The 55,811-nt window shown below is 69.3% G+C and carries 50 protein-coding genes, 1 tRNA gene and 1 riboswitch (1 of these 52 running past the window's edge); of the genes, 30 read left to right on the forward strand and 21 right to left on the reverse strand.

The annotated features are described in order from the left end of the window. Window positions 1-307 precede the first annotated feature (307 nt). On the forward strand, window positions 308-2,365 hold the full coding sequence (locus tag ACIBHX_RS43490) for a S9 family peptidase (protein WP_397073745.1): 2,058 nt from the start codon (window positions 308-310) through the stop codon (window positions 2,363-2,365). Window positions 2,366-2,432: 67 nt separating this feature from the next. Then, the gene (locus ACIBHX_RS43495) at window positions 2,433-3,431 is read left to right on the forward strand and encodes an aldo/keto reductase (protein ID WP_397073746.1); all 999 of its coding nucleotides are present in this window, start codon (window positions 2,433-2,435) and stop codon (window positions 3,429-3,431) included. 39 nt (window positions 3,432-3,470) lie between these two features. Here ACIBHX_RS43495 and ACIBHX_RS43500 read toward each other — a convergent pair whose 3' ends face one another. Then, window positions 3,471-5,849, reverse strand: coding sequence for a YbhN family protein (locus tag ACIBHX_RS43500; protein WP_397073748.1), 2,379 nt, complete (start codon window positions 5,847-5,849; stop codon window positions 3,471-3,473). Between the two features lie 210 nt (window positions 5,850-6,059). On the opposite strand from ACIBHX_RS43500, the gene ACIBHX_RS43505 reads away from it, so the two are divergent. Then, entirely contained in the window at window positions 6,060-7,370 is a 1,311-nt protein-coding gene (locus ACIBHX_RS43505; protein WP_397073750.1) for a M28 family metallopeptidase, read from the forward strand. Window positions 7,371-7,380: 10 nt separating this feature from the next. Next, entirely contained in the window at window positions 7,381-9,384 is a 2,004-nt protein-coding gene (locus ACIBHX_RS43510; RefSeq protein WP_397073752.1) for a molybdopterin-dependent oxidoreductase, read from the forward strand. Here ACIBHX_RS43510 and ACIBHX_RS43515 read toward each other — a convergent pair. After that, window positions 9,362-10,129: an alpha/beta hydrolase gene (locus ACIBHX_RS43515; protein WP_397073753.1), complete on the reverse strand. Its 768-nt coding sequence runs from the start codon at window positions 10,127-10,129 to the stop codon at window positions 9,362-9,364. The two genes, ACIBHX_RS43510 and ACIBHX_RS43515, sit on opposite strands and share 23 nt — an antisense overlap. 53 nt (window positions 10,130-10,182) lie before the next feature. Here ACIBHX_RS43515 and ACIBHX_RS43520 point away from each other — a divergent pair, with 53 nt between their 5' ends. Further along, window positions 10,183-10,713: a PadR family transcriptional regulator gene (locus ACIBHX_RS43520; protein WP_397073754.1), complete on the forward strand. Its 531-nt coding sequence runs from the start codon at window positions 10,183-10,185 to the stop codon at window positions 10,711-10,713. A 2-nt stretch (window positions 10,714-10,715) separates the two neighbouring features. Here the strand turns inward: ACIBHX_RS43520 and ACIBHX_RS43525 are convergent, their stop codons facing one another. The 4 genes from ACIBHX_RS43525 to ACIBHX_RS43540 form a co-directional block, all read right to left on the reverse strand. Next, window positions 10,716-11,630 (reverse strand): GNAT family N-acetyltransferase, encoded by a 915-nt coding sequence (locus ACIBHX_RS43525; protein WP_397073756.1) that lies wholly within the window; start codon window positions 11,628-11,630, stop codon window positions 10,716-10,718. 30 nt (window positions 11,631-11,660) lie between these two features. Continuing rightward, the gene (locus tag ACIBHX_RS43530; protein WP_397073758.1) at window positions 11,661-11,885 is read right to left on the reverse strand and encodes a hypothetical protein; all 225 of its coding nucleotides are present in this window, start codon (window positions 11,883-11,885) and stop codon (window positions 11,661-11,663) included. 190 nt (window positions 11,886-12,075) lie between these two features. Further along, entirely contained in the window at window positions 12,076-12,993 is a 918-nt protein-coding gene (locus ACIBHX_RS43535; protein WP_397073760.1) for an MBL fold metallo-hydrolase, read from the reverse strand. Between the two features lie 20 nt (window positions 12,994-13,013). Further along, window positions 13,014-14,819 carry an acyl-CoA dehydrogenase gene (locus ACIBHX_RS43540; RefSeq protein WP_397073761.1) on the reverse strand — a complete coding sequence of 602 codons (1,806 nt, stop codon included), beginning with the start codon at window positions 14,817-14,819 and terminating at the stop codon, window positions 13,014-13,016. 103 nt (window positions 14,820-14,922) lie between these two features. Between ACIBHX_RS43540 and ACIBHX_RS43545 the strand changes: the two genes are divergently transcribed. The 3 genes from ACIBHX_RS43545 to ACIBHX_RS43555 all read left to right on the forward strand — a co-directional run bounded on the left by ACIBHX_RS43545 (window position 14,923) and on the right by ACIBHX_RS43555 (window position 16,382). Then, complete coding sequence (locus tag ACIBHX_RS43545; protein WP_397073762.1) at window positions 14,923-15,729, forward strand: class I SAM-dependent methyltransferase; 807 nt, start codon at window positions 14,923-14,925, stop codon at window positions 15,727-15,729. A gap of 18 nt (window positions 15,730-15,747) precedes the next feature. After that, window positions 15,748-15,812, forward strand: a riboswitch (guanidine-III (ykkC-III) riboswitch). 33 nt (window positions 15,813-15,845) lie between these two features. Then, window positions 15,846-16,166, forward strand: coding sequence for a DMT family transporter (locus ACIBHX_RS43550; RefSeq protein WP_397073763.1), 321 nt, complete (start codon window positions 15,846-15,848; stop codon window positions 16,164-16,166). A gap of 144 nt (window positions 16,167-16,310) precedes the next feature. Continuing rightward, window positions 16,311-16,382: transfer RNA gene (locus ACIBHX_RS43555), tRNA-Met, on the forward strand. Window positions 16,383-16,403: 21 nt separating this feature from the next. Here ACIBHX_RS43555 and ACIBHX_RS43560 read toward each other — a convergent pair. Then, window positions 16,404-18,293: an ABC transporter ATP-binding protein gene (locus ACIBHX_RS43560; RefSeq protein ID WP_397073764.1), complete on the reverse strand. Its 1,890-nt coding sequence runs from the start codon at window positions 18,291-18,293 to the stop codon at window positions 16,404-16,406. 524 nt (window positions 18,294-18,817) lie between these two features. Between ACIBHX_RS43560 and ACIBHX_RS43565 the strand changes: the two genes are divergently transcribed. From ACIBHX_RS43565 to ACIBHX_RS43575, 3 genes are read left to right on the forward strand one after another with little or no spacing between them, the layout of a single operon-like run. Further along, window positions 18,818-19,183, forward strand: coding sequence for a VOC family protein (locus tag ACIBHX_RS43565; protein ID WP_397073766.1), 366 nt, complete (start codon window positions 18,818-18,820; stop codon window positions 19,181-19,183). 24 nt (window positions 19,184-19,207) lie between these two features. Next, a complete protein-coding gene (locus ACIBHX_RS43570) occupies window positions 19,208-19,675 on the forward strand; it encodes an SRPBCC family protein (protein ID WP_397073767.1) in 468 nt (155 codons plus the stop codon). Then, window positions 19,672-20,589: an NADPH:quinone oxidoreductase family protein gene (locus ACIBHX_RS43575; RefSeq protein WP_397073769.1), complete on the forward strand. Its 918-nt coding sequence runs from the start codon at window positions 19,672-19,674 to the stop codon at window positions 20,587-20,589. Before ACIBHX_RS43570 ends, ACIBHX_RS43575 begins: the two co-directional genes overlap by 4 nt. Here ACIBHX_RS43575 and ACIBHX_RS43580 read toward each other — a convergent pair. The 6 genes from ACIBHX_RS43580 to pdhA all read right to left on the reverse strand — a co-directional run bounded on the left by ACIBHX_RS43580 (window position 20,555) and on the right by pdhA (window position 28,570). Then, complete coding sequence (locus ACIBHX_RS43580; RefSeq protein WP_397073771.1) at window positions 20,555-21,007, reverse strand: hypothetical protein; 453 nt, start codon at window positions 21,005-21,007, stop codon at window positions 20,555-20,557. The two genes, ACIBHX_RS43575 and ACIBHX_RS43580, sit on opposite strands and share 35 nt — an antisense overlap. Window positions 21,008-21,113: 106 nt before the next feature. Then, complete coding sequence (locus ACIBHX_RS43585) at window positions 21,114-21,407, reverse strand: Dabb family protein (protein ID WP_397073772.1); 294 nt, start codon at window positions 21,405-21,407, stop codon at window positions 21,114-21,116. Beyond that, window positions 21,404-24,997 (reverse strand): glycosyl hydrolase 2 galactose-binding domain-containing protein, encoded by a 3,594-nt coding sequence (locus ACIBHX_RS43590; RefSeq protein ID WP_397073773.1) that lies wholly within the window; start codon window positions 24,995-24,997, stop codon window positions 21,404-21,406. Before ACIBHX_RS43590 ends, ACIBHX_RS43585 begins: the two co-directional genes overlap by 4 nt. A gap of 100 nt (window positions 24,998-25,097) precedes the next feature. After that, complete coding sequence (locus ACIBHX_RS43595) at window positions 25,098-26,489, reverse strand: 2-oxo acid dehydrogenase subunit E2 (protein WP_397073775.1); 1,392 nt, start codon at window positions 26,487-26,489, stop codon at window positions 25,098-25,100. Between the two features lie 9 nt (window positions 26,490-26,498). Then, the gene (locus tag ACIBHX_RS43600) at window positions 26,499-27,479 is read right to left on the reverse strand and encodes an alpha-ketoacid dehydrogenase subunit beta (protein WP_397073776.1); all 981 of its coding nucleotides are present in this window, start codon (window positions 27,477-27,479) and stop codon (window positions 26,499-26,501) included. Then, complete coding sequence (gene pdhA, locus ACIBHX_RS43605) at window positions 27,476-28,570, reverse strand: pyruvate dehydrogenase (acetyl-transferring) E1 component subunit alpha (RefSeq protein WP_397073778.1); 1,095 nt, start codon at window positions 28,568-28,570, stop codon at window positions 27,476-27,478. The genes ACIBHX_RS43600 and pdhA overlap by 4 nt, the downstream gene beginning before the upstream one ends. Window positions 28,571-28,857: 287 nt before the next feature. Between pdhA and purS the strand changes: the two genes are divergently transcribed. The 4 genes from purS to purL all read left to right on the forward strand — a co-directional run bounded on the left by purS (window position 28,858) and on the right by purL (window position 32,867). After that, complete coding sequence (gene purS / locus ACIBHX_RS43610) at window positions 28,858-29,103, forward strand: phosphoribosylformylglycinamidine synthase subunit PurS (protein ID WP_397073779.1); 246 nt, start codon at window positions 28,858-28,860, stop codon at window positions 29,101-29,103. 220 nt (window positions 29,104-29,323) lie between these two features. After that, window positions 29,324-29,698 (forward strand): ATP-binding protein, encoded by a 375-nt coding sequence (locus ACIBHX_RS43615; RefSeq protein WP_397073977.1) that lies wholly within the window; start codon window positions 29,324-29,326, stop codon window positions 29,696-29,698. A 242-nt stretch (window positions 29,699-29,940) separates the two neighbouring features. Beyond that, the gene (purQ, locus tag ACIBHX_RS43620) at window positions 29,941-30,621 is read left to right on the forward strand and encodes a phosphoribosylformylglycinamidine synthase subunit PurQ (RefSeq protein WP_397073781.1); all 681 of its coding nucleotides are present in this window, start codon (window positions 29,941-29,943) and stop codon (window positions 30,619-30,621) included. Next, a complete protein-coding gene (gene purL, locus ACIBHX_RS43625; RefSeq protein WP_397073783.1) occupies window positions 30,618-32,867 on the forward strand; it encodes a phosphoribosylformylglycinamidine synthase subunit PurL in 2,250 nt (749 codons plus the stop codon). The genes purQ and purL overlap by 4 nt, the downstream gene beginning before the upstream one ends. Before the next feature lie 39 nt (window positions 32,868-32,906). Here the strand turns inward: purL and ACIBHX_RS43630 are convergent, their stop codons facing one another. Beyond that, entirely contained in the window at window positions 32,907-33,767 is an 861-nt protein-coding gene (locus tag ACIBHX_RS43630) for a hypothetical protein (RefSeq protein ID WP_397073785.1), read from the reverse strand. 206 nt (window positions 33,768-33,973) lie between these two features. Between ACIBHX_RS43630 and ACIBHX_RS43635 the strand changes: the two genes are divergently transcribed. The 3 genes from ACIBHX_RS43635 to ACIBHX_RS43645 are packed head-to-tail and all read left to right on the forward strand — an operon-like array spanning window position 33,974 to window position 38,147. Further along, window positions 33,974-35,983: an adenylate/guanylate cyclase domain-containing protein gene (locus tag ACIBHX_RS43635; RefSeq protein WP_397073786.1), complete on the forward strand. Its 2,010-nt coding sequence runs from the start codon at window positions 33,974-33,976 to the stop codon at window positions 35,981-35,983. Between the two features lie 7 nt (window positions 35,984-35,990). Then, on the forward strand, window positions 35,991-36,653 hold the full coding sequence (locus ACIBHX_RS43640) for a Crp/Fnr family transcriptional regulator (protein ID WP_397073788.1): 663 nt from the start codon (window positions 35,991-35,993) through the stop codon (window positions 36,651-36,653). 21 nt (window positions 36,654-36,674) lie between these two features. After that, a complete protein-coding gene (locus ACIBHX_RS43645; RefSeq protein WP_397073790.1) occupies window positions 36,675-38,147 on the forward strand; it encodes an MFS transporter in 1,473 nt (490 codons plus the stop codon). Here the strand turns inward: ACIBHX_RS43645 and ACIBHX_RS43650 are convergent. After that, window positions 38,108-38,845, reverse strand: coding sequence for a methylenetetrahydrofolate reductase (locus tag ACIBHX_RS43650; RefSeq protein ID WP_397073792.1), 738 nt, complete (start codon window positions 38,843-38,845; stop codon window positions 38,108-38,110). The genes ACIBHX_RS43645 and ACIBHX_RS43650 overlap by 40 nt on opposite strands. After that, window positions 38,842-39,498 carry a TetR/AcrR family transcriptional regulator gene (locus ACIBHX_RS43655; RefSeq protein WP_397073978.1) on the reverse strand — a complete coding sequence of 219 codons (657 nt, stop codon included), beginning with the start codon at window positions 39,496-39,498 and terminating at the stop codon, window positions 38,842-38,844. The genes ACIBHX_RS43650 and ACIBHX_RS43655 overlap by 4 nt, the downstream gene beginning before the upstream one ends. A 70-nt stretch (window positions 39,499-39,568) precedes the next feature. On the opposite strand from ACIBHX_RS43655, the gene ACIBHX_RS43660 reads away from it, so the two are divergent. Continuing rightward, entirely contained in the window at window positions 39,569-40,981 is a 1,413-nt protein-coding gene (locus tag ACIBHX_RS43660; RefSeq protein ID WP_397073793.1) for a DHA2 family efflux MFS transporter permease subunit, read from the forward strand. Between the two features lie 13 nt (window positions 40,982-40,994). On the opposite strand, the gene ACIBHX_RS43665 is transcribed toward ACIBHX_RS43660, so the two are convergent. Then, on the reverse strand, window positions 40,995-42,872 hold the full coding sequence (locus ACIBHX_RS43665; protein ID WP_397073794.1) for an ABC transporter ATP-binding protein: 1,878 nt from the start codon (window positions 42,870-42,872) through the stop codon (window positions 40,995-40,997). A 58-nt stretch (window positions 42,873-42,930) separates the two neighbouring features. Between ACIBHX_RS43665 and ACIBHX_RS43670 the strand changes: the two genes are divergently transcribed. Continuing rightward, a complete protein-coding gene (locus ACIBHX_RS43670; protein ID WP_397073796.1) occupies window positions 42,931-43,368 on the forward strand; it encodes a sterol carrier family protein in 438 nt (145 codons plus the stop codon). Between the two features lie 21 nt (window positions 43,369-43,389). On the opposite strand, the gene ACIBHX_RS43675 is transcribed toward ACIBHX_RS43670, so the two are convergent. Continuing rightward, window positions 43,390-44,787: a hypothetical protein gene (locus ACIBHX_RS43675; protein WP_397073798.1), complete on the reverse strand. Its 1,398-nt coding sequence runs from the start codon at window positions 44,785-44,787 to the stop codon at window positions 43,390-43,392. Window positions 44,788-44,929: 142 nt separating this feature from the next. Here ACIBHX_RS43675 and ACIBHX_RS43680 point away from each other — a divergent pair, with 142 nt between their 5' ends. From ACIBHX_RS43680 to purM, 4 genes are all read left to right on the forward strand, one after another. Next, the gene (locus ACIBHX_RS43680; RefSeq protein ID WP_397073799.1) at window positions 44,930-45,388 is read left to right on the forward strand and encodes a MarR family winged helix-turn-helix transcriptional regulator; all 459 of its coding nucleotides are present in this window, start codon (window positions 44,930-44,932) and stop codon (window positions 45,386-45,388) included. 36 nt (window positions 45,389-45,424) lie between these two features. Beyond that, window positions 45,425-46,168, forward strand: a complete 744-nt coding sequence (locus ACIBHX_RS43685; protein WP_397073801.1) for an SDR family NAD(P)-dependent oxidoreductase — start codon at window positions 45,425-45,427, stop codon at window positions 46,166-46,168. 68 nt (window positions 46,169-46,236) lie between these two features. Next, window positions 46,237-47,673 carry an amidophosphoribosyltransferase gene (gene purF / locus ACIBHX_RS43690; protein ID WP_397073803.1) on the forward strand — a complete coding sequence of 479 codons (1,437 nt, stop codon included), beginning with the start codon at window positions 46,237-46,239 and terminating at the stop codon, window positions 47,671-47,673. Window positions 47,674-47,737: 64 nt separating this feature from the next. After that, window positions 47,738-48,766 carry a phosphoribosylformylglycinamidine cyclo-ligase gene (gene purM, locus ACIBHX_RS43695; RefSeq protein WP_397073805.1) on the forward strand — a complete coding sequence of 343 codons (1,029 nt, stop codon included), beginning with the start codon at window positions 47,738-47,740 and terminating at the stop codon, window positions 48,764-48,766. A 256-nt stretch (window positions 48,767-49,022) separates the two neighbouring features. On the opposite strand, the gene ACIBHX_RS43700 is transcribed toward purM, so the two are convergent. Further along, window positions 49,023-49,250 carry a DUF3073 domain-containing protein gene (locus ACIBHX_RS43700; protein WP_397073806.1) on the reverse strand — a complete coding sequence of 76 codons (228 nt, stop codon included), beginning with the start codon at window positions 49,248-49,250 and terminating at the stop codon, window positions 49,023-49,025. Between the two features lie 151 nt (window positions 49,251-49,401). After that, complete coding sequence (locus tag ACIBHX_RS43705; RefSeq protein ID WP_397073808.1) at window positions 49,402-50,481, reverse strand: Glu/Leu/Phe/Val dehydrogenase; 1,080 nt, start codon at window positions 50,479-50,481, stop codon at window positions 49,402-49,404. Between the two features lie 103 nt (window positions 50,482-50,584). Here ACIBHX_RS43705 and ACIBHX_RS43710 point away from each other — a divergent pair, with 103 nt between their 5' ends. Then, window positions 50,585-51,451: a hypothetical protein gene (locus ACIBHX_RS43710; protein WP_397073809.1), complete on the forward strand. Its 867-nt coding sequence runs from the start codon at window positions 50,585-50,587 to the stop codon at window positions 51,449-51,451. 322 nt (window positions 51,452-51,773) lie between these two features. Then, entirely contained in the window at window positions 51,774-51,977 is a 204-nt protein-coding gene (gene bldC / locus ACIBHX_RS43715) for a developmental transcriptional regulator BldC (protein WP_013133571.1), read from the forward strand. Window positions 51,978-52,094: 117 nt separating this feature from the next. Here bldC and ACIBHX_RS43720 read toward each other — a convergent pair whose 3' ends face one another. Further along, on the reverse strand, window positions 52,095-52,682 hold the full coding sequence (locus ACIBHX_RS43720; protein WP_397073810.1) for a TetR/AcrR family transcriptional regulator: 588 nt from the start codon (window positions 52,680-52,682) through the stop codon (window positions 52,095-52,097). A 209-nt stretch (window positions 52,683-52,891) separates the two neighbouring features. Here ACIBHX_RS43720 and ACIBHX_RS43725 point away from each other — a divergent pair, with 209 nt between their 5' ends. The 4 genes from ACIBHX_RS43725 to ACIBHX_RS43740 all read left to right on the forward strand — a co-directional run. Beyond that, window positions 52,892-53,944 (forward strand): LacI family DNA-binding transcriptional regulator, encoded by a 1,053-nt coding sequence (locus tag ACIBHX_RS43725; protein ID WP_397073811.1) that lies wholly within the window; start codon window positions 52,892-52,894, stop codon window positions 53,942-53,944. An 89-nt stretch (window positions 53,945-54,033) separates the two neighbouring features. Beyond that, complete coding sequence (locus ACIBHX_RS43730; RefSeq protein WP_397073812.1) at window positions 54,034-54,282, forward strand: hypothetical protein; 249 nt, start codon at window positions 54,034-54,036, stop codon at window positions 54,280-54,282. 28 nt (window positions 54,283-54,310) lie between these two features. Next, entirely contained in the window at window positions 54,311-55,138 is an 828-nt protein-coding gene (locus tag ACIBHX_RS43735) for an N-acetylmuramoyl-L-alanine amidase (protein ID WP_397073814.1), read from the forward strand. Further along, window positions 55,135-55,811, forward strand: partial view of a beta-N-acetylhexosaminidase gene (locus ACIBHX_RS43740; RefSeq protein WP_397073816.1) — the beginning only. It continues 922 nt past the right edge of the window; the window shows 677 of its 1,599 coding nt (coding positions 1-677); it begins with the start codon at window positions 55,135-55,137; the stop codon falls past the right edge of the window. Before ACIBHX_RS43735 ends, ACIBHX_RS43740 begins: the two co-directional genes overlap by 4 nt.

The raw sequence follows: 55,811 nt of genomic DNA on the forward strand, positions 1-55,811 counted from the left end.
TACCGCCGTCCCAGCTGGTGTCAAATTGACTCCGGCCAGTCCTAGCTGCAGGAATGGGATCCCGCTCCGTCTCCGGAGCAACCCTTCTAACTTACCCGTCCTTCGCTCGGTTGGCAAACCGATCTTCAGGACCTGCTTGTTCGAAGGGGATGTAGACGACCAGAGGTGCAAGCCATGCCAAAGCCACCGAAGTGGAGGAGGTTGGTTGCGCCGCATCGCGTCTGCTCTCAAAGATTAGCAGCGGCGTGGGACCACTCCGACCGCTTCACGGCCACAGATCGATCACGGCCGAACATAGACTCCACCCGTGAGCAGCAACATGCCGCCAGTGGCGAAGAAGGTCCCGACTGAGCGAATCCATCACGGCGACACCGTGATCGACGAGTATGCCTGGCTGACCAACAAGGAAGATCCGGACACGGTCGCCTATCTGGAGGCCGAAAACGCATATCTCAAACAGGAGACCGCTCACCTCGAAGAACTCCAGGAGAAGGTCTTCCAGGAGATCAAGGGCAGGACACAGGAAACCGACCTGTCCGTCCCCAGCCGCAAGGGCAAGTGGTGGTATTTCACCCGCACCCTGGAGGGCAAGCAGTACGCCATCTCGACCAGGGTCCCGGCGACAGACGAGCAGCCTCCCGTGGTGACCCCGGACGCGAGCCTCCCCGGTGAGCAGGTCCTGCTCGACGGCAACGAGCTGGCGGGCGACAGCGCGTTCTTCTCCGTCGGCACCAGCGCCGTCTCGCCGGACGGCACGATGCTGGCCTACTCCACCGACTACAAGGGCGACGAGCGCTTCACGCTCCGCTTCAAGAACCTCGACACCGGCGAGATCCTCGAGGACCAGATCGAGAACATCTTCTACGGCGGCGCCTGGTCGGCCGACGGTTCGACGTTCTTCTACACCCGGGTCGACGACGCCTGGCGCCCGTTCCAGGTCTACCGCCACACCCTGGGCACCAGCGAGGACACGCTCGTCTACCAGGAGGACGACGAGCGCTTCTGGGTCGGCATCGGCCTGACGCGCAGTGAGGAGTACCTGGTCCTGGGCGCGGGCAGCAAGATCACCAGCGAGGTCCGCATCCTCGACGCCACCGACCCGACCGGCGAGTTCAGGACGGTCCGCCCGCGCACCACGGGCGTGGAGTACGGGGTCGAGCACGCCGGCGACTTCTTCTACGTCCTGCACAACGAGAACGCCGAGAACTTCGAGCTGGCCACGGCCCCGCTGGACGACCCGGCCACCTGGACCCCGTTCATCGCGCACCGCGACGACACCAGGCTCCTGGAGATCGACGCGTTCGAGAGCCACACCGTGGTGCACTTCCGCCGCAACGGCCTGACGGGCATCCGTATCTTTCCCAACAAGGTGAGCCAGGAAGACGCCTACGAGATCGAGTTCCCCGAACCCCTCTACGACGTCAGCCCCGCCGGCAACCCCGAGTTCGACACCAACCGCCTGCGCCTGGCGTACACCAGCATGATCACCCCGTCCAGCGTCTACGACTACGACCTGGGCACCCACGAGCTGATCCTGCTGAAGCAGCGCGCCGTGCTCGGCGGCTACGACCCTGCCGACTACGAGCAGTTCCGCGAGTGGGCCACGGCCGAGGACGGCACGAAGGTGCCGATCTCGATCGTCAAGCGCAAGGACGCGGCCAAGCCCGCTCCTACCGTTCTGTACGGCTACGGCAGCTACGAGACCTCGATCGACCCGGGCTTCAGCGTGCCCAGGCTGAGCCTGCTCGACCGCGGGTTCGTGTTCGCCATCGCGCACGTCAGGGGCGGCGGCGAGATGGGCCGGCGCTGGTACGAGGAGGGCAAGCTCACCAGGAAGAGGAACACCTTCACCGACTTCGTGGCCGCCGCCAGGCACCTGAAGTCCGCCGGCTGGAGCACGGAGCTCGTGGCCAGGGGTGGTTCGGCCGGCGGCCTGCTGATGGGCGCGGTGGCGAACCTGGCTCCCGAGGATTTCGCCGGTGTGGTGGCCGAGGTGCCGTTCGTGGACGCGCTCAACACCATCCTCGACCCGTCGCTCCCGCTGACCGTGATCGAATGGGACGAGTGGGGCGACCCCCTGCACAACGCCGACGTCTACGCCTACATGAAGAGCTACACGCCCTACGAGAACGTGGACGGCCGGCCGTACCCGCCGATTCTGGCGATCACCAGCCTGAACGACACCCGCGTCCTGTTCCACGAGCCCGCCAAGTGGATCGCTAGGCTGCGTGCGACGGCCGGCGGTGGGCCGTTCCTGTTGAAGACGGAGATGGGTGCGGGACACGGCGGCCGCAGCGGGCGCTACGACGCCTGGCGAGAAGAGGCCTTCGCACTGTCCTGGATCATCGAAAGAGGCACCCCGTGACCGAACGCAGTGAGGGAACCATTAAACACAGCACCTTCTATTTCATGAGGCCGACGAAGGAGGCCTCATGAAATACATAGCCGCCGAGAACCGCTACGAGGCCGGCATGCCGTACAACCGGAGCGGGCGGAGCGGGCTCAAGCTGCCCGCCGTCTCGCTGGGGCTGTGGCACAACTTCGGCGACGACCGCCCGATTGAGAACTCCCGGGCGATCCTGCGCCGCGCCTTCGACCTGGGTGTGACCCACTTCGACCTGGCCAACAACTACGGCGTGCCGTACGGCTCCGCGGAGCGGAACTTCGGTCAGATCTTCTCGCAAGATTTCGCGAACTATCGAGACGAACTGGTCATCTCCAGCAAGGCCGGGTACGACATGTGGCCGGGCCCCTATGGCGAGTGGGGCTCGCGGAAGTACGTGCTCTCGAGCCTGGAGCAGTCACTCAAGCGGCTGCAGATCGACTACGTGGACATCTTCTACAGCCACCGTCCCGACCCGAACACGCCGTTCGAGGAGACGATGGGCGCGCTGGACCACGCGGTCCGCTCGGGCAAGGCGCTGTACGCGGGGATCTCCAACTACGACGCCGAGCAGACCGCGCAGGCGGCGCGGATCATGAAGGAGCTGGGCACGCCGCTGCTGATCCACCAGCCGTCGTACTCGATGATCAACCGGTGGATCGAGGGCGGGCTGCTTGACGTGCTGGAGGACGAGGGCATGGGGTGCATCGTGTACTCCCCGCTCGCCCAGGGCGTCCTGACCGACCGCTACCTCAAGGGCATCCCGGCGGACTCGCGGGCGGCCACCAGCAGGTTCCTCGCCGCCGATGAGGTCGACGTGGAGCTGGCGCGCAACCTCAACGAGATCGCCAAGACGCGCAAGCAGACGCTGGCGCAGATGGCCCTGCAGTGGACCATCCGCGACCCGCGGGTGACGAGCGTGCTGATCGGCGCCTCCAGCGTCGGGCAGCTGGAGGACAACCTGGCCTGCGTGCACGGCCCGGCCTTCACCGAGGACGAACTCACTCAGATAGGCAAGCTTACGAAGCCGACTTCGTCGTCTTCGTAAGCAGCTGCTGTGTCTGATTGGTTCACTCGCGAAGCTCGCTCACAAAGCCTCATGCTTCTGCAGATAGGTGAACGACGCCCAGCCCGGTAGGACCGGCAGCCAGAACGTGAGCAGCCGGTAGAGCAGGACGGCGGAGGTGGCTAGCTCGGCGGGCACGCCCGCCACCGTCAGTCCCAGCGTGAGCGAGGCCTCCACCGCGCCCAGGCCACCAGGCGTGGGCGCGGCGGAGCCGATCGCGTTGGCCGTCAGGTAGACCACCGCCACGGCGGTGAAGTCGAGGTCGGCGCCGAAGGCGCGCAGGCAGGCGTTGAGGCAGGCCACGAACGCCAGGGTGATCATCAGGGTGCCGATGCTGCCCTCGAGCATCTTGCGCGGCGACTGCAGTACGTCGAGCAGTCGCGGCAGCACGTTGGAGAACAGCCGCCGCATCCGCCCGGTGATAAGCCTGCGCAGCGGCGGCACGCCGAGCACGACCACGACGAGTACGGCGACCGCCAGCATGACGAGCACCAGCCCGCGCGACGGCGTGAACGAGGTGGCGGTGCTGGATCCGGTGATGTAGGCGAACAGCAGCAGCAGACCGATGTGGAAGATCATCATGACCAGCTGCGAGGCGCCCACGCTGGCCACCGCGAGCGCCGGCGTGATGCCGCGCTTCTGCAGGTAGCGGGTGTTGATGGCGACCCCGCCGACGGCCGCGGGCGCGACCAGCTTCACGAACGAGGCCGAGAACTGCACCAGCACGGTCCGCCACAGCGGCAGCGGTTCCGGCACGAACCCGCGCAGCATGAGCGCGGCGGCCACGAAGCTGATGAACGAGGCCACCAGCGCCAGCCCGGTCCAGGCCCAGTTGGCGGTCGTCACGACCTGGGCCACGTTGACGCGGCTGAGCTGCGACAGCAGGAAGTAGGCGGCCAGGGTGCTGGCGATGATCGTGACGAGGGTGCGCGGCCGGAAGCGCTCCAGCCGGATCTCCTCGACCTTGCTCTCCGGCTTGAGCGCGACGATCTGCTCGCGGATGGCGGCCAGCAGCCCCTTGTCCTTCGACAGCGCCGACCGTGTCTCGCGGACCAGCGCGATGCGCTGCAGCAGCGGCATCGCGGTGGCCAGCGCGTCGGGACCGAGCACGCCGGCCGCGGTCTTCACCGACCGTTCTGCGCCGACCCGCAGGGCGAGGTAGGTGAGCAGCTGGGCGATGTCCAGCCGCAGCAGCAGGTCGCCGGCGGCGATCTCGCCGCTGCGGGCGTCGGTCAGCACGACCCGGCCCGCGCGGTCGAGGTGGATGCTGTCGCCGGTCAGCCGCCGGTGTGCCAGGCGCTGGATCTGCAGCAGCTCGACCTGCTCCCAGATCTGGGCCAGCAGGTCGTCGTCGATCTCGGCGTCGCTCAGGTCGTCCAGCGGCCTGGTCTCCAGGTGCTCGTAGACGAGCAGCGCGGCCTCGGTGCCGATCTCGCTGGTGCCCAGCAGCCGTGGCGTGGAGGCGCCGGCCGCCTGGGCCGCGTACGCCATCAGCGCCTCGCGCTCGAGCTCGGCGCGCAGGGAGCGGATCGCCCTGCGCCTGGTCTCGGAGTTGAGCCTGATGCGCCGCCACAGCCGGTACGGCAGGCCCGCCACCTGCCGGTCGCGGTCGAGCACGGTGACGTCGAGGGAGGCGCCGTCCTTCAGCCCGATGGCGTAGCGGCGGCTGCCCTGGTGGTCGTCCTCGATCCGGCGGGCCGAGACCGGGGAGAACGACAGCTTCCGCAGCGCGGCGACCACGGCGTTGCCCGGCGGGCGGGTGTTGGGTGAGCCGATCCCGTACAGCGTGCCGTACCCGATGGCCATGCCGACCAGGATCGTGACCAGCGCGCTCGGCAGCGTGACCTGACGGCCGGAGAACAGCGCGAAGGCGTCGAGCGCGATCATCGTCCACATCAGCATGCGCCAGGTGGGGCGGCGCGAGATGCGGACGGCCGTGGAGTAGGCGATCACCGAGGTGAGCAGCGTGTTGAGCGGCTCGATGGCGCGGCCGCCGGTCAGCAGCTGGTGCAGGTCGGGCGCGGCGCCGGAGACGAGCCACTGGCCGATGAGGAACGAGACGACCATGCCGATGATGGCCGCGATCAGGCCCTCGGCGACGCGCAGCCCGTCGCGGTGGAAGACGCGCTCCACGGCGAAGGCCACGGGCACGACGAGCACCGCGGCGCCACCCAGGAAGGTGGCGACCCTGGCGAACAGCTCGGGGAGCAGCCGCGTGCCGGAGGTGACGTCGGCCTCCAGGCCGTTGAGCGTCTGCTTGGCCACCAGCGACAGCAGGATGACCGCGCCGAGCACGAGCAGCGTGGCGAAGAATCGCAACAGATCGGAGGGGCGGCGCAGGCGCTGGGGCAGGAGAGGCTCTACTACGTAGACGTCCGGTTCCGCGCGCGCGACATCCACGGCTGGATCCCCCTCCGAGAGGTCTGCCGCGTCATCGCGTTCCCTGATTTCCGCCACCGACAGCGATTCTGCACCTTCCCGGCCGGACCGTACGATCTTTAGCCTCTAGTGTCCCCAATCGTCACCTCAGTCATCGCACCGGGTAAGGACTCGACCAGTGCCGACGCGCCTATTCCGCGGAGCGTGAGGCCTCTTGGGACGCTCCCTGGCATGATCACTCATGCGATGCTCCTGCTGGCCCTCGTCGCGCCGGGCACGCCGGGCGACCGTCTGGCCGACGCGGTGACCGTGGAGCACGTGTTCGGGCATCTCCGGGCTCTGCAGGCGATCGCCGACGCGCACGGCGGTAACCGTGCGGCCGGGCTGCCCGGTTACGACGCATCGGCCGCATACGTCGCATCCAAGCTGCGCGACGCAGGCTACACCGTGGAGCTCCAACCTTTCGCATTCAATTTCTACCGTGAGCTGGCCCCTGCCCTGGTGCGGGGCTCTCACGCCTACAGCGATGCCAGGACCATGGAGTTCTCCGCCGCCGGCGACGTCACGGCCCGCCCGCAGCAAGCCGGCTCCGGCTGTACGGCGAGCGAGTTCGCCACGTTCGTCACGGGGCGGATCGCGCTGGTCAAGCGGGGTGGCTGCCTGTTCGAGGAGAAGGCGAAGGCCGCCGCGACCGCCGGAGCCAGGGCGCTGGTGGTGATCGATCCCAGCGCCACCTTCGACGGCAGTGTGCGCGTCCCGCAGCCGCTGCCGGTGGTCGCCGTCGGGCCCGTCACGGGCAAGGAGCTCGGCGAACGCAAGCGGATCCGGGTGATGACCAGGACGGAAAGTGAGATGCGGATCACGCACAACGTGATCGCGCAGACCACGGGCAAGGGCAACCCCTTCATGGTCGGCGCCCACCTCGACTCGCGGCAGGAGGGGCCCGGCATCAACGACAACGGCTCGGGCAGCGCGGCGGTGCTGGAGGTGGCGCTGCGGGCCGCCAGGCTGCACCCGCGGCGGCCGGTGCGCTTCGCCTGGTGGGGCGGGGAGGAGCTGGGGCTGCTCGGGTCGCAGCACTACGTGTCGAGCCTGACTCCGGCCGAGCGCAAGAAGATCAGGTTCTATCTGAACCTGGACATGATCGCCTCGCCGAACTACAAGTACCAGATCTACGACGGCGACAACTCCGACAGCCTCGGCGGGGGTCCCTTCCCGATGGGGTCGGCGGGTGTCGAGCGGACCCTGCAGCAGTACTTCACCGGGCGCGGCCTGCCGTACACGGGCAAGGCCTTCGACGGGCGGTCGGACTACGGGCCGTTCATCACGGCGGGGATCCCGGCCGGCGGGCTGTCGACCGGCGCGGAGCAGCTGAAGACCGCGGACGAGGCCACAAGGTTCGGCGGGGCGGCGGACCAGCCGCTGGACGGCTGCTACCACCAGGCCTGCGACTCGCTGGGCAACGTCGACCGCAAGGCGCTGGCGGTCAACACGGGGGCGCTGGCGAACTTCGTGAGCCACTATGCCTGGCCGAAATCGTAATCTAGAGGGCATGTCGGGTGAATTGAGGGTTTTGGGGGCTTGTCCGCTGGACTGCCCGGATACCTGCTCATGGGTTGTCACCGTCAAGGACGGCAAGGCCGTGAAGATGCGCGGCAACCCCGACCAGCCCTACACGCGGGGCGCGCTCTGCGTGAAGGTCAACCGCTATCTCGAGCACACCCAGGCTGACGACCGCATCCTCTACCCGATGCGCCGCACCGGGCCCAAGGGCTCCGGCCAGTTCGAGCGCATCAGCTGGGACGAGGCACTGGAGGAGATCTCCGTACGGCTGCGCCGCATCATCGACGAGCACGGCGGCGAGGCCATCTGGCCCTACCAGGGCACCGGCTCGCTCGGTTACATCCACGGCTGCGAGGGCGTGGCGGGACGCCGGTTCTGGAACGTGCTCGGCGCCTCCAAGCACGCGCTCAACATCTGCTCCACCGCGGGCAACACCGGGCTGACGCTGGCCAACGGCACGGCGGCCGGCATGGACCCGGAGAACTTCGCCCAGTCCAAGCTGATCCTGCTGTGGGGCACCAACACCCTGACCAGCGGCCACCACCTGTGGAAGTTCATCCAGGACGGCCGCGCCGACGGCGCCCACGTGGTGGCCATCGACCCGATCCGCACCCGCACGGCCGACCAGGCCGACGAGCACCTGGCGATCCGTCCTGGCACGGACGCGGTGCTCGCGCTGGCCCTGCTCAACGTGGTGCTGTCGGAGGGCACGCAGGACGAGGAGTTCATCGCCCGGCACACGCAGGGCTGGGACGATTTCTCGGCAGAGATCCAGAAGTACCCGCCGAGTGTCGCGGCCGAGATCACCGGCATCCCGGCCGAAGACATCCACAAGCTGGGGATGATGGTCGCGCACACCCGCCCGACCGCGATCCGCGCCACCATGGGCCTGCAGCGGCATGAAGGCGGCGGCACCGCGCTGCGCACGATCGCCGCCATCCCCGGCGTCACCGGCGACTGGCGCCACCCCGGCGGCGGCGTGGCCTACTCCACCAGCGGCCACGTCCATCTCGACATCGACATGCGCGACGACCTGCTGCCCAAGAGGGTCAGGACGCTGACGATGACGAAGCTGGCCTCCCAGTTGAACTCGGTGAAGTGCCTGTGGGTCTACGGCGCCAACCCGATGGCCTCCACCTCCGACAGCAACGGGATCCGGGCCCAGCTGGAGCGCGAGGACCTGTTCACGGTCGTGATGGAGCAGTTCCCGACCGACACCGTGGACTACGCCGACATCGTGCTGCCAGCCACCATGCAGACCGAGCACCACGACCTGCACGCCGGTTACGGCCACCTCTACCTGCTGTGGAACGAGAAGGCCGTGGAGCCGCCGGGCGAGTGCCTGTCGACGGCCGAGACGTTCCGCCGCCTGGCCGGGCACATGGGCCTGACGGAGCCCTCGCTCTTCGACTCCGATCTGGAGCTGGCCGAGCAGTTGCTGGGCGGCGGCCACCCGTCGCTGGAGGGCGTCACGCTCGACCGGCTGCGCAAGGAGGGCTGGGTGCGGATGAACTACCCGCAGCCCTTCGCCCCCTTCGCCGACGGCTTCCCCACGCCCTCCGGCCGCCTGCGCTTCCCGCCCGCGGGCAAGGCCTACGTCCCCTCGCAGTCGGCGCGGACGCCGGGCGGCCTGACCCTGATCACGCCCGCCTCGCACACGTTCCTGAACTCCACCTTCGGCAACAACCCCGAACTGCGGCGCCGCGCCAAGGACCCGGTCGTGCTCGTGCACCCCGACGACGCCCAGACCCGCGGGCTGCTGGACGGGCAGCGGGTCAGGGTGCACAACGCCAGTGGCGAGTTCCTGGCCGACGTCGAGATCAGCGACCGGGTGGCGCGCGGCGTGGTCGCCTCGCCCAAGGGCCGCTGGCGCAAGCACAGCCCGGGCGGCGCCAACCCCAACGCCGTGGTCGAGGAGCGCGACGCCGACATGGGCCGCGGTCCCGTCTACCACGACAACCAGGTGGAGCTCAGCCCTTGTGCCGGTTCATGAACGCCACGATCGTGTCCAGCACCTTGGGGCCGTCGGGGCTGGGGAACAGCTCCGAGGCGTGCATGGTGCCGCCCTTGATGACCAGGAGCTGATCGTCCGGCGCCTTCGCCGCGGCGTCGTGCGCGGCCTGCAGTGAGGTGGCGCCGCCGTAGCTGTCGTTCTCGCTGCCCACCTGGAGCAGCGGGACGGTCAGCTTGGCGGCGTCGGCCGCGTCGATCTCGCCCGAGAGCGCCACGACGCCCGCCACCTTGGCCTGCCCGAACTTCTCGGCGGCGGGGACCGCGGTGGTCGCCCCGATGGAGCCGCCCACCAGGAACAGCTTCTTGACCCCCTTCTCCTTGGCCAGGCGCTTGGCCATGGCCACCGTGGCGTCCTCGGGGTAGGCGCTCGTGGCCCTGGCGTACAGCAGCACCCGGTAGCCGGCGGCGACCAGCCGGTCGGAGAGCGGGCGCCAGGTGCACACGTTGCCGCCGCGCTCGTAGGAGATCACCACGCCGACCGAGCCCTTGCCCGTGATCACGCCGGGCAAGTCGTCGCCGTAGGAGAAGATCTTGCCGTCCTTCTCGGTGAAGCACCCGGACACGTTCGGCCCCGTGACCACCTCCGTGGGCGCCTCCGTGGGCGCCGCACTCGATGCCGCCACCGAAGGCGGCGAGCTGCTAGGGGGCGCCGCCTTCTCCCTGACCGTGCCCCCGCAGGCGGTCAGGGCGAGCGCGACGCACGCCAAGCCGACGATCTTCCGCACAACCACTCCCTTCCAAAGTATGTCTAAACTGACATAGTTGCGACAGGAGCACAATGACATCGACACTGGGGTTCGCGATCCTGGCCGTGCTGGCGCGCGGTGACCGCACCGGCTACGACCTCGCCGCGAGCATGCGGCGGCCGATCGGCTACTTCTGGACGGCGGGCCACAGCCAGATCCACACCGAGCTGCGCAAGCTCGACGAGGCGGGACTGGTGGGCTTCGAGACCGCGCACGGGCCGGGCCCGCAGGACAAAAAGGTCTACCACCTGACCGACCTGGGCAGGCGGGAGCTGCGCGAATGGGTGACCCAGCCGCCGCGCGAGCGCCCGGAGCGCGACGAGCTGGTGCTCAAGACCTACGCGTCATGGCTGGCCGACCGCGACCTGGTCAGGCAGCTGTTCACCGACCAGCTCGAGGCGCACGAGCGGCGCCTGGCCGAGTACGAGCGGGTTGAGGCGTCCTTCGACGGACCGCCCGGCTTCGACGACCCGTGGTTCGGCAACTACGCCACGCTGCGCTGCGGGCTCAGCTACGAGCGGCACAGGGCCGACTGGTGCCGCTGGATGCTGGCCCAGCTCTGAGATCAGCTCAGCGACATCTTGTAGCCCACGTGGGAGGCCGTGAAACCGAGCGAGTCGTAGAAACGGTGCGCGTCGGTGCGCGAGTTGTCCGAGGTGAGCTGGACCATCGCGCAGCCCCGCGCCCTGGCCCTGTCGACGGCCCAGGCCATCATCTTGCGGCCGAGCCCCTGCCCCCTGGTGGAGGCGGAGACCCGCACGGCCTCGATCTGGCAGCGCTCGGCGCCCAGCCGCGACAGCCCCGCCAGGTAGGTGAGCTGCATGGTGCCGACCACCTTGCCGTCCTGCTCGGCCACGATCAGCTCGTCGAAGGGGTTAGCGTCCACCCGCTCGAAGGCGGCCAGGTAGCGCTCGTCGTTCGGGTCGCCCTCGCGGGAGGCGCCCAGGTGGTCGTCGGCCAGCATGGCCACGATCGCCGGCACGTCCTGCCTGCGGGCTCTGCGGAACAGCAGCGACAGCATGTAGTGCGACTCCATCAGCGCCGGGTTGGACGGCAGCGCCATCACCTTGCCGCTCCGCTCGAACCCCTTGCGCTCGTACAGCGACCTGGCGCTCTGGTTGGCGTCCACCGCCCAGAGCCCGACCCGCTCGAGCCCTTCGGCGCGCGCCCACGCGATCACCTCGTCGACCAGCCGGGACCCGATCCCGCTCCCCCTGGCCTCCGGAGCCACCCACATGGACAGCAGGTGAGCGGTGCCCTCCTCGGCCCGCACGGCCACCAGCCCCACGTCCTCGCCGCCCCGCCGGGCCACCCACCAGGGGTTCTTCAACCTCTCCAGCCACTTGTCCGCCGGAAAGCCGATCTCGGCGCCGTACGTGGAGGCGAACGCGTCCGGCGACTCCGCCAGCGCGCGCAACCGCACGCCGCGAAGCCGCTCGCCCTCGCCGGGCCCCAACTGCTCGATGACGATTTCCTGCATGCCCGAATAATGCCAGGACACGCCCAGGCGTCAGATCTCCGGCGGGTTGTTCTCGCGGTGCATGAGGCGGTCGTCGGAGGTGCGGCCGCGCTTGGGGGCAAGGACGATGCTCAGGATCACGCCGATGCCGCCGACGATCATAAAGATCAGCCCGATGATGTCCATGTGGACGCTTTTTCCGAACACGTCCGGTTCGATGGCGAATCTCAGGATGGCGCCGAGCGTGAGGAAGAAGATGCTGACCCCGACACCCATGACGACCTCCAGAGGCAAAGAGCGAGTACGCCCACGGTCATACCCGAGTATGCGCGATCACACCCCCGGGAGGAGGACCGCCCGCCCTGGGGACGGGACGGGCGGCCCGACCCGGCGGGGCATTCGGGGGCGTCAACCCGCCGGACCATGCCCACAGCCTGGCCCGAGCGGTTTGACGTCCGGTTGACGTTCACGCGTGACAGGTCAGCGGCTGCCCGCCGTTCAACGTGATCATGTCGAGTACGGCTGCCGCCAGATCGATCGGCGCGCCCCTGGGCAGCCCGTCGAGCTCGGCGTAGGCCCGGTGCAGGTTGCCGGCGATGCGCTCGGAGTCGAGCAGCTCCGCCCACTCGCCGAGGTCGGTCTCGCGGGCGGCCTCCAGCGGCGTGAGCCCGGCTGCCCTGCCGCGCTCCGCGGTGACCTGGACGAAGCGCAGGTAGGCCTGGACCCGGTCGATCGCGTCGGGCCCGCACACCTCGCCGTGGCCCGGCACGATCGTCTCCGCGCCCAGGTCCCTGAGCAGGTCCAGCGCCTCGATCGCACCGGTCACCGACCCCATCAGGACGAACGGCGTGCCGCCGTTGAAGACCAGGTCGCCGGCGAACAGCAGGCGCCGTTCCGGGATCCACACGATCGAGTCGTTGGTCGTGTGCGCAGGCAGCCCGAAGTGCCGCACCTCGCAGCGCAGCTCGTCGGAGTACAGCGTGACCTGGTCGGTGTAGGTGAGGAAGGGAGGAACCGGCTCAAGGTCCCCCCATTCCACCGAAGCCGACCAGGCGGAGCGGTAGCCGGGGATGCCGTCGGCCAGGATCTGCTCCCGTACCCGTTCATGGCCGACGATCGTGGCCTCGGGGAAGAGGTAGTTGCCGAAGGTGTGGTCGCCGTGGTGGTGGGTGTTGACCAGCGTGGTGATCGGCCGGTCTGTCACCTTGGCCACGGCCTCGCGGTAGGCCCGCGTGCGGCGCTCGGTCGCGCACGTGTCGATGCTGATCACGCCGCGCCGCCCGACGAGAAAACCGGTGTTGTTGATCCACCAGCTCCCGTCGGGCTGGACGTAGGCGTAGACGCCCGCCGAGACCTCCTCGGCGCGGGGGGATGTGACGCTCATCACGCCATCGTGTCAGAGATTCAGAAGGCCTCTTCCGGAAGGTCCATCAGCTCCAGGCCGGTGCCGGCCAGCACCCGGCGCTCGGCGGCGAGCCTGGGCAGCACGGTCGTGGCGAAGAACGAGGCCGCCGCGACCTTGCCCTGGTAGAAGGGGTCCTCACCCTCGGCCAGCTTGGCCAGGGCCACCTCAGCCTGACGCAGCAGCAGCCAGCCGATGATCAGGTCGCCCAGGGCGAGCAGCAGCCGGGTGGTGTTCAGCCCGGCCTTGTAGATCTCGGCCGGAGACTCCAGCGAGCCGAGCGCCCAGCCGGCCATCGTGTCACCCATGGCCTTGACCTCGGCCGCCGCCTCGCCCAGCAGCTTCCGCTCCTGCTTCAGCCTGCCGTTGCCCGCCTCGGAGGCGGCGAAGGCGTTGATCTCGGCCATCAGCGAGCCGATCGCGGCGCCCTGGTTGCGCAGGATCTTGCGGAAGAACAGGTCCAGGCCCTGGATCGCGGTCGTGCCCTCGTACAGCGAGTCGATCTTGGAGTCCCGGATGTACTGCTCGATCGGGTAGTCCTGCAGGTAGCCAGAACCGCCGAGCGTCTGCAGGGAGCGGGCGAGCAGCTCGTAGGAGCGCTCGGAGCCCACGCCCTTGACCACCGGCAGCAGCAGGTCGTTCATCGCGTGGGCGTGCTCGTCGCCCGGGTTCATCTGGATGGTGTCCTGCCAGGTGGCCGTGTAGAGCACCAGGGCCCGCATGCCCTCGGCGTACGCCTTCTGCAGCATGAGCTCACGGCGCACGTCTGGGTGGTGCGTGATGGTCACGCGGGGCGCGGACTTGTCGGTCATCCTGGTCAGGTCGGCGCCCTGGACGCGGGACTTGGCGTACTCCAGCGCGTTCAGGTAGCCGGTGGACAGCGTGGAGATGGCCTTGGTGCCGACCATCATGCGGGCGTGCTCGATCACCATGAACATCTGCTTGATGCCCTCGTGCACGTCTCCGACCAGGGTGCCGACCGCCGGGTGCTTGTCGCCGAAGGTCAGCTCGCAGGTGGTGGAGACCTTGAGCCCCATCTTCTTCTCGACGTTGGTGACGTAGGCGCCGTTGCGCTCGCCCAGCTCGCCGGACTCCAGGTCCACGTGGTACTTGGGGACCAGGAACATCGACAGGCCCTTGGTGCCGGCGCCGTGCCCCTCGGGGCGGGCCAGCACCAGATGGAAGATGTTCTCGGCCATGTCGTGCTCGGCGCTGGTGATGAAGCGCTTGACGCCCGTGAGGTGCCAGGTGCCGTCGGGCTGCTGGACGGCCTTGGCACGGCCGGCGCCCACGTCCGAGCCCGCGTCCGGTTCGGTCAGCACCATCGTGGCGCCCCAGTTGCGCTCGATGGCCATCTCGGCGAAGCGCTTCTGCGCGTCCGTGCCCAGCTTCCACAGCGTGTAGGCGAAGTTCGGGCCGCCGGCGTACATGTACAGCGCGGGGTTGGCGCCCAGCACCATCTCCGCTGTTGCCCAGGCGAGGCTGCGCGGGATGCCGGGGCCGCCCAGGTCGGCGGGGAGGTCCAGGTGCGCCCAGCCGCCGTCCATCAGCGCCTTGAACGACTTCTTCACACCGTCGGACATGGTCACCGAGCTGGTCGCCGGGTCGAACACCGGAGGCGTGCGGTCGCCCTCCTCGAAGGACTCCGCCAGCACGCCCGTGGCCAACCGGTTGACCTCGTCAAGGAGGCTTCGGGCCACGTCCTCGTCCACGTCCGGGTACGGCTCCGCGCCGAGGATCGCACCGCGGCCGAACACCTCGAAGAGGTTGAACTCCAGGTCACGCACGTTGCTCTTGTAGTGGCCCATGGCTGCCGATCTCCTTGAACCGAGGGAAATGTGTACTGGCCGGTAACCTTACTAGGAATGCTACCCGCGGGTAACCATGGATATGCATGGCATGCTCGTCTGCATGGATGCCGAAGAGCTCGCCGCTCGCTGGCGCGACCGCCTGGAATCCTGGGCCATCCCCGACGAGATCCTCGCCGGGGCCTCAGCCGACCCGTTCGGCCACTCGCCGGCCCGCTTCGCCGTACGCACCGACAGAGCGCTGGCCGAGCCCGACGACGGCCCGACCATGACCCGGCTGGCCGAGGCGCTGCCCGAACCGGGCATCGTACTCGACGTCGGCAGCGGGGCCGGGGCCTCGTCGCTGCCCCTGCGCGAGCACATCAGCGAGCTGTACGCCGTCGACACCTCGGCGGCCATGCTCGCCGAGCTCGCGGTCAGGGCCGACAAGCTCGGCGTCAAGGTGACGACCGTCGAGGGACTCTGGCCCGACGTGTCCGTCCGCGTCCCCCGGGCGGACGTCGCGATCTCCGCGCACGTCGCCTACAACGTGCCCGACCTGGCCGGCTTCCTGCGCGCGCTGAACGCCCACGCCAGCCGGCGCGTGGTGCTCGAGCTCTCGCACCGCCATCCGATGAGCTGGATGACGCCGCTCTGGCAGCACTTCCACGGCATCGACCGGCCCGTCAGGCCCATCGCCGAAGACGCCGTCGCCCTGGTCGCGGCGCTCGGCTACGGGGTGCACGTGGAGGAGCGGGAGGCGCCGCTGGAGCGATTCAGCAGCCTGGAACAACTGGCCCAGAGCGCCTGCCACCGGATCTGCCTGCCGCCCTCCCGGGCCGAGGAGGTGGGCGCGACGGCACTGGAGCTCGGGATGTGGCCGCTGCCCCGCGAGCGCTGGGTCACGATCTGGTGGGACGTACGGGAATGACCCGAAATTTCGCCATGTTGTAGGTGGTGAGCGACTGCTCCCGGACGAGACGCGCCGTACCCGGAACGCCAAGACGACGCACGACCCTGTCGGCTCGTCCCAAGGAGTTCCCAGCAATGGCCTGGATCGTCATCATCGTCGCCGGCCTGTTCGAGGTCGCCATGGCCTACTCGCTCAAGATGAGCGACGGCTTCTCACACCTGTGGTGGACCCTGTCCTTCCTCGCCACCGCCGTGCTCAGCTTCGGCCTGCTCGCCTACGCGCTCAAGAGCCTGGAGGTCGGCACGGCCTATGCCGTGTGGACGGGCATCGGCGCCGTCGGAACGGCCGCGCTCGGCATGCTCGCGATGGGAGACGAGGTCTCCTTCGCCCGCATCGGCTCGATCGCCCTCATCCTCATCGGCGTCGTCGGTCTCAATCTCGCCGGCTCCCACTGAATTCGCCGGTACGGCGGGCGGCCCGATAAACAGGTGGCCGCCCGCCGTACGAGCGGACTACCGTGAACGCGACCCGAACCCGGGTTATCCAGGCGGCTTTCTTTTCCCGCGCACACGCATTTTCGATTCTCGCAATACAGCCACGGCGATGTAGCTCAGCGGCAGAGCATCCCGCTCATAACGGGAAGGTCGCAGGTTCGACTCCTGCCATCGCTACGAACCGCGAGACCCACTTTCTCAGCGCAGCATCGCCGTCATGTGCCTGATGCGGATCCGGGACGTGCGGCGGGCCGGCTCGAGCACGATCGTGCGGGCCATCTCCGGCACGTGCCGCAGGTCGTGGGTGATGAGGATCGTCGTGCGCCCGGCCATCAGCCGCTTGAGCGGCTCCATGACGCGGGCGGCAGTCACGGTGTCCAGGCCGGTCATCGGCTCGTCCAGGACCAGGACGGGAGCGTCGCGCAGCAGGGCACGCGCGATCGCGATGCGCTGCAGCTGACCGCCCGACAGCAGCCGTCCGCGCTGTCCGAGCAGCGTGTCGTACTTGCCGGGCAGCCGGATGATGAAGTCGTGCGCGTCGGCGAGCTTGGCGGCCGCGACGATCTCCTCGAAGGAGGCGTCCGGCGTGCCGTAGGCGATGTTCTCGCGCGCGGTCCCCGAGAACAGCAGGCTCTCCTGCTGCATGAGCGTGACGTTGTCGCGCAGGGAGGCGCGGGTGATGTCGCGGATGTCCGTGCCGTCGAGCAGGATCCGCCCGCTGGTCGGCTCGTAGAACCGCAGCAGCAGTTTGGCCAGGGTCGACTTGCCCACGCCGCTGGGTCCCGTGACGACGATGAGTTCGCCGGGCTCGGCGGTGAAGGACAGGTCGGCCAGCGCGGGCCTGGTCCTGTTCAGGTAGGTGAAGCCGACGCGCTCGAACTCGACCCTGCCTCGGGCGCGGGCCGCCAGCGGGGCCGCGGTGGGCGCGTCGGTGACGCTGGGCCGGGACTTGAGCACCTCCATCACGCGGTCGGAGCCGGCCAGCGCTTCGGAGATGCTGAGTGCCAGCTCGCCCAGGCCCTGGACCGCGGGGTAGAGGTAGGCCAGATATGCGGCGAAGGCGAGCAGCCCGCCGATGGTGAGACGGCCGGCGGCGATCTCCCAGGCGCCGAAGCCGAGGATGACGATCATGCAGATGGTCTGCAGCACCTGGACGGAGGGGCCGTACAGTCCTGACAGCACCGCCTGGGACATGTTGGCGCGCAGCCAGCTCATCCCCTGGGTGTGCAGGTGGCCCGACTCGGTCTCCTGGCGGTTGTAGGCCTGGACCAGGCTCTGGTTGGACAGGCTCTCCTCGATGACGCTGTTCATCAGGCCGTTGCTGAGTCGCTCACGACCGGCCGCGACCCTGAACTTGGCCGCGAAGAGTTTCGAGACCAGCAGGAACGCGGGGACGAGCGCGAAGGTGATGAGCGCCAGGTCCCAGCGGACGAAGAAGGCGGCCCCGGCGAAGACGATCACGGAGATGACCGTGGTGAACGCCTTGACCAGGCCCGAGCCGACCAGTTCCTCGATGGCCTCGATGTCGTTGGTCAGCCTGGCCATCAGGTCGCCCAGGTGCCGGTTGTTGAAGAAATCCGGGGTGAGGGTCTGGAGGTGCGCGAAGACCCGGTCGCGCAGCTTGAGCAGGAAGCGCTCGGCCGCCAGTGCGGTGAGGTAGGTGCCGCCGAAGGTGACCGCCCCTGCCAGCACGGCAAGGCCGAGCCAGGCCAGTGCGGGCGCCCAGAACGCGCCCAGGTCCCCCTGGCTGAGCACCTGGTCGGTGATGACGGCGAACAGTCCGATCGCGGCGACCTCGCACAGCGCCGCCACGATGGCCAGCACGCCGCCGAGCACCATCAGCAGGCGCAGTCCGCGGGTGACGGGCCAGAACTCCTTGAAGGCCTTGCGGAACATGACCGCGGGCGCGAGCTCCACGCCCGGCGTCGCCGGGATCCTTCCTGCCCTGGCAGCGAAGGAGAGCCGGCGGACAGGCCGCCGGCTCTCTGGTGATGGATTTACCACCACCAGCCTCCGCCCCAGCGTCCGCCGCAGCGTCCGCAGCGTCCGCAGCCGCGACCGAAGCCCCAGCCCCAGCGGCGACGCCACCAGCGCCTACGGCCCCAGCCCCAGTTGTTCCAGGCAGGGAAGCCGACACGTGCCATGATGTTCCCCCTCCTCATGAGCGAGCTCCCGTCGCGGGAGCACCTGCATGCCGACAAATGCGACATTAACACTCGAACCTCTACACATCACTAGATATGTGGAGGTTTGGTGAGGCTTTGGTATGAAGTTCGATCTATCGGCATTTGTCCTGGTCAACGCATCGAACACGCTCCCGGTTCAACCCGCGCCAATACCGGTGCCATTTCATTACTCGCGCATCCACTAACACACCGTTCCGTGAAGGTGCATTACTTTCCGCATAAAGTCCACATAAGTCGCATTGACATCTGCGGGGAAGCCGTCACACCACGGCTAGAAGGCGCCGTTACGGCGGGCTGGCGTCCCCGACTCGCCAGAAGCGCCGGTTGCGGGCCCCCAGCCGACGTACGGCGGGCGGCCGGCGGGGTGGCTTGCCGTACGAGAAATGCTCGCTGTGGTTGGGTGGGCGGGTGATTGAGATTCATGCTGTGACCATTGACGCGACCGACCCCTATGCCATGGCGACCTGGTGGAGCGAGGCGATGGGCCTGCCGCTGGGCGAGGGCGACAAGCCGGGCGACGACGAGGTGATGGTGCGGACCGCAGCCGATCCGTTCCTGCTGTTCATCCGGGTGCCCGAGGGCAAGGCGGTGAAGAACCGGGTGCACTTCGACGTCAACAGCGCCGACGGCCGCACCCGCGACGAGGAGGTCGAGCGGCTGCTCAAGATGGGGGCGACCGTCTTCGACGACCGCCGCAACCCTGACGGCAGCGGCTGGGTGACCATGCTGGACCCCGCGGGGAACGAGTTCTGCGTCTGCCGCAGCCAGGCGGAGAAGGGCTTGCCCGAATAATATTCGGTCCGGCAAGCTGGCGGCATGAGCGAGCCGAACGCCTCCGCGAGCATCGAGATCGCCGCCCCTGCCGAGCGCGTCTACGACGTGATCACTGACCTGGCCAACCTCGCGAGCTGGAACGCCGAGTGCCTGAGCGCGCGCTGGATCGGTCCCGTCAAGGAGGCCAGGCTGGGCGCCCGCTTCGTGGGCGGCAACCGCAACGGCGGGCGCCGCTGGTCCACCCGGTGCACGGTCATCGCGGCCGAGCCCGGACGGGCCTTCGCCTACCACGTGCGCGCGGCCGGCGTGCTGGACGTGGCCATCTGGCGCTTCGACCTGACGCCGACCGCGGACGGCTGCCGCGTCGAGCAGAAGACCTGGGACACCCGCGGCGCGTTCATGCGCGTCGTGGGCGCCTGGGCGACCAACGTGCCCGACCGCGACACCCACAACGCCGCCAACATGCGCAAGAGCCTGGAAGGGCTCAAGCGGGTGGTGGAGGCCCGATGAAGGTCGTCGTCTGCACCGAGTACGGCAAGCCGGTCGAAGTCGTGGAGCGGCCCGATCCCGTCGCCGGTGAGGGCCAGGTGGTCATCGACGTCGAGGCGGCGGGCGTCAACTACGTCGACGGGCTCATGGCCAGGGGCGCCTACCAGATCAAGCCGCCGCTGCCGTTCACGCCGGGCTACGAGGTGGCCGGGCGGATGCCGGACGGGACCAGGGTGCTGGCGATCACCGGGCTGGGCGGGTTCGCCTCGAAGGTCGTGGTGCACGAGACGCAAGCCGTACCGATTCCCGACAGGCTGGATTCGGCCAGGGCGGCGGCGTTCGCGCAGAGCTACTGCACGGCGCTGTTCGCGCTCAGGGAGCGGGCAGGGCTGCGGCCGGGCGAGCGGGTCCTGGTGCTCGGCGCCGGCGGCGGGGTCGGGCTGGCGGCGGTCCAGGTGGCCAGGGCACTGGGCGCGGACGTGCTGGCGGCGGCTTCGACGCCTGACAAGCGGGAGCGCGCCCTGCGGGCCGGGGCGGACGAGGCCATCGGCTACGCGGGGCTGAAGGACGCGGCCAGGGCCTGGGGCGTCGACGTGGCGGTGGATCCGGTCGGCGGCGAGCTGTCGGAGCAGGCGCTTCGGGCGCTGCGCGAGCGCGGGCGCCTGCTGGTGGTCGGGTTCGCCTCCGGGGAGATCCCGAGGTTGCCGGCCAACCAGGTGCTGCTGCGCAGCCGGTCGGTTGTGGGCCTGGACTGGGGCGCGTGGTCGATGTCACACGCGATGGAGAACCGGGCGATGCTCGAAGAGCTCCTCGCGATGCCGGGCATCGATCCGGTGGCGCCGGAGACCAGGCCGCTGGCGGAGGCCGGACAGGCCATGGACGATCTGATCAGCAGGCGGGTCACTGGGAAGATTGTGCTCGTCCCCGCATCGTGATCGTCAGGATGGCGGCGATCACGTAGACCAGCGCGCCGTGCCACATCGCCTGGAACGCCGAGCCGAACACGCCTTCGCCGTCCAGCACCAGCTGCACCGGGTAGTCCAGCACGGCGGTGATGCCGGCGGGCAGGAGGGCGAACTTCGCCGGGTGCTTCAGCGACCACAGCCGGGCCTGGCGGGTCACCCGGTCGCCCTCGTTGGGCTTGGCGATCGCGCCGATGGCGGCGATCAGGGAGAACAGGCTGATGCCGAGCCCCAGCGCCCAGACCAGGTCGGCGGGGCCGGGCAGCAGCCAGCCGAGGCCGAAGCTGACGGCCGCGACGGCGCCACCGCCGATGGCGGCCGCCTTCCACGGGGCGCCGCGCAGGGCGGCGGCGGAGAGGGAGACTTCGTCGCGTCGGGTGATTTCGTTCATGGCCTCAGCGTGCCTTTTCCGACCCCCTGCCCGCATCGGGGACCGACCCTGATTTCTACCCTGGCGCCTATCCCCGGATCCGGACGTGACCCGTGGAGGTGGTGCGCTACAGCTCGAACTGGACGGCGGCGCGGGTGGCGGCGATGGGAGTGATGTGCTCCGCGATCACCGCCCGGTGCAGGGGGTGATCGCGGTACACCAGGTAGTCGTCGGCCGAGTCGAAGTCGGCGACCACCGCGAACTCGTAGTTGCCCTGGTTGATGCCCACGTCGTGCCCCACCGTGTAGGCGCGCATCTCGGGGATGAGCCCGGGGAGCTTGCGCAACTCCGTGGCGACCGTGGCCTTCTGCTCAGCAGTGGCGTCCTCGGTCCAGGTGAACAGCACGACGTGGCGGATCATAGGGTCAGCTTATCGACGTTCGGACCTCCGTTCGCCGAGGTGGCGGTGGCTCTGATCTTGTTCACTCCGGCTTGGAGCTGGACGGTGATGGTGGCCGTCTGCCAGGTGTCCCAGTTCGTGGTGCCCGGGAAGTCCTGGTTGACCGCGGTGCCGCCGTTCGCCGTGATCGCCATCGGCCGGTTCACGGTGGTGCCGTTGGAGTACCGCAGCGTGACCGAGGCGGGTCCTGCGGTCGCCGCGTTGACCGTCCACTCCACGTAGCTGCCGGTCACGTTGTCATAGTTGACGAATCCCGTGCCCGTGAAGCCGAGATGGTTGGACTCCACCACGCCCTGCGAGATCGTCGCGTCCTCGGCCTGGTAGTCCGCGGTCGGGGCCTGCGGGTTCACCGCGAGGCTGTCGGCGTTGGGCCCGCCGTTGGCGGTGGTGGCGGTGGCTCTGATCTTGTTGCTTCCCGCCTGGAGCTGGACCGGGATCGTGGCGGTCTGCCAGGTGTCCCAGTTGCCCGTGCCGTTGAAGTCACGGTTGACTGCGGCGCCGCCGTTCACCGTGATCGCCATCGGCCGGTTCACGGTGGTCCCGTTGGCGTAGCGCAGGACCAGGTTCGCCGGTCCCGCCGCGGTGGCGTTCACGGTCCACTCGACGTAGCTGCCGGTGACGTTGTCGTAGTTGACGAACCCGGTGCCCGTGAAGCCGAGATGGTTGGACTCCACCACGCCCTGCGAGATCGTCGCGTCCTCGGCCTCGTACAGCCCGGACCCGGCGTCTGTGGTCGCCGTGACGGGCGCGGAGGCGTCGGAGGAGTTTCCCGCCGCATCGTGCGCCCTGACCGTGAAGGTGTACGGCGTGGCCGGAGCCAGCCCGGTCACCGTGGCGCTCGTTCCGGAAACCGTGGTGGCCAGTGAGGTGCCGTTGTACACGTCGTACCCGGTCACGCCGACGTTGTCGGTGGAGGCGTCCCACGCCAGCGACACGCTGGAGGAGGTCTGCCCGGTGACGCGCGGGTTCGCGGGCACGGTCGGCTTCTCGGTGTCCGGCGGCCCGGTCGGCACGGTGACCGTGGCGGTGTTCCACCCAGACACGCGCACGCTGGGGGTTCCGGTGCCCTGGTAGGTGGCGGTGAGCGTCTTCGACTCGCCGGGCCACAGGGAGATCGCGTTGTCCGACCAGAGCGCCGGCAGCATCGGCTTCCCCGCGGCGTCGACGACGTGGGCGTCGAGCATGAACGCCGGGATCTTCCCGGTGCCCGTGTTCTTGATCGTGACCGAGACCGTGCCAGGGGATGGCGAGGTCGCGGTGGCCGTGATCGGGGCCTGGGCCAGGCCGTTGAGCCCGGTCAGGTTGGCGTACGACGTGGTCGGCGCGTAGTACCAGGTGTTGTTGGCCCAGTCGATCACGTCGTCGGAGGTGGACAGGGCGTAGACGTTGCGGTCGATCTCCTCGCCGTTCCTGAGCAGCGACAGCCGTACCAGGTAGGTGGTCGAGAGCCCGGAGATGGCCGGAACGGTGACCGCGGTGGCCTTGCCGCCGTCGGCGGGGGCGGTGACCGTGGCCGTGTTGGTGTACTTGGACGTGCCGTCCATATTGAACACGTCGGTCTTGACGGTCAGGCCGGAGGCCGCCTGGGTGCCGGAGTTGACCACGACGACGGACTTGTTGTCGTAGGAGTACTGCACGTGCAGCGGCTTGTTGGCCTCGTGCGCGCCCCAGTAGGAGCCGCCCTGGTCGAGGTAGTAGTCGAACAGCTGCCAGTGCAGCGACGACCAGCCGCTGTTGAGCATCCAGTAGACGACGCCGGTGGAGGGGTTGGAGGAGTCGGTGAAGTTGCGGCCGTAGGCCTCGAACTGGGCTCGGACCGCCTCGTACTGCGCCAGCTGCGCCTTCTTCACGTAGTCGGCCAGCCCCGACGGCACGCCGTACCTGCCTCTGAGGGCGTTGTGGTAGATCTTCAGGTTGTTGAACTCGGCGGCCGGGGAGCGGTGGTACTGGGTGGCGCTCGGGCTCTGCCAGAGCGAGTCGATCTGCGCCTGCGTCATCATCCGCTTGAGCGAGTCGAGCGTCGGCACGTCGGGGCCAGCGGAGGTCTCGGAGTTGAAGCCGAACGCGCCGCCCTCGCGCTTGTTGTACCAGTAGTTCGGCGGCACCCAGTCGTAGGGCCCGGACATCTTCATGCCGGAGTTGCCGTCGTCGGAGGCGGCCGTGATGATCGGCAGGTCCCACTCGGCGGCGCTCAGCGCGTCGCGGTAGGTGGTGTCCTTCTGGCCGGTGGGCGGGTTGTCCGAACCGATCAGGAAGGAGATCACGCTCGGGTGGTTGCGCAGCCGTACGGCTTCGGCCTGCATGGAGGCCTTGGCGATCGGGTAGTCGGCGCTGCCGAACGAGCCCTCCCACTTGTTGCAGCACTCCCAGCCGGGCATGGTCAGGATGCCGTACCTGTCGGCCAGGTCGTAGAGCTCGTCGGTGTCCAGGTGGCCCTCGATGCGGATCGTGTTGAGCCCGAGGTCACGGACGTAACGGATCTTGTTCTCGAGGTAGGTCAGGTCCTTGCGCAGGAAGATGTCGGGTGACCAGCCGCCGCCGCGGATCAGCAGGTTCCTGCCGTTGATCTTGTAGAACCGCTTGCCGCTGGCGTTCTTGCCCGACTCGACCTTGCGGACGCCGAACTTCTGCGTCAGCGAGTCGGTTTCCACGCCGCCGACCGTGGCGGAGAGGTCGAGGTCGTAGAGCGGCTGGGCGCCCATCGTGTACGGCCACCAGACCTGCGGGTTGGCGAGGGTCTGGGTGAAGGTGATGCGCTTGGTCTCGTTGGCGGCCAGCGAGACGTCCTGCTGGAAGGCCAGCGAGCCGATCGTGCCCTTGACCGTGGTGGTGACCGCGCTGGACGTGCCGTTGCGGACGTCAGCCTTGACCGTGAGCGCGGCGCTGTCCATTGCCGGGACGTTGAGGTTGGTGGTCACGTGCGCGTCGCGCAGCGAGACGTCGGCGCTGCGGCGGATCACCACGTCGCGGAAGATGCCCATGTTGTCGTCGCGCGGCAGCTGGACCCAGTCGATCCAGCCGATCGTGAGGTTGGCCTTCGGATCGTTGGGGTTGATCTTGAAGGCGAGGGAGTTGACGCCCGGGTGGACCTGCGCGGTGACGTCCAGGTCGTGGCGGGCGTACGCGCCGGTGACGGTGTCCACCTTGGTACCGTTCACCCAGACGTCGGCGCCGGAGATGACGCCGCTGTAGTCGAGGAACGTGCGCAGGCCCGCCTGGCTGTCGAGCGTGAAGTCCGCCCGGTACCACCAGGCCACGTCGAAGTCCGCGGTCGGGATCGAGCTCATGTTGGTCGAGTAGAACGGGTCGGGGTAGACGCCGTTCTGCAGCAGCCCGGCCAGCACGGTCGAGCGCGGGCCGACCGGGTACCAGCCGCTCGCGGCGTAGCCGGGGGTGGAGATCGTGGCGCCGGTGTCCGACACCTTGGCCGATGACTGGATCTTGTAGCCCGGGATCACGATGGGCTGCGTGGCCGCCTTCGCGGCGTTCGTCGAGATCAGCAGAGGGATCAGCAGGGATAACAGGAGCAGGAAGAGCCGGGGACGCGCCATGGGTCCTCGCAAGGCCGCTGGGGGGTTCGTTAGTAAACCTTCTTAACAGCCAAGGCGCATCACGTAAAGAGGGCCCGCGATTCGCGGACCCTCTCGACTGCTAACTCCAGGCGAGCATCCGGAGCGGATCCTCCAGCATCGCCCCCACGTCCCGCAGGAACAGCGAGCCCAGCTCGCCGTCCACGATCCGGTGATCGAACGACAGCGACAGCGTGGTCACCTTCCTGACCGCCAGCTGCCCGTCGACCACCCACGGCATGTCCCTGACCTGGCCGAAGGCCAGGATCGCCGACTCGCCGGGATTCAGGATCGGGGTGCCGGTGTCGACGCCGAACACGCCCACGTTGGTGATCGTGATCGTGCCGTGCGCCATGTCGGCGGGCTGCGTCCGTCCCGCCCTGGCGGTGTCGGCCAGCTCGCCCAGTTTCTTCGCGAGCTCAGGCAGGGACAACTCGTGCGCGTCCTTGATGTTCGGTACGACCAGCCCGCGCGGGGTCGCGGCGGCGATGCCCAGGTTCACGTAGTGCTTGACCACGATCTCCTGGGCCTGCTCGTCCCAGCTCGAGTTGATCATCGGGTAGCGCCTGGCGGCCGTCAGCACGGCCTTGGCGACCAGGAGCAGCGGGGAGACTCTGAGCTCGGCGAAGTCCTGCATCGCCTTCAGCCGCTTGACGGCCTCCATCGTCTCGGTCACGTCGATCTGGAGGAACTCGCTGACGTGCGGGGCGGTGAAGGCGCTGGCGACCATGTTCTGGGCGGTCAGCTTGCGGACGCCCTTGATGGGGATCCGCTCCTCCCTTCCCCGTACGACCGGCCGTTGCGGAGCCGTGGGGGCTCCCTCGACGGCGGCGTGCACGTCCTCTCTCGTGATCGAGCCCTGGGGGCCGGTCCCTTCGAGCGTCGCCAGGTCCACGCCCAGGTCCTTGGCCAGCTTCCTGACCGGGGGTTTCGCCAGGACCGCAGCGCTTGACACGCCGATGGGTGTCGCGGGGCCGGTCACTGTACGCGTTGCGCCGGGCTCCGCTTCCGTGCTCGGCGCCCTGCCCGGACCGGCTGGGGTGGTGGGCTTGCGGGGGCGGCGCTTGGAGGGGCCCTGTTTGACGCCGTAGCCGACGAGGACGGCCTGGCGTTCCTCCTTGGGGGCGGGGCTGCCGTGGGCGCCGGGTTCGACGGCGCCTTCCGCCGGTGGGCGGGGGACCATGTCGTCTGCCAACGCCTCGAGGTTGTTCTCTGGGGCGGGAGCCGTACCGTCTGAGGGCTCGTCGATCGCGATGATGGGTACGCCGACGTCGACCGTCTGGCCCTCCTCGGCCATGAGGGCGCCGACCACGCCGTCCCACGGGATGGGCAGCTCGACGATCGACTTGGCAGTCTCGATCTCCACCACGATCTGGTTGACCTTGACCTGGTCGCCGGGCTTGACGTGCCAGCGGACGATCTCCGCCTCCGTCAGGCCCTCGCCCACGTCGGGGAGTTTGAATTCACGTCGCATGTCTCTCCCTCAGAACCCGAACGCCCGGTCGACCGCCTCGAGGACCCTGTCCAGGTCGGGCAGGTAGTAGTCCTCGAGCCTCGACGGCGGGTACGGCGTCGAGGGGCCGCCGACCCGCAGCACGGGGCACTCCAGGTGGTAGAAGCACTGCTCGGTGATCCTGGCCGCGAGCTCGGCGCCGAAGCCGCTGTAGACGGGCGCCTCGTGCACGATCAGTGCCCGGCCCGTGCGCCGCACCGAGTCCATGACCAGCGGGGCGTCGAGCGGGTTGAGCGAACGCAGATCGATGACCTCCAGCGAGCGCCCGTCCTCCTCGGCGGCGGCGGCCGCCTCCAGGCAGGTCTTGACCATGGGCCCGTAGGCGAGCAGGGTGGCGTCGCCGCCCTGCCGTACGACCTTGGCCTTGTCGAAGGGCGTCCACCAGTCGGTGGAGGTGGTGTCGACGTCGGCCTTCTCCCAGTAGCGGCGCTTGGGCTCGAAGAAGATGACCGGGTCGTCGCTGCGGATCGCCTGCTGGATCATCGTGTAGGCGTCGGCGGGGTTGGAGCAGGCCACCACACGCAGGCCGGCGGTGTGGGTGAAGTACGACTCCGGCGACTCGCTGTGGTGCTCGACGGCGCCGATGCCGCCGCCGCACGGGATGCGGACCACGACGGGCAGCTTGATCGCGCCGAGCGAGCGCATCGGCATCTTGGCCAGCTGCGTGATGATCTGGTCGGCGGCCGGGAAGACGAACCCGTCGAACTGGATCTCGCACACCGGACGGTAGCCGCGCAGGGCCAGGCCGATCGCGGTGCCGATGATTCCGGACTCGGCCAGCGGCGTGTCGATGACGCGGTCCTCGCCGAAGTCCTTCTGCAGGCCGTCGGTGACGCGGAAGACGCCGCCCAGCTTGCCGACGTCCTCGCCCATGATGAGGACCTTGGAGTCGTCCTCCATCGCCTTGCGCATGCCCTCGTTGAGCGCCTTGGAGAGGGAAAGAACGCTCATGAGTCGAATCCCTCCAGGTAGGCGGCGTACTGGGCGCGTTCCTCGGCGACGAGCGCGTGTGGTTCGCGGTAGACGTGCTCGAACATGTCGAGCGGCCCGGGGTCGGGCATCTCCAGGCAGCGGCGGCGCAGGTCGGCGCCGAGCTGGTCGGCCTCCGCCTCGATGTCGTCGAAGAAGGCCTGGTCGGCCTGCTCGGTCTTGAACAGGTGGGCCTTGACGCGCTCGATGGGGTCCTTCAGCTTCCACGCCTCCAGCTCGCTGGCCACGCGGTAGCGGGTGGGGTCGTCGGTGGTGGTGTGGGCGCCCATGCGGTAGGTGAAGGCCTCGATCAGCATCGGGCCCTGGCCCTCGCGCGCGTTCTTCAGTGCCTGCCGGGTGACGGCCAGGCAGGCGAAGACGTCGTTGCCGTCCACCCGGATGCCGGGGAAGCCGAAGCCGGAGGCGCGCCGGTAGAGCGGGATGCGCGACTGCTTCTCCAGCGGCTCGGAGATGGCCCACTGGTTGTTCTGGCAGAAGAACACGACCGGGGCGTTGAACACGCTGGCCCACACGAACGACTCGTTCACGTCGCCCTGGGAGCTGGCGCCGTCGCCGAAGTAGGCGATCGTGGCCGTGCTGGCCATGTCCCGCTGCACGCCCATCGCATAGCCGACCGCGTGCAGCGTCTGGCTGCCGATCACGATCGTGTACAGGTGGAAGTTGTGCTCCTTGGGGTCCCAGCCGCCGTGGTTGACGCCACGGAACAGGCCGAGCAGCTTCACCGGGTCGACGCCACGGCACCAGGCGACACCGTGCTCGCGGTAGGTGGGGAACGCCATGTCCGCGTCGGTCAGCGCGCGGCCCGAGCCGATCTGCGCGGCCTCCTGGCCCTGCAGCGAGGCCCAGATGCCGAGCTCGCCGTGCCGTTGGAGCGCCACGGCTTCGAAGTCGATGCGGCGGACGAGCGCCATATCGCGGTAGAGCGACCTGATCTCCTCGGAAGTCAGGTCGATGTCGTAGTCGGGGTGCTCGACTCGCTCCCCTTCCGGGGTAAGCAGCTGGACGAGCTCCGGAGGTGCGTCTTCAGCACCTAGAGAGGCGTCGACTGTCACTTGCCACTCCTGTGCGGTCGGGGCCGGTGCCGGTGGGGTTGCCACCTTAGGCCAGCCTTACGTGCGTACATCCCAAGAGGTGGTGGTTTGGGAGCACGCGTTTGGGACATCGTGGCAGACGTCACAGTCCTCCGCGCAAGCCCCATGTCCTCCCCGTTCCCTGTGGGATACCGCCGACACCTACCTGCGTCGGCACCCCAGAGGTTAGAGACTGCCTGGGCACGTCCACCATGTCGGCTGGCACTAGGCTGAGGAGCGGTATTAGGCCGCTAGACCAGGAGGACCCTGTGGCGCGCGTCATCGTCGACGTCATGCTGAAGCCCGAGATTCTCGACCCCCAGGGGCAGGCCATCGCCCGCGCCCTGCCGCGGCTCGGCTTCTCCGGCGTGTCCGCGGTCCGTCAGGGCAAGCGGTTCGAGGTCGAACTGGAAGGGCCCGCCGACGAGGCCGCCCTGGCCGAGGTTCGGAAGATGGCCGAGACGCTGCTTGCCAACACGGTGATCGAGGACTTCACCGTGCGTGTTGAGAGCTAGGTCACATTTTCCTGACTGGAAATGCCCGCGGGCGGTTAAAGCGGTGTTCTCACGTGCCACAATGCAACGGCTGTGCCAACAGTAAATAACAACAACGTGATTTTGCGGTTAGCCCTGATTTCACGGGGAAACCTACTCCAGGTGACATTCCGGCGCCCGGAGGAGTCCGGTGGATATTGAGTTCTCGTTGGCACTGCCTCGGGATGCGATCGGCATACCGATGGTCAGGCGAGTGCTGGGTGACGCGATGCGGTCGCTCCACGTGAGCGAGACCTGCATCTCCGACCTGCTGCTCGCGGTCTCCGAGGCGTGCTCCAACGCCGTGCGGCACGGAGGTCCTGCCAACCGCTACGAGGTCGCGGCGTCGATCGGCTACGGCCAGTGCGACGTCCGTATCACCGACAACGGCGGCGGCGTGCCCGCCATGCCCGTGCATTTCCCGCCCCCCGAGACCGAGAACGGCCGAGGGCTGCTCATCATGCGCTCGGTGGTCGACGAGCTGTCGTTCGCCGCCGGCCCCCGCGGCACCACGGTCCACCTGCGCAAGACCCTCGTCTGGGACGAGGCCCCCACTCGCGAGCTGGCCGCCGTCTGACTTCCCGCCGTCCGAGTCCTCGCGTACGGCAAGCCGCCCCACCGCCGATCACCGCACTTCGGCTGGGCCCTGTCCAGGGAGACGCTCCTCCGGCGACGCCTGGCCGGCCGCCGCCACGACGCAACCCAGGCCGGGCACGCGGGGAGCCGGGCGGTGAGCAGCGGGGACCAGCAGATATCGTGGGGGGCACCGCCGGGCGATGGGATGCGATCCGGGCGGGATTCCTCGGAGGGGAAAGGGTCATGAGCGCTGCCCGGGTGGGCGTAGTCACGTTTCCAGGGACACTCGACGACCAGGACGCGGCCAGGGCCGTCCGGCTCGTGGGAGCCGAGGCGGTGCCGTTGTGGCACGCTGATCACGATCTGAAGGGGGTCGACGCGGTCTTCCTGCCCGGTGGCTTCTCTTACGGCGATTACCTGCGGTGCGGGGCGATCTCGCGGTTCGCGCCGCTGATGGAGGAGCTGGTGCCGGCGGCGCGGGCGGGGCTGCCCGTGCTGGGGACGTGCAACGGGTTCCAGATCCTGTGCGAGGCCCGGTTGCTGCCGGGCGCGCTCACGCGCAACGCCTCGCTGCACTATGTCTGCCGTGACCAGCGGGTCAGGGTTGAGTCCACGGACACGGCGTGGACCAACGCCTTCGCTCCTGGCCAGGAGCTGGTGTTGCCGATCAAGCACGCCGAGGGCCGCTACGTCGCCTCCCCGGAGACCATCGCGGAGCTGGAGGCCAACCAGCAGGTCGTCATGCGTTACATCGGCAACCCCAACGGGGCGATCGACGACATCGCCGGCGTCCGCAACGAGTCGGGCACCATCGTCGGCATCATGCCGCACCCGGAGCACGCGATGGAGGACCTGGTCGGCGCGCCTTCGACCGATGGCCGCGGGTTCTTCACCTCCATCCTGAAGAAGCTGGTGAACGCATGACTGACACCGTGAAGCACGCGGCTGAGACGCCCGAGGTGCCGATGCCGTTCGCCGAGCTCGGGATGAAGCAGGACGAGTACGACCGGGTCAAGGAGATCCTGGGTCGCCGTCCGACCGGCTCTGAGCTGGCCATCTACAGCGTCATGTGGTCCGAGCACTGCTCCTACAAGTCGTCCAAGGTGCACCTGCGCCAGTTCGGCACCAAGGCGCCGAAGTCCGAGGCGCTGCTGGTGGGCATGGGCGAGAACGCCGGCGTGGTGGACATCGGCGACGGCTGGGCCGCCACGTTCAAGATCGAGTCGCACAACCACCCGTCGTACGTCGAGCCGCACCAGGGCGCGGCCACCGGCGTCGGCGGCATCGTGCGCGACATCATGTCGATGGGCGCCCGCCCGATCGCCGTCATGGACGCGCTGCGCTTCGGCGGCGCCGGCCAGGACGACACCAAGCGGGTGCTGCCCGGCGTGGTCGAGGGCATCTCGTCCTACGGCAACTGCCTGGGGCTGCCCAACATCGGCGGCGAGGTCGTCTTCGACCCCTGCTACATCGGCAACCCGCTGGTCAACGCGCTCTGCGTGGGCCTGCTGCGCAAGGACCAGATCAAGCTGGCCACCGCCCCAGGACCCGGCAACAAGGTGGTGCTCTTCGGCGCCTCCACCGGCCCTGACGGCATCGGCGGGGCTTCGGTGCTGGCATCGGCCACCTTCGAGGACGAGTCGCACGCCAAGCGACCCGCCGTCCAGGTGGGCGACCCGTTCATGGAGAAGCTGCTCATCGAGTGCTGCCTGGAGCTGTACGCGGCCGACGTGGTCGTGGGCATCCAGGACCTGGGCGCGGCCGGGGTCTCCTGCGCGACCACGGAGCTGGCCGCCAAGGGCACCGGCGGCATGAGCGTCGACCTCAACCTGGTCCCGCTGCGCGACCCCTCGCTCACGCCTGAGGAGATCCTCATGAGTGAGTCGCAGGAGCGCATGATGGCGGTCGTCCGGCCGTCGGACATCTCCGCCTTCATGGGCATCTGCGCGAAGTGGGACGTCCCGGCGACCGTGATCGGCGAGGTGACCGACACCGGCCGGCTGGTGATGACGTGGAACGGCGAGACGATCGTCGACATCCCGCCGGGCACCGCCGCCGACGAGGGCCCCGTCTACGAGCGCCCCTTCCACGAGCCCGTCGGCCAGGCCGCGCTGAACGCCGACACCCCGGACAAGCTCGACCGCCCCGTGGACCTGCGCGGCACCCTGCTGGAGCTGCTCGGCTCGCCCAACCTGGCTTCCAAGCAGTGGGTGACCTCCCAGTACGACCGCTACGTCCGCTCCAACACCGTGCTGGCCCAGCCTGCCGACGCGGGCATGCTGCGGATCTCCGAGGTCATCGCCGGGGCCGAGCCCACGACCAGGGGCATCGCGCTGGCCACCGACGGCAACGGCCGCTACGCCAGGCTCGACCCGTACGCCGGTGCGCAGCTTGCCTTGGCCGAGGCCTACCGGAACGTGGCCGTCACCGGCGCCCAGCCGCTGGCCGTGACCAACTGCCTCAACTTCGGCTCGCCCGAGGATCCCGAGGTGATGTGGCAGTTCGCCGAGGCCGTACGCGGCCTGGCCGACGCCTGCCGCACCCTGGGCGTCCCGGTGACCGGCGGCAACGTGTCCTTCTACAACCAGACCGGCTCGACCGCGATCCACCCGACCCCGGTCGTGGGCGTCCTCGGCGTCATCGACGACGTGGCCAAGCGCGTCAGGTCCGGGTTCGTCGCCGAGGACCTGCGCATTCTCCTACTGGGCGAGACCCGGGCGGAGTTCGGCGGCTCGGAGTGGGCGCACGTGGCCCACGGTCACCTCGGCGGCCTGCCGCCGGAGGCCGACCTGGAGGCCGAGCGCGCTCTGGCCACGGTCCTGGTGGAGGCGGCCAAGCTGGGGCTGCTGGAGGGCTCGCACGACCTGTCCGACGGCGGCCTGGCGATTACGCTCGCCGAGTCGTGCCTGGCTCAGGGGGTCGGCGCCCGCGTCGCGCTCAGCGGTGACGCGTTCACCGACCTGTTCAGCGAGTCGGCGGCCAGGGCGCTGGTGACGGTCAAGCCCGAGGCGTTCGACGAGTTCGCCGCGCTGTGCGCCCGCCACGAGGTCCCCTGCTACGGCCTGGGCACCACGGGCGGCGACGCGCTGGTCGTCGAGGGTCTCCTGGAGATCCCCGTGGATGAGCTGCGCGCCACGCACGAGGGCACGCTGCCCGCCATCTTCGGTTGATCCTCGAGGGGCGGGTACGCGGTACCCGCCCCCGATGAATCAGGCCTTGCCGAGGCAGACCACGTAGGCGGAGCCGACCACGCTGGTGCCGTTGTCCTTGTTGTTGCCGCCGCCGTTGTCGTCCTTGGCCACGGTGACGGTCCAGCCGGTGCCGCTGTTCGGCTCGCTGGCCATGACGACGGCGTTCTTGAGCGTGGTGAAGGAGAACCCGCCGCCGGTCGCGACGTCGCCGTTCTTGCAGCTGGCGGTCGTCGAACCCAGGCCGCTCACGGACACGGACTTCACGTACGTACTGGAGGCGCCGCCCGGCTCACCCTTGGGGCCCTGCTCGCCCTTCGGACCCTGGGGCCCGGTGTCACCCTTGGGGCCTTCCGCACCCGGCTTGCCCGCCGGGCCCGCCTCGCCCGGCTTGCCCGCCGGACCCGCCGGACCGGTCTCACCCTTCGGGCCCTGCGGCCCGGCAGGGCCGGTCTCGCCCTTCGGGCCCTCCGCGCCGGGCTTGCCCTGGGGGCCCGCCTCCCCCGGCTTACCTGCCGGTCCTGCGGGGCCGGTCTCGCCCTTCGGGCCCTGCGCGCCCGGCTTGCCCGGCTGGCCCTGAGGTCCAGCGGGGCCCATGTCGCCCTTCGGCCCCTGGGGACCCTGGTCACCCCTAGGACCGGCCGTGACGCCGGTGGTGGTGGTGGTTTCCCCGCCGCCGATCAGCACCCGTACCTCGGTCTTCCTGCAGGGGGTCGACGGGTTGACGATGCGCGCGTAACGGGTCTTCTTGTTGACGCAGGCGTGCACCTCGCCACCGGCCGACGAGGCGGTGGCGACCCCACCGACGGTGAGCAGCGAAGCGGCGAGCGCCCCGATAGTGGCCAGGGTGAGCGTGCGCCCACCGCGAAGCTTGATAGCCACGACTTTCCTTCCACGAAACCTCTGTTGCTCGTGTTGAGCAAGAGGTACACGTTTCAAACGTTCCAGAGGTTGGCAGTAGTGACATAACGTGTTTGTCACGAAACGTAGGGTTACAGGCCGGGTTGACGTTACTTGACGAGTCAAGAAGATTCGCTGTGCGTAAAAGGACGCATTGGCCGGAGCCACCCCCGATGGATAATCGGGGCGTGTCCGCTCCCTACCTGCCCCCAGCCACGCAGCCGGTGCGGGGCGTGGTCTGGGCGATCCATCTGCTCCTGCCCCTGCTCGGCCTGTGGCTGCTGCTGGCCGACCAGGACCTGAACATCCCCTGGCAGCACAATCCCAGCCACTTCTGGATGATCGTCACGGTCGCCGGGCTGAACGTCGTGCTCGGCATGCTGATCAGCGAGGCCTCGCGCAGGCGCCAGGACGCCAGGCTCTGGCTGGTCTCGATGGTCTTCCTGACCAGCGCGGGCTTCTTCTTCCTGCACGGTCTGGCCACCCCGAAGATCATCCTGCCCACCGGGTCGCTCGGCTTCGACGTCGGCCAGCAGGTCGGGCTGACGATCGCGGCGGCCTTCGCCTTCGCCTCGGCGCTGCCGCTGGGCGAGCGGGCGGCGCGAGCCGTACTGGACTCCCAGCAGCTGGTGCGCGGGATCCTGTTCGGGTTCATGGTGCTGTGGGGGGTCGCCTCGCTGGTGCCGGACCTGACCCCGCTCAGCCGACCGCCGCTGACCACGCCGGTCGACTGGCTGGTCTGGCTGTCCATCCCCGGGCTGGCGCTGTACGCGGCGGGCAGCGTGATGATGTTCCTGCTGCACCGGCGGCGGCCCTCGGCGATGCTGATCAGCCTGATCACCGCCTACGCGCTGCTGGCCGAGGCCATGATCGCGGGGATGTCGCAGCTCAACTGGCACCTGTCGTGGTGGGAGTGGCACCTGCTGCTGACGCTGGCCTTCGTGTTCGTGGCCTACAGCGCCTACCTGCAGTTCAGGCGCGAGGGCTCGAGCGCGGGGCTGTTCGACTCGGTCGCGCTGTCGGCGACCGTACGCCGCATCCAGCAGGACTACGAGCGCGCGCTCGAGGAACTGGTCGAGCACGTACGGCGGGGCGAGCCGCTGGCCGCCACCCGCCTGTCGGGCAAGTTCCGGCTCAACGAGGGCCAGAGCGCGGTCCTGGACAGCGCGGGCAGGGCCCTGGCCAGCGAGCGCGAGCTGTCGCGGCGCCTGGCCGCCCTGGTGGACGTCAGCGCCCAGACGCGGGTCGGCCTGGCCGAGAACGAGCTGCTCTCCACAGCCCTGGAGCGGGTACGGCAGGCCTACGGAGACGTGAAGATCGGGCTCGTGTCGGAGGGCAGGGCGCACATCGGCTCGCGCGAGTACGCCTTCGACGGCGACGCCCCGATCCGGCGCGGCAACCTGCTCACCTTCCCGCTCACCGTCAAGGGTCACCTGGCCGGCGCCCTGGAGGTGCCCGTCGGCGGCACCACGCAGGATGAGGCGCTGGCCGCCACGCTGGCCGGGCAGCTGTCGATCTCGCTGGAGAACGCCCGCCTCTACCAGGAGCTGGAGACGCTCTTCCGGCAGTACATGTCGCCCGACGTGGCCAGCGCGCTACTCGCCGACCCGGCGCAGGCCGCGCTGGGCGGCGAGCTGAAGGTGCTGACCGCGCTGTTCGCCGACCTCAAGGGCTTCACCACGTTCTCCGAGAAGGTCGCGCCCGGCGAGATCGTGGAGATGCTCAACCGCTACCACACCGCCGCGGTGCCGTGCATTCTCCGGGAGAAGGGGACGATCGTGCAGTTCGTCGGCGACGCGCTGCTCGCGCTGTTCAACGCCCCCGCCACCCAGGCCGACCACGCCGCGGCCGCCTGCCGGGCGGCGCTGGCCATGCAGCGGGCCGCCGCCGAGGTGGCCGAGGAGGTGTCCTGGCAGCGCACCGACTCGGTGGCCTGGCCGACGTTCCGCGTGGGCGTGAACACCGGGCTCGCCCTGGTCGGCAACATCGGCAGTCCCGAGCTGCGCGGCTTCAACGCCATGGGCGACTGCGTGAACGTGGCCGCCAGGCTCCAGACCATGGCGGAGCCCGGCACGGTGGTGATCGGCTCGGAGACGTTGAAGCAGCTCGACGGCGGTGTTTCGGTCACTCCCCTGGGCATGCTGAACCTGAAGGGAAAGCAGGAGCGGGTCGACGCGTACGTGCTGACCGCGATGTAATCGCCTCATGAATCCAGAGCCAGGTGAGTTCCTCTCCTTGCTGACGGAAGACGAGATCGCGGCGCTGCGCGCGTCGGGACGACCCAGGCGATGGGATCGCGGGGACACCGTGATGTCGGAGGGTGACACCTCCGACTGGGTGCTCGCGCTGACCGAGGGGCGGGTGAAGGTCTCCTCGCACACCTCGAGCGGCACCGAGGTGGTGCTGGCCGTGCGCGGGCCCGGCGGGCTGATCGGCGAGTTCTCGGCCATCGACGGCTCGCCCCGTTCGGCCACGGTCACCGCGCTCGAGCCGGTCGCGGGCATCGTGGTGCCGGACTTCGCCTCCTTCCTGCAGGCTCACGGGCGGATCGCGGTGCTGCTCATGCAGCTGATCACCGCGAAGATCCGCGACGCCGACCGCAAGCGGATCGAGTACGGCGCCTTCGACACCACGGGCCGGGTGGCGACCCGGCTGATCGAGCTGGCCGAGCGGTACGGCGAGAAGACCAACGGCGGGCTGCGAGTGGCGCTGCCGCTGTCGCAGGATGAGCTGGCCGGGTGGACCGGCGCCTCGCGCGAGGCCGTGAGCAAGGCGCTGCGCACGCTGCGTGACCGCGGGCTGATCGAGACAGGGCGGCGCCGGGTGGTGATTCACGACCTGGAGGGGCTGCGTAAACGCGCCAGATAGCAGCCGGGCATAGTAGGACATATGGTCGCGGTCTCCCCCGATTACGCTGACCGCCTCCGTTACGCGTGGCGCGTTTGCTCGGTCACCAGCCTCGGACTCGTCCTCATCGGCATCGCCGGCAGCACGCTCAACGTGGCACTACCCGCCGTGGTACGGCACTTCCACGCGACCCCGTTCCAGTCCGGGTGGATCCTGCTGTCTTTCTTACTGGTCAACACCGCCTCGCTGGTGTTCTTCGGCCGGGTCGCCGACCTGCTGGGGCGGCGGGAGGTCTACCTGGCGGGGTTCGCGCTGTTCACCGTGGCCTCGCTGGCGGCAGGGCTGTCGCCGAGCGTCTGGTTCCTGGTCGGGATGCGAGTGCTGCAGGCGATCGGATCGGCGATGATCCTGGCCAACGGCACGGTCATCATCACCGACGCGTTCCCGGCCGACCGGCTCAGCCAGGGCATGGGCGTCTACATCGGCACGCTCTCGGTGGCGCAGCTGGCCGGTCCGACGCTGGGCGGGCTGATCGCCGAGGCGGCGGGCTGGCAATGGATCTTCTGGGTGAACGTGCCCGCCGGGCTGGTCGCGCTGGTGTGGGGCTGGCTGACGCTGCGCAAGGTGCCGCCCGGCCCGCGTACGCCGGTCGACTTCCTGGGCAACGCCCTGATCTTCGCCGCCCTGTCGGCGTTCATGCTGGCCCTGTCCGAGGCGGGGTCCAGCGGGCTGACGAGCCCGGTGGTCCTGGTCGGCTTCGGGCTGTTCGTGGTGCTGGTGCCGCTGATCCTGCTGGTCGAACGGCGGGCCTCACATCCCGTGCTGGACCTGCGGCTGTTCGGCGGGCGGATGCTGGCGTGCGCGAACCTGGCCTCCTTCTGCGCCGCGCTGGCCCGCTCGGCGCTCATCCTGGTGGTGGCCCTGTACTTCCAGGCCGCCAGGGGCGTGGACGCCTTCACCGCCGGGCTGAGCGTGCTGCCGGTGCCGGTGGGCATGGCGCTGGCCTCGCCGATCGCCGGATCGCTCGGGGGGCGGGTCTCGCCGTACGTGCTGTCGATCGGGGGCATGCTGATGAGCGCCGCCGGGCTCGGCACGCTGATGCTGACGGCCGACCCTGGCACGCCGTACTGGGTCATCGGGGTGGGGCTGTTCGTTGCCGGGTGCGGGGGCGGCACGTTCCTGACGGGGAACACCACGCAGGTCATGCGGGCACTGCCCAGCGGGAGCCTGGGCGTGGTCAACGGGTTCCGGCTCATGGTGATGAACGTGGGCATCGTGATCAGCGTGGGCCTGTCGCTCAGCGTGCTGACCTCGTCGGTGAGTCCGCAGTTGCGCGACCAGGTGTACGCGGCCACGCTGGCCAAGCTGTCCCCGGTCGCGGTGGACCAGCTGATGGCCGGCTTCCAGCGCACCTACGGCCTGCTCTTCGCGGTCTCCCTGGCCGGCGCCGTGCTGGCCGCCCTGGCCAGGGATCGTCAGAGCGCGGCGGCCAGCCTGGACTCCACGTCGCGGTAGCGGGTCACCGGGATGAGGTGGACGCCGTCGAAGGCGCCGGAGTCGCGGATCGCCAGCACCTGGGCGCAGGCCGCCTCGACGCCGGCCATGCGGTCGGCGGCGACGCGCTCGACCAGGTCCTCGGGGATGTCGATGTCGGGGATCGCGGAGGCCAGGCGGCGCGCGTGTCCCTCGCTGGCCAGCACCATCACCCCGGCGTACACCGGCACCTCGACCGGGTTGGCCTCCCGCCAGCGCAGCAGCGCCTCCAGCGAGAAACTCACCTGGACGAACAGGAAGTCGGCCGCCCGCTTCCACGACGGCAGCGGGCGCAGCCCGGCGGCGGCCCCGACGCGGAAGTCCGGCTTGGCCTCGTCGATCATGGAGCGCACGGTCAGGTCGCTGGTCCTGTTGCCGCTCGTGGGCTTGTCGCCGTACACGAAGAGGAACTGGTCGACGCCGTAGGCGGCGGCCGTCAGCAGGTCGCGGCGGAAGCCGAGCAGGTTGCGGTCGCGCGAGTTCAGGCAGGCGATGCTGCGCCCGCCCATGGCCTCCACCTCGTGCGCCACGGCCACGCTCGACACCGTGGCACGCCCGATGTGGTTGTCGGGGATGAGGAAGGCGTCGGCGACCCTGCTCATCGTGCCGATCTGGTGCCTGACGTGCTTCAGGTCCGGCGTGGTCGGCGGCTCGATCTCGCACACCACCTCGAAGCTCATGCCCGCGACCTCGCCAGCGCCTCGATGCCGCTGAGGACCAGGTCGACTCCGAACGAGTCGTAGAAATCAGGATCCATACCTTCGACCATAGGCCCTGCCATTTCCACCAGGTGTGGATACCTGTCGACCGGCAGCGACTGCAGCCCGAGCCGCTTGATCCTGACGACCTCCTCGGCCTCTTCCTCCGAACGCCCTGCGCGCAGGTGCACCGGCGCGTCGGCGATCGCGATCGCGCTCTGCAGCAGGTACTTGCTGATCAGACAGCTCTCCTCCGGCGAGAATCCGGCCGCCCTGGCCAGCCCGAGCGCCTGGTCCCAGACCGACAGGAAGCTGGACACCGAGGCCTGGTCGACCTGCTCGATCACGTTCTTGGCGCACGGGTGGGTGCGCAGCGTCCTGATCAGGCCCTCGACCAGGTCCCGTAGTTGCGCCTGCCACGGCCGCTCGTCGGCGGGCTTGGCGGCGAAGCTGGCGATCAGGTGGTCGGCCATGCCGACGAGCAGCTGTTCCTTGTTCTTGAAGTGCCAGTAGAGGGCCATCGGAGTCACGCCGAGCTCGGTGGCCAGGCGCCGGATCGTCACCGCGTCGAGCCCCTCGGCGTCACCGATCTCCAGTGCCCGCTCGACGATGGCCTCCGCGGTCAGTTTTCCCATCACGGTTGACAACTATACGCCGTACAAGTTCAACTATACGACGTACAAGTACGACGTATAGGAGTGACCGATGAGATGGTGGGCGCTGGCCGCGGTAACCCTCGGCACGTTCATGACCTATCTGGACAACAATGTGGCCAATGTGGCCCTCCCCACGATCCAGCGGGATCTCGGGCTGACGATCTCGGGCCTGGAGTGGATCACTTCCAGCTACATCCTGGTTTTCGCCGGTCTCATGCTCGCCGGCGGCCGGCTGGCGGACCTGTTCGGTGCGCGCCGCCTGTTCCTGTCAGGCCTCGCCGTCTTCACGCTCTCGTCGCTGGCCGCGGGGCTTTCCACGGGCGCCGGGGTGCTCATCGCCGCCAGGGCGGCACAGGGAGTCGGCGCCGCACTGCTGACCCCGACCGCGCTGTCGCTGCTCGCGCAGATCTTCCCCGACCCCGCCGAACGCGGCAGGGCCGTGGGCATCTGGAGCTCCGCAGGCGCGCTGTCGATGGCCCTGGGCCCGGTGACCGGCGGTTTCATCAGTGAGAACCTGCACTGGGGCTGGATCTACCTGATCAACGTCCCGATCGGGGTCGCCACCTTCGGGCTGGCGTTCTGGGCGGTCCGTCCGGCTTTCTCCCGGGTACGGCATAGCCTCGACGTGCCCGGTCTGGTGGCTTCGGCGGTAGCCCTGTTCGCCCTGACATATGCCCTCATCGAGGGGTCGTCGGCCGGGTGGACCTCGCCCGAGATCCTCGCCGCCTTCGGGATCGCCGGGCTGGGCGCGGCCTCGTTCCTGCTGATCGAGTCGCGGGCGGCCGAGCCGATGATCGACCTGTCGCTCTTCCGTGCCCGGGTGTTCTCCGGCGGGCTGGCCACGATGGGCGTCTGGTCGTTCGGGGTGTTCGGGATCTACTTCTTCAGCGCGCTCTGGCTGCAGAACGTGCTCGGGTTCTCTCCCACCGAGGCGGGCGCGTCGTTCGTGCCGATGGCGCTGGTCATGGCCGTGATGGCGATGCTCTCGCAGCGGATCTCGGCGACCTTCGGCGTCGGGCGGACCGTGGCGCTCGGGCTGGCGCTGATGGGTGTGGCGATCTACATGCTGTCCGGCGTCGGGGCTTCCGGCACCTACGGTGACGTGCTGCCCTGGTTCCTGCTCTACGGGCTCGGCGGCGGGATGCTGGTCTCGCTGACCGCGGTCATCTTGAACGGCATGCCCGCCGGACGCTCCGGGATCGCCTCCGGAGTCCTCAACGTCTCCCGCGAGGTGTTCGGGCTCCTGGGGATCACGGTCCTCGGCGCGATCCTGAGCGCCCGGCAGAGCGCGAGCCACCAGCCGCCCCTGATCGCCTTCCTCGACGCCTACCAGTTCACGCTGGTGGTCGCCGCGGTGATCGTGCTGCTCGGCATCCCGGTGGCTCTCGTCACCCTGCGGGCCCGCCGCGCTCCCGAGCAGCAGCCCAGCAGGGACCTGCCCGCCCCGGCCCCTGTCGGCTGACCCCTGCGTGGGTTCAGGCGACGACGGCTTCGGCGGGGTCGTCGAACTGGGTGCGGTAGAGCTCCTCGTAGCGGCCACCCGCGGCGAGGAGCTCCGCGTGCGTCCCGCGTTCGACCACGCGGCCGTCCTCGATGACCAGGATGGCGTCGGCGGCGCGGATCGTGGACAGGCGGTGGGCGATGACCACGGCGGTGCGGCCGTCCAGGGCCTCGGCCAGCGCCGCCTGGACCGCCGCCTCGTTGGTGGAGTCGAGCGCGGCGGTGGCCTCGTCCAGGATGACGACGCGCGGCCTCGCCAGCAGCAGCCGGGCGATCGTCAGCCGCTGCCGCTCCCCGCCCGACAGGCGGTAGCCGCGCTCGCCGACCACCGTGTCGAGCCCGTCGGGCAGCGACTCGATGAGCGTGGCCAGGCGGGCCCTGCGCAGCGCGTCCCACAGCTCGTCCTCGGCCGCCTCGGGCCTGGCCAGCAGCAGGTTGGCCCTGATCGTCTCGTGGAAGAGGTGCCCGTCCTGGGTGACCATGCCGAGGGTGTCGCGGATCGACTCGGCCGTCAGGTCGCGCACGTCCACCCCGGCCAGCCGTACCGCACCCGAGTCGACGTCGTAGAGGCGGGGCAGGAGCTGCGCGATCGTGGACTTGCCCGCGCCCGACGAGCCCACCAGCGCGACCATCTGGCCCGGCTCGGCGGTGAAGGAGATGCCGTGCAGCACCTGCTCGCCGCCGCGCGAGTCCAGCGTGGCGACCTCCTCCAGCGAGGCCAGCGAGACCTTGTCGGCCGAGGGGTAGCTGAAGCGCACGTCGTCGAACTCGACCGAGACCGGGCCCTCGGGCACCGCGCGGGCGCCCGGCCGCTGCTTGATGAGCGGCTCCAGGTCCAGCACCTCGAAGACGCGCTCGAAGCTGACCAGCGCGCTCATCACGTCGACGCGGGCACTGGCCAGCGCGGTCAGCGGCGAGTACAGCCGGGTCAGCAGCAGTGCGAGCGCCACTACCGAGCCCGCCTCGAGGCGCCCGGTGAGCGCGTAGAAGCCGCCCAGGCCGTACACCAGGGCCAGCGCGAGCGCGGAGACCAGTGTGAGCGCGGTGACGAAGACCGACTGGTTCATGGCGGTGCGCACGCCGATGTCGCGCACCCTGCGCGCCCTGGCCGCGAACTCGGCGGACTCCCGCGACGGCCGGCCGAACAGCTTCACCAGCGTCGCGCCGGGCGCCGAGAACCGCTCGGTCATCTGGTTGCCCATCGCCGCGTTGTGGTCGGCGGCCTCGCGGCGCAGGCGGGCGATCCTGACGCCCATCCGGCGGGCGGGCAGCACGAAGATCGGCAGCAGGATCAGCGCGAGCAGCGTGATCTGCCAGGAGATCCCGATCATCACGGTCAGCGTCAGGACCAGCGTCACCACGTTGCCCGCCACGCTGGACAGCGTGTCGGTGAAGGCCCGCTGGGCGCCGATCACGTCGTTGTTCAAGCGGCTGACCAGCGCGCCCGTCCTGGTCCGCATGAAGAACGCGATGGGCATCCGCTGCACGTGGTCGAACACGGCGGTCCGCAGGTCGAGGATCAGCCCCTCGCCCAGGCTCGCCGACATCCACCTGGTCACCAGCCCCAGCCCGGCCTCGGCGATCGCCAGCCCCGCGATGAACGCGGCCAGCCCGCCCACCACGCCGAACGGCTCACCCTTGACGATCGCGTCGACCACCCGGCCCGCCAGCAGCGGCGACACCACCGCCAGGGCCGCCATCACCAGGCTCAACAGCAGGAACGCGGAGATCCGTTTCTTGTGCGGCCGGGCGAAGGCCGCGATCCGGCGCAGCGTCTCCTTCGACAGCGGACGGCGCTCGGTCTGGTTGTTCAACGAGTACAACTGGTGCCACGCGGTCACTTCCATGCTCATGACATGGAAGCCTAGAAGCTCAACTTAACTTCAGGTCAACAGGTTTTAGGATCAGTGGGTGGCACCTCGAAAGATCGATCCAGAGAAGCTGCGGGCCGCGCTGGACGCGCAGCTGATCGCGCTCGACTCCCCCGCCTACGACGGGCCGGCCTCCGCGCTGGCCGACGCCCTGGTCGCCGCGGTGGTCGCGGCCTACGACCGCGGGCTCGAGCCCGAGCGGGCGGCTGTACGGCTGGCCGTACGGCACCTGCTCGAGCGGCTGGCCGGCACGGCGCCCGGGCGGACGGTGGAGGTGCGGGTGCCGCCGCACGCGGCGGTGCAGGCGATCGAGGGTCCCCGGCACACCCGGGGTACGCCGCCCAACGTGGTGGAGACCGACGCGCGGACGTGGATCTGGCTGGCGCTCGGGCGGATCACCTGGGACGAGGCGATGGCCTCGGGCGCCGTCTCGGCGAGCGGCGCCCGGGCCGACCTGTCCGGCCATCTGCCTCTTTGATGAGCTACCGGCTTTGATGGGCTACCGGCGCATCCAGGGCAGGCGGTCCTCGATGCACCTGTTGGCCAGTTCGCCGGGCAGGCGGCTGCATTCCTGGACGATGTTGAAGAACCAGAAGGCGCCGACGGTCACCACGATCAGCGAGAGCACGCTGATGACGATGCCGGTGATGGCCTTGCCCTTGCCCACGCCCCTGGCCAGCGCGACGCAGCCGAGGATGATCGCGACGATGGCGGTGATCACGCCGATGCCGCAGACGAACACCAGGAAGATGCTCACGATGCCCAGCACCAGCGCGGCCGTGGCCAGGCCGTTGCCCGGCTTGGGCGGCTGCCAGTCCGGCGGGTACTGCCCCGCGCCGCCCGGAGGCGGCGTGTAGACGGCTCCCCCGGCGGGCGGGCCGTATCCCGGCGCGCCGCCGTACGGGCTCGACGGGGTGGTGCCGGGGACGGCCTGCTCAGGGCCGCCGTACGGCTGGGCTCCCGGCGTTGGGCGCCCCTCTTCGGTCCCGCCGGCCGGGCCGGGCTCCTGCCCGTACCGCGGTCCGCCGGGCTGCTCACCCGGCTGCCCCGGCCCTCCCGGTTGTCCTTGGCCTCCCGGCTGCTGCCCCGGCCCTCCCGGTTGTCCTTGGCCTCCCGGCTGCTGTCCCGGCTCTTCGGGCTGGCCCTGGTCTCCCGGCTGTTCCGGACCCCCGGGCTGCTGGCCCTGGTCTCCAGGTCGGCCCTGGTCTTCTGGCTGGCCTTCGTGCCGTCCCGGGGTCCCTGGTGGCTGGCCCTGAGCCTGGTACGGGCCCGGCGCTCCTGGCCGGTCCGGAGTGGGCGACTCGAAGGCGCCGGGGACGCCGGGCCGCCAGCCGGAGGTGGTGGGCGGCTGGTCCTCGGGCGTGCCGTAGGTGGCCGACGGCCCGTACTCCTTCGGACCCCCCTCGTACGGCGAGCGGTACGGCTCCCCGGGAGGCGCGAAAGACGGCCCCTGCTCGGAAGGCGGCGGAGTGGGCGGATCGTAGCGCGACGGCGTAGGCGTCGGCGGCTGCTGCTCCGGATCGCTCGAGTCCCGGTCCCAGCCGGGGTACGACGGCGTGGATCCCGGAGCAGGGAAGGCCGCCGTCCGCTCCGGGTCGTTGTCGGGCCGCCCGGGAGGCCCGGCCGGCTCCTGCCACGCGGGCTGCTGCGGTTCGGACGGCTGCTGCTCCCCGGGAGTGGCCGGAGGCTCGTCCGAGGGCTGGTCCTGCGCGGAGTCCTGGGCGGGCTTGTCCCACGGCCACGGCTCACTCCACGACGGCGGCTCCGCGGTCGACCACTCGCCGGGCGTCCAGTCGGAGCCGGTGGAGGCGGTCTGGTCGGGCTCGTCTGGCTCGGGACGGCCTGCGCGTGGGTCCTGCCACGGGCGAGGCTGGTTCGGATCCTCAGGTGTGGTCACGTCGCGTCTCCCGGACGGGTCTACAAGCCGGATACCCCACCTTTTCGCGCGACCCGCCGACGAAGGAGGACGACACGGTAAGACCCCGCCCAGGCTTGGGTCACCGTGCGCCAAAGTCGCTGGCGAAAGGCAAGATGGATGCATGCTCGACGAGACCCTCACCTACGCGCTGATCAAGATCACGAAGGTGCACCGGTACCGGATCGCGGCCGAGCTGTCGGAGCTGGGCCTGCACGTGGGCCAGGAGATGCTGCTCAACCAGCTGTGGCGCGAGGACGGCCTGTCGCAGAGCGAGCTGATCTCCCGCCTGGGCGTCGAGCCGCCCACGGTGACCAAGGCCCTGCAGCGGCTGGAGCGCTCCGGATTCGTGCACAGGACACCCGACCCCAGGCGCCCGAGGCTGAGCCACGTGCACCTCACCGAGGCGGGCAAGGCATTGCAGCGGCCGGTCGAGGAGATCTGGCGCAAGACAGACGAGGAGTTGCTCGCCCAGCTCGACCCGGAGGATCGCCGGACCATCACCCGCCTGATAGGCGCGCTGTGGACCTGCCCGTCCGCTGAGGGCGAAACCGGCTTGCCGAAGATGACTCCCTGCGATTAGCTGACTAATTAGTTGGCTAATTCAAAGGAGTGCACCATGCACGTTCTGATCACCGGCGGTTCCTCGGGCATCGGGGCCGCCACCGCTCGCGCCTTCGGCCAGGCGGGACACCGGGTCACCCTCACCTACAACTCGGGTCCCGACCGGGCCGAGCAGGTAGTGAAGGAGATCGAGCAGGCGGGCGGCCAGGCGCGAGCCGTACACCTGGACCTGTCAGACCATGAGGGCATCAGGGCGGCGGTCGCCGAGACGGGGCCGTTCGACTCGTTGATCGCCAACGCGGTGCTGTGGGGCGGCGGCGCGCCCTCGGATGAGCCGTTCGAGGACGTCCCCGCCGAACACTGGACGGAGATGCTCCACGCCAACGTCGTGGGCAATGTGGTGCTCGTCCAGTCCGTGCTGCCGGGGATGCGGGAGAAGGGCTTCGGCCGGATCGTGCTGGTCTCCTCGGGTATCGCCGAGGAGGGCACCCCCGGGTCCGGGCCGTACGGCGCGGCCAAGGCGGCGCTGCACGGCCTGGCACGGACGCTGGCCTGGCAGGCGGGACGCGACGGCGTCCTGGTCAACGTGCTGGCCGCGGGGCTGACGATCACGGAGCGCGACTTCCTCCCGCAGGCGGTGCTCGACGGGATCGCCGCCCGCACGCCGAGCAGGAAGCTGTCGACGGCCGATGACGTGGCCGCGCTGCTGCTGTTCCTCGGTTCGGCGCAGAACCGCAACCTGACCGGCGAAATCGTCCGCGACGGCTCCAACGCCGGCCGCAGCGTGCATGTGGGATGAGGGCCGACCAGCGACGATCTGGGGCCCGGGTGTGCGAGCACTGAAGGCTCCGACCTAGACTGAAGTACGTGCTCAAGGGCGACGGCCGACTCGGCCATGACCTGGACCCCCACGACCGCGCACCGCAGGACGCTTGTGGCGTTTTCGGCGTGTGGGCGCCAGGCGAGGAAGTGTCCAAACTCACCTACTACGGGCTGTACGCGCTGCAGCACCGCGGCCAGGAGTCCGCGGGCATCGCGGTCAGCGAGGGCAGCCGCATTCTCGTCTACAAGGACATGGGCCTGGTGGCCCAGGTCTTCGACGAGTCCGTGCTCGGCACCCTGCGCGGCCACCTGGCCGTCGGCCACTGCCGCTATTCCACGACCGGCTCGAGCGTGTGGGAGAACGCGCAGCCCACGCTGAGCTCCACCGAGATCGGCGGGCTCGCGCTCGCGCACAACGGTAACCTGATCAACACCCCCGAGCTGGCCGAGCGGCTGGCCCCGGGGGTCACCAGGGCCACCACCGACACCGAGGTCCTGACCACACTGCTGGCCCAGGACCGCTCCAGGTCCATCGAGGACGCGGCGGCCGAGCTGCTGCCGCAGGTCAAGGGCGCCTACTGCCTGGTCTTCATGGACGAGAAGACGCTGTATGCCGCCCGCGACCCGCAGGGCATCCGCCCGCTGGTGCTCGGCCGCCTGTCCAGCGGCTGGGTGGTGGCCTCGGAGACCGCGGCGCTCGACATCGTGGGCGCCACGTTCGTGCGCGAGGTCGAGCCGGGCGAGCTGCTCACCATCGACGAGCGCGGCGTCCGCTCGCGCCGCTTCGCGATGGCCGAGCCCAAGGGCTGCCTGTTCGAGTACGTCTACCTGGCCCGCCCCGACACCACGATCGCCGGGCGCGGCGTGCAGGTCACCCGGGTCGAGGTCGGACGCGTGCTGGCCCGCGAGCACCCGGCCGAGGCCGACCTGGTCATCCCCACTCCCGAGTCGGGCACCCCGGCCGCCGTCGGCTACGCCCAGGAGAGCGGGATCCCCTACGGGCAGGGCCTGGTCAAGAACACCTACGTGGGCCGCACCTTCATCCAGCCCTCGCAGACCATCCGCCAGCTCGGCATCCGCCTCAAGCTGAACCCGCTGCGCGAGGTCGTCGAAGGCAAGCGCCTGGTCGTCGTGGACGACTCGATCGTGCGCGGCAACACCCAGCGCGCGATCGTGAAGATGCTGCGCGAGGCCGGCGCCCGCGAGGTGCACGTGCGCATCTCCTCGCCGCCGGTGGCCTGGCCGTGCTTCTACGGCATCGACTTCGCCACCAGGGCCGAGCTCATCGCCGGGTCGCTGTCGGTCGAGGAGATCCGCGCCTCGCTGGGCGCCGACTCGCTCGGCTACATCTCTCTGGAGGGCCTGACCGCGGCGACCACGATCCCGGCCGAGCGGCTGTGCAGGGCGTGCTTCGACGGCTCGTACCCGATCCCCATCGACCAGGACAACGTGGGCAAGTACGTGCTGGAGAGCAGTAAGTGATCGAGCGTAGCGAGAGCACCATCAGACACAGTGCCGTACTCGCATTGCCGACGAAGGAGGCCGTGTGAGTACATACGAAGCTGCCGGCGTCGACATCGAGGCCGGTGAGCGGGCCGTCGAGCTGATGAAGTCCAAGGTGGCCCGCTCGCGCAGGCCCGAGGTGGTCGACGACGCCAGCGGCTTCGCCGGGCTGTTCGACGCCTCCGCGCTGCTGCGCTACAGGCGACCGCTGCTGGCGACCTCCACCGACGGCGTCGGCACCAAGGTCATGCTCGCCCAGCAGTACGGCAAGCACGACACGATCGGCATCGACCTGGTCGGCATGGTCCTGGACGACCTCGTGGTGTGCGGTGCGGAGCCGCTGTTCATGACCGACTACATCGCCTGCGGCAAGGTGGTCCCCGAGCGGATCGCCGAGATCGTCGGCGGGGTGGCCGAGGGCTGCCGCCTGGCGGGCGCCGCGCTGGTGGGCGGCGAGACCGCCGAGCACCCGGGAGCCATGGGCGCCGACGAGTACGACCTGGCCGGCGCCGGCACCGGAGTGGTGGAGGCCGAGGCCATGCTCGGCGCGTCCCGGGTCCAGGAGGGCGACGCCGTGCTCGCGCTGGCCTCCTCCGGGATCCACTCCAACGGATACTCGCTGGTGCGCCACGTGCTGAAGAGCGCGGGTCTGTCGCTGGACGCGGTGCTGCCCGAGCTCGGCCGGCCGCTGGGCGAGGAGCTGCTCGAGCCGACCAGGATCTACTCGCTCGACTGCCTGGCGCTGGCCCGCGAGCTCGAGGTGCACGCCTACGCCCACATCACCGGCGGCGGCCTGGAGGGCAACCTGTCGCGTTCCCTGCCGCCACACCTGGACGCGGTGCTCGCGCGCGGCTCGTGGACTGCCCCGGCGGTCTTCGAGGTGCTCGCCGGGCACGGCCGGATCGAGCAGAAGGACCTGGACAGGACCTTCAACCTCGGTGTCGGCATGGCGGCGATCGTCCCGGCCGACGTGGCCGACGCGGCGATCCGGCTGCTCGCCGGGCGTGACGTGCCCGCGTGGGTCCTCGGTGAGGTCGTGCCCGGCTCAGGCCAGGCCCGCTACGCGCGGTAGGCGGGCGCCGTAACGGCGCGCAGCCCGCATCACCGCAGGAGCGTCTCCCTGGACAGAGCCCAGCCGGAGTACGGCGACTGGCGGTTGGGTGGCTTGCCGTACAGAAGCCCTTGCCCCAACAGGAGGCAAGGGCTTCCGCGTACCGCAACGGCGAACACGACCGAGCCCGCGGCGGAGGTCTCCGACGCGGGCACGCAGACTCGCACCCGGTGTGCTGGGCACACCGGGTGCGGGTCTACATCAACCTGAAAAGCGGCTAACGGCGGTCGGGTCGACGGTTGTCGTCGTCGCCCTCGTCGCCGTAGTCATCGGCGTAATCGGCGTAGCGATCCGCCAGCTCGTCGTTGCGGTCGTCGGCGTCGTCGTTGCCGGAGTCTCCGACCCCGAGTTCATCGCGAAGACGATCAAGATCTGTGCCACCGCTGTTGTACTTCAGCTGGCGAGCAACCTTGACCTGCTTGGCCTTTGCTCGGCCGCGCCCCATTGGCTCGACCCCCTCGTGTGGGGTCGTCCCCGACCCCTCGTCGCTAACGCACCACACACTGACGCCACCTGACTGCGGGCGTCAGCCTATCGTTCGCCTATTACCGTACCTGTTTTGTGCCCAGCTCGGTACGTCGTATGGACGCGGGGCGTCAGCGGCCCAACCAAATGGCCCTAATTCGCCCGACTTCCGACATTCTGCGCTCTGCCAGCCTATCGGCTGCGACCGCCGGCGGTACTCCCTCTTCAGCGGCCATTCCGAAGATCTTCAGAGTCGTGTCATAGATCTGGGTCGCCTTCGCCCTGGCTCGTTCCATGTTGAAGCCCTCGATCTCGTCCGCGACCTGGATGACGCCGCCGGAGTTGACCACGTAGTCGGGCGCGTAGAGGATCCCGCGGTCGGCGAGCTGCTTCTCCACGCCCGGATGGGCCAGTTGGTTGTTGGCCGCACCGCAGACGACCTTCACACGGAGCCTGGCGACCGTCTCGTCGTCCAGCGCGCCGCCGAGCGCGCAGGGGGCCAGCACGTCGATGTCCGCCGCGGTGAGCTCGACCGCGTCGGCGACCACCTCCACCTGGGGGTGGCGCCGGCGGACCCGGTCCACGGCCTCGGGGCTGACGTCGCAGATGACGACCTCCGCGCCGTCCTCGATCAGGTGGTCGACCAGGCGGTGGCCCACCTTGCCCACGCCCTCGACCCCGACGCGCTTGCCGACCAGGGACGGCGAGCCGTACACGTGCTCGACCGAGGCGCGCATGCCCTGGAAGACGCCGAAGGCGGTCAGGATGGAGGAGTCTCCCGCGCCGCCGTGCGCCAGCGTGCGGCCGGTGACGAATCGCGACTCCCTGGCCACGATGTCCATGTCCTCGCTGTAGGTGCCCACGTCGCACGCGGTGATGTAGCGGCCGCCGAGTGACTCGACGAAGCGGCCGTAGGCCCGCAGCAGCGCCTCGGACTTCATCGTGGCGGGGTCGCCGATGATGACCGCCTTGCCGCCGCCGAGGTCGAGCCCGGCCAGCGCGTTCTTGTAGGACATCCCCTTGGCGAGGTTGAGCACGTCGGCCAGGGCCGCCTGCTCGCTGTCGTAGGGATAGAACCGGGTGCCCCCGAGCGCGGGCCCGAGCGCGGTGTTGTGGATGGCGATGATCGCCCGTAGGCCGCTCTGCTCGTCTGCGCAGAACACGACCTGCTCATGTACGTCCTTGTGGGACGAGCCGAAGACGTCGGTCACTGTTGTGACTCCCTGTCCAGACCGCTGCCCCTTTGCAGCGGAGATCGCCTCTCAGCGTAGTCACAACGGTGCAAGCAGGGTGTCTTCATGACACGATGCCTCCGTGCTGCCCTATGCCGCGTACCTCCGCGTGTACGAGCCGCTGACCGCGTTCGCCGAGACCGACCGCAAGATGTGGGCCGACTACGCCGAATCGCGCGACCGCCCCCGCCGTGCCAACGCCCTGCAAGTCGAGCACGGCGAGTCCGTCATGCGCCTGCTCGGCGTTCCCCCGCATCCCGCCCCCGCACAGGAGAGCCCCAACGCCTATTTGCGGCGCGTGGAGGATCGTTTGTACGTCTGCCCCTGGCAGACCCGCCTGCGCTCGTGGCTGGCCTTCTCACGGCTGCGCGGCAGCACCCCCGTGAAGCTGTTGGACCGTTTCGTGCCCAAGGCCATCGCGGAGCAGACGGCCGACGACTTCGACCGGTTCAAGCGCACCGGCGGCTCGTCCTTGTTGCGCACCCACATCCGCACCACGGCCTGGCACGTGCCGCCGTCCTGGTTCGTGCCCTTCGACGGCAACGAGCGCTGGCTGGTGCTGGGCAGCGCCACGCTGGGTCAGGACGTGACGACGGCCACGGGCCGCAACCTGATCTACGTCACCTCCATGGCGCAGGCCAGGCGCCGGTCGGCCAGGGCACTGCAGGTGCTGCGCAGGCACCTGGGCGAGGACGTCTCGGCCGCGCTCGACGTGGAGGACGTGGCGCGCTGGCTGGAGGAGTTCCACCCGCACTCGCTGGTCGAGCTCGACTACGGCGGGCTGGTGCACCTGATGAACGACGACGCGCTGCAGGCCGATCAGTCCGTGGCGGAGCTTTCCGCGGCTCTGACGGGCTTGGACACGGGTCAAGAAGAGCTTGCCTTCGCCATGTACCAACGGGTGATCTTGCGCTGGAAGTCAATGCAACTTCTGGAATCTGCCAACTGAACCCCATTACAACCGTCTGACCTGCATGAGTAGGTCAAGCGTCGCGGCTCCTGGCTTCTGCGAACTGAGTAGTTTGCCGTTTTCACTGCGATACCACGAAACGTGTCGCTAGAATCACCGAGCGTGACATCGCCATGTGAGCGGGCAGTTGGGTCAAAGAAGGACTCGCCAATCGCTCTGCGTGGCGGTATGGTCACTTCGGGTGATGCCGCATATGGCTCGGAAAAGCCGCACGCTCTGGGCTATAGGGGGACATCCGTGACACGCGCAAAGGCAGTCGCAGGATCGCGAAGCCGGTCCACACGGAGGAGAGGCCGCACAAATGTCAGCTCGTACACCCGAGGCCGAGCCACTGCTCACGCCCGCTGAGGTCGCGACCATGTTCAGGGTCGACCCCAAGACCGTTACGCGGTGGGCCAAGGCGGGCAAGTTGACGTCGATTCGTACCCTCGGCGGTCACCGGCGCTACCGGGAGACCGAGGTTCGCGCACTGCTCGCGGGGATTCCGCAGCAGCGCTCGGAGTAGAGCCCCCCTGCCTCAGGGGGGTTTGAACGACGTCGTGTCGTATGGGGAGTTGGCGCCGCCCGCCCGGCGCCATCCTTCCTCACACACGGTGACCGTCCGGCGAGTCCGGGCGGGCTCCTAGGCGATCTGCTCCTGAACGAGCAGCTCGAACAACCGGCGGACATCCTCGTCGTAGTTCGCGGCGACACCCAGCAGCGCGATCATGTGGTCGACGAGCATCTTCTCGAGCGTGGGACGCTCGATGTCGCGATGCTCGAGCCAGTCGAGGCCGGCGGTCTCGACCGAGGCGATCCACGAGCGCAGCGTCGTGCGCAGCACCGGACTCGGGTCGTCGACGCGCATCTGCTTCTGGATCATGCGGAACAGGCGCCGCCGTACCCCGTCGACGATCTCGCCGATCTCGCCCGCCCTGTTGGCGGGCCCGCCGCGCAGCAGCGCGGCGAATCCTGCGGCGTGTTCCTCGACGAAGTCGAAGTACCGCCTCAGCCCGGAGGCCAGTTCGTCGAGCGGCCTGCCGTGCTCCTGCGGCCGCAGCCGCGACTCCAGTTGCTCGGCCGCGCTCTTCAACGCGGCGACGTAGAGCTCCTGCTTGCCACCGAAGTAGTGGTAGACCAGGGCTCTTGATGCCCCCGCCGCCGAGGCCACGTCGTCGATCGAGACGTCTTCCGCATCACGCTTGCTGAAGAGCTCCAGGGCGGCCGTCATGAGCTCCTCACGCCGGCGATCAACACTCAGCCGCCGCCGGGGAGCCCGGGTACCTGGTGTCACATCTGCACAGTAGCCGACGCCGAACCCGATAGCTGACCTGTGGGGGCTCGGTCAATATCAGCTTTACCGGACCCAAGGCCGTACCCTGCGGCGGACTCGATCGTTTGGTCAGACAGGTGCCCAACTTCGCATCGCGGGGGAGACACATGTCAGGACCACCCGTCAACACTTCAACTATCGCCGAGCTCCGTGAGGTAGACGGTCTGCCTCGGCCCAGACCCACCATCCGTAACGTCGCCGAGCGTGCCGGCGTCTCCAAATCGCTGGTATCTCTCGTGCTCCGCGGCTCGCCGCACGTGAGCGAGCACCGCCGGCAGGCCGTGCTGCAGGCCGCGCGCGAGCTCGGCTACCGGCCGAACGCCGTGGCGCGCAGCCTGGTCGAGGGTCGCACGCACCTCGTCGGCGCGCTGGTGGCCGACCTGCACAACCCGTTCTACGCAGAGTTGCTCGACGGACTGCAGGAGAGCCTGCACGGCGACGGCCTGCGCATGCTGATCGGCAACAGCCAGTGGGATCCGGCGTTCGAGGACGAGGCCGTCGAGGCATTCCTCGAGCTCAGGGTCGACGGGCTGGTGCTGTTAGGGATCGCGCCGACCAGCGAGACGCTGATCGAGGCCACCAGCTACACCCCGACGGTCGTCGTCGGGGAACGTGACATCGAGCTCGAAGGCGTCGACGTCGTGGTCGACGACGACCAGCTCGGCGCCCGCCTGGCCATCGACCACCTGGTCGAGCTCGGCCACAAGCGGATCGCGCACATCGAGGGCGTGCGTTCCTCACGCTGCGAGGGCTACCTCGTGGCGATGCGCAGGCACGCGCTGGCCCCCTACATCATGGTCGAACACGCGGAGTCGACCGAAGAAGGCGGCAGGCAGGCGGCGATCGCCCTGCTGACCCGCGAACCCAGGCCTACGGCGATCTTCGCCGCCAATGACGTGGTTGCGCTCGGCGTGCTGTCAGCCGCCGGCGAACTGGGCCTGAGAGTGCCGGAAGACCTGTCGGTGGTCGGCTACGACAACACCCTGCTCGCGTCGTCCCGCCATGTCTCACTCACCTCGGTCGACCAGCCCCGCCGTACCATGGGCCGGTCGGCTGCCGCCCTGCTCAGCGACCGGATCGGAGATCCCGGCAAGGTCGCGCGGCTGCGGCAGGTGACCCCCGATCTCATCGTGCGACGCAGCACGGGACCCACCCAATAGCGCGCCAAGGCCTGGTCAACCCCTTCGGCCCCCTGGCCTCCCGGGAGTTAACTACGCAGGGTCACTACGTCTGATCCGGGGGAACAGTCATGCGTGATCCTGAATTGGTGTCGTGCGCCCAGCGAGCCGCCGCCGAACTCGAGCGGGCCTGGGCGCACTGGCGGGCGGGACGAGGGAGGGGCACGGACGCGGGCGCGGAATCCGTCGCCAGCTACGTCGCCCACTCCCTCGACCACCCGTGGGGTCGCCCGCGCGTGGTTCTCGGGCTCGACGCCGAGGACGCCAGGGAGCTGGCGGCGCTGCTCGAGCGGCAGGAGGTTGGCGAACACGTGTGGTGATCGGTCACGATGACGTAACGTGGAGCGCATGCGTGCACTCCCAGCCTCCGTCCTGACCCTCTGCGCACTGACCGCCGCCGGGTGCGGTGGCGTCGCACAGGGTGACGCCGCCGCGCCGGGCAGAGCCCCCCTCCAGGCACCCGCCGCGTCGGCCGGAAAAACCGCCACCAAGCCGGCCACGACGCCTGCCGCCAAACCGCTCCAGGGCCTGACCATCGTCATCGACCCCGGGCACAACGGGGGCAACTATCGCGCGCCCAAGCAGATCAACCAGCTGGTCGACGTGCTGACCAAGAAGAAGCCCTGCGACACGACCGGCACCGACACCGTCAGCGGCTACACCGAGGCCGCCTTCAGCTGGGACGTCTCCAACCGGATCAAGAAGATCCTGCAGGAGCGCGGCGCGACGGTGAAGCTGACCAGGTCCGACAACAACAGCGTGGGCCCGTGCATCACCGAGCGGGCCGCGATCGGCAACAGGGCCAAGGCCGCCGCCGCGCTGTCCGTGCACGGCGACGGGGCCGCCAAGAGCGACCACGGCTTCCACGTGATCATGCCGAAGAAGATCAACGGCCCGGTCGATCCCGTCGTCGGCAAGTCCCGCGCGCTCGGCGTGGCCATCCGCGACGCCTACCTCCGGGGCACCGGCATCCCGTACTCCACCTACATCGGCAAGAACGCCCTCGACTTCCGCGACGACCTCGGCGGGCTCAACCTGTCGACCGTGCCGAAAGTGTTCGTGGAGTGCGGCAACATGAAGAATCCCGGTGACGCCGCCAAGTTCGAGGACCCCAGGTTCCGGCAGAAGATGGCATTGGCGCTGGCGAACGGATTGCAGCACTATCTGAAGGCATGATCCCTCGCCCGCGGCTGCGCAGCGACCTGTCCGGTTCCTACGAACTGTCCGTCGGCGCGACCGTCTCCGGCCCCGCCGACCTGATCGCTCCCGTACGGCTCGCGCTGCCTGCCCTGGATCTGCTCCCGGGTGACACAGGGGCGGTGGATCTGCGGCTCGATCCGGAGCTTGGGCCCGAGGCCTACCGGCTGACGGCCGGTTCCCGTGGCGTGGAGATCGCGGCGGGCGGCCCCGCGGGCGCCTTCTACGCGGCCCAGTCGCTGCACCAGCTGCTGCCCGACGAGTCCTTCCGCACCGTGGCGGGCGGTCCGTGGCACGTTCCCGGCGTGCGGATCGAGGACGCGCCGCGCCTTTCCTGGCGGGGGCTCCACCTGGACGTGGCACGGCACTTCCTGCCCAAGCGGGAGGTGCTGCGCATGGTGGATCTGATGGCCCTGCACAAGCTGAACCGCCTGCACCTGCACCTGGTCGACGACCAGGGCTGGCGGGTGGAGAGCCCGGCCTTCCCGCTGCTGCACGAGGTGGCCTCGCACCGGCCTCGTACGGCCACCAACTACTGGCGCGAGCCCGACACCTATGACGACGTGCCGCACGGCGGCTACTACACGCTGGCGGACCTGGCCGAGATCGCCACCTACGCGCGGGCCAGGGCGGTCACGATCGTGCCGGAGAT

This window comes from Nonomuraea sp. NPDC050536 (genome assembly GCF_044457685.1).
In the GTDB taxonomy this organism is placed as follows: Bacteria; Actinomycetota; Actinomycetes; order Streptosporangiales; family Streptosporangiaceae; genus Nonomuraea.

Excerpts from the sequence above, each read along its gene's own strand:
- ACIBHX_RS43495 (WP_397073746.1), top strand. The coding sequence starts at position 2,433 with ATGAAATACATAGCCGCCGAGAACCGCTACGAGGCCGGCATGCCGTAC.
- ACIBHX_RS43505 (WP_397073750.1), top strand. The coding sequence starts at position 6,060 with ATGATCACTCATGCGATGCTCCTGCTGGCCCTCGTCGCGCCGGGCACG.
- ACIBHX_RS43510 (WP_397073752.1), top strand. The coding sequence starts at position 7,381 with ATGTCGGGTGAATTGAGGGTTTTGGGGGCTTGTCCGCTGGACTGCCCG.
- ACIBHX_RS43520 (WP_397073754.1), top strand. The coding sequence starts at position 10,183 with ATGACATCGACACTGGGGTTCGCGATCCTGGCCGTGCTGGCGCGCGGT.
- ACIBHX_RS43525 (WP_397073756.1), bottom strand. The coding sequence starts at position 11,630 with ATGCAGGAAATCGTCATCGAGCAGTTGGGGCCCGGCGAGGGCGAGCGG.
- ACIBHX_RS43530 (WP_397073758.1), bottom strand. The coding sequence starts at position 11,885 with ATGGGTGTCGGGGTCAGCATCTTCTTCCTCACGCTCGGCGCCATCCTG.
- ACIBHX_RS43535 (WP_397073760.1), bottom strand. The coding sequence starts at position 12,993 with ATGAGCGTCACATCCCCCCGCGCCGAGGAGGTCTCGGCGGGCGTCTAC.
- ACIBHX_RS43540 (WP_397073761.1), bottom strand. The coding sequence starts at position 14,819 with ATGGGCCACTACAAGAGCAACGTGCGTGACCTGGAGTTCAACCTCTTC.
- ACIBHX_RS43545 (WP_397073762.1), top strand. The coding sequence starts at position 14,923 with ATGGATGCCGAAGAGCTCGCCGCTCGCTGGCGCGACCGCCTGGAATCC.
- ACIBHX_RS43550 (WP_397073763.1), top strand. The coding sequence starts at position 15,846 with ATGGCCTGGATCGTCATCATCGTCGCCGGCCTGTTCGAGGTCGCCATG.
- ACIBHX_RS43570 (WP_397073767.1), top strand. The coding sequence starts at position 19,208 with ATGAGCGAGCCGAACGCCTCCGCGAGCATCGAGATCGCCGCCCCTGCC.
- ACIBHX_RS43575 (WP_397073769.1), top strand. The coding sequence starts at position 19,672 with ATGAAGGTCGTCGTCTGCACCGAGTACGGCAAGCCGGTCGAAGTCGTG.
- ACIBHX_RS43580 (WP_397073771.1), bottom strand. The coding sequence starts at position 21,007 with ATGAACGAAATCACCCGACGCGACGAAGTCTCCCTCTCCGCCGCCGCC.
- ACIBHX_RS43585 (WP_397073772.1), bottom strand. The coding sequence starts at position 21,407 with ATGATCCGCCACGTCGTGCTGTTCACCTGGACCGAGGACGCCACTGCT.
- ACIBHX_RS43590 (WP_397073773.1), bottom strand. The coding sequence starts at position 24,997 with ATGGCGCGTCCCCGGCTCTTCCTGCTCCTGTTATCCCTGCTGATCCCT.
- ACIBHX_RS43595 (WP_397073775.1), bottom strand. The coding sequence starts at position 26,489 with ATGCGACGTGAATTCAAACTCCCCGACGTGGGCGAGGGCCTGACGGAG.
- ACIBHX_RS43600 (WP_397073776.1), bottom strand. The coding sequence starts at position 27,479 with ATGAGCGTTCTTTCCCTCTCCAAGGCGCTCAACGAGGGCATGCGCAAG.
- ACIBHX_RS43615 (WP_397073977.1), top strand. The coding sequence starts at position 29,324 with ATGGTCAGGCGAGTGCTGGGTGACGCGATGCGGTCGCTCCACGTGAGC.
- purQ (WP_397073781.1), top strand. The coding sequence starts at position 29,941 with ATGAGCGCTGCCCGGGTGGGCGTAGTCACGTTTCCAGGGACACTCGAC.
- purL (WP_397073783.1), top strand. The coding sequence starts at position 30,618 with ATGACTGACACCGTGAAGCACGCGGCTGAGACGCCCGAGGTGCCGATG.
- ACIBHX_RS43640 (WP_397073788.1), top strand. The coding sequence starts at position 35,991 with ATGAATCCAGAGCCAGGTGAGTTCCTCTCCTTGCTGACGGAAGACGAG.
- ACIBHX_RS43645 (WP_397073790.1), top strand. The coding sequence starts at position 36,675 with ATGGTCGCGGTCTCCCCCGATTACGCTGACCGCCTCCGTTACGCGTGG.
- ACIBHX_RS43650 (WP_397073792.1), bottom strand. The coding sequence starts at position 38,845 with ATGAGCTTCGAGGTGGTGTGCGAGATCGAGCCGCCGACCACGCCGGAC.
- ACIBHX_RS43655 (WP_397073978.1), bottom strand. The coding sequence starts at position 39,498 with ATGGGAAAACTGACCGCGGAGGCCATCGTCGAGCGGGCACTGGAGATC.
- ACIBHX_RS43660 (WP_397073793.1), top strand. The coding sequence starts at position 39,569 with ATGAGATGGTGGGCGCTGGCCGCGGTAACCCTCGGCACGTTCATGACC.
- ACIBHX_RS43665 (WP_397073794.1), bottom strand. The coding sequence starts at position 42,872 with ATGAGCATGGAAGTGACCGCGTGGCACCAGTTGTACTCGTTGAACAAC.
- ACIBHX_RS43680 (WP_397073799.1), top strand. The coding sequence starts at position 44,930 with ATGCTCGACGAGACCCTCACCTACGCGCTGATCAAGATCACGAAGGTG.
- ACIBHX_RS43685 (WP_397073801.1), top strand. The coding sequence starts at position 45,425 with ATGCACGTTCTGATCACCGGCGGTTCCTCGGGCATCGGGGCCGCCACC.
- ACIBHX_RS43700 (WP_397073806.1), bottom strand. The coding sequence starts at position 49,250 with ATGGGGCGCGGCCGAGCAAAGGCCAAGCAGGTCAAGGTTGCTCGCCAG.
- bldC (WP_013133571.1), top strand. The coding sequence starts at position 51,774 with ATGTCAGCTCGTACACCCGAGGCCGAGCCACTGCTCACGCCCGCTGAG.
- ACIBHX_RS43720 (WP_397073810.1), bottom strand. The coding sequence starts at position 52,682 with ATGACGGCCGCCCTGGAGCTCTTCAGCAAGCGTGATGCGGAAGACGTC.
- ACIBHX_RS43725 (WP_397073811.1), top strand. The coding sequence starts at position 52,892 with ATGTCAGGACCACCCGTCAACACTTCAACTATCGCCGAGCTCCGTGAG.
- ACIBHX_RS43730 (WP_397073812.1), top strand. The coding sequence starts at position 54,034 with ATGCGTGATCCTGAATTGGTGTCGTGCGCCCAGCGAGCCGCCGCCGAA.
- ACIBHX_RS43735 (WP_397073814.1), top strand. The coding sequence starts at position 54,311 with ATGCGTGCACTCCCAGCCTCCGTCCTGACCCTCTGCGCACTGACCGCC.